At 69.2% G+C, this 57,671-nt stretch carries 42 protein-coding genes and 1 CRISPR repeat array (1 of these 43 running past the window's edge); of the genes, 27 read left to right on the top strand and 15 right to left on the bottom strand.

The window, feature by feature from the left end; translation table 11 throughout:
* Window positions 1-401, bottom strand: partial view of a hypothetical protein gene (locus tag V5F61_RS18870; protein ID WP_393989260.1) — the 5' portion only. 25 nt of this gene lie to the left of the window's left edge; the window shows 401 of its 426 coding nt (coding positions 1-401); the start codon lies at window positions 399-401; its stop codon lies off the left edge, out of view.
* 216 nt (window positions 402-617) lie between these two features.
* Window positions 618-1,814, bottom strand: coding sequence for a CobW family GTP-binding protein (locus V5F61_RS18865; protein ID WP_393989261.1), 1,197 nt, complete (start codon window positions 1,812-1,814; stop codon window positions 618-620).
* A 455-nt stretch (window positions 1,815-2,269) separates the two neighbouring features.
* Between V5F61_RS18865 and V5F61_RS18860 the strand changes: the two genes are divergently transcribed.
* The 8 genes from V5F61_RS18860 (at window position 2,270) to V5F61_RS18825 (ending at window position 16,170) form a co-directional block, all read left to right on the top strand.
* A complete protein-coding gene (locus V5F61_RS18860; protein ID WP_393989262.1) occupies window positions 2,270-4,288 on the top strand; it encodes a sigma-54-dependent Fis family transcriptional regulator in 2,019 nt (672 codons plus the stop codon).
* Between the two features lie 431 nt (window positions 4,289-4,719).
* The gene (locus V5F61_RS18855) at window positions 4,720-6,651 is read left to right on the top strand and encodes a hydantoinase/oxoprolinase family protein (protein WP_394104066.1); all 1,932 of its coding nucleotides are present in this window, start codon (window positions 4,720-4,722) and stop codon (window positions 6,649-6,651) included.
* A gap of 16 nt (window positions 6,652-6,667) precedes the next feature.
* Entirely contained in the window at window positions 6,668-7,054 is a 387-nt protein-coding gene (locus tag V5F61_RS18850; protein ID WP_394104065.1) for an acetone carboxylase subunit gamma, read from the top strand.
* A gap of 100 nt (window positions 7,055-7,154) precedes the next feature.
* A complete protein-coding gene (locus tag V5F61_RS18845; protein ID WP_393989265.1) occupies window positions 7,155-9,311 on the top strand; it encodes a hydantoinase/oxoprolinase family protein in 2,157 nt (718 codons plus the stop codon).
* A 180-nt stretch (window positions 9,312-9,491) separates the two neighbouring features.
* Window positions 9,492-11,768, top strand: a complete 2,277-nt coding sequence (locus V5F61_RS18840) for a hydantoinase B/oxoprolinase family protein (protein ID WP_393989266.1) — start codon at window positions 9,492-9,494, stop codon at window positions 11,766-11,768.
* Window positions 11,765-12,607 carry a hypothetical protein gene (locus V5F61_RS18835; RefSeq protein WP_393989267.1) on the top strand — a complete coding sequence of 281 codons (843 nt, stop codon included), beginning with the start codon at window positions 11,765-11,767 and terminating at the stop codon, window positions 12,605-12,607. Before V5F61_RS18840 ends, V5F61_RS18835 begins: the two co-directional genes overlap by 4 nt.
* Before the next feature lie 71 nt (window positions 12,608-12,678).
* The gene (locus tag V5F61_RS18830; RefSeq protein ID WP_393989268.1) at window positions 12,679-13,566 is read left to right on the top strand and encodes a transporter; all 888 of its coding nucleotides are present in this window, start codon (window positions 12,679-12,681) and stop codon (window positions 13,564-13,566) included.
* A 1,017-nt stretch (window positions 13,567-14,583) separates the two neighbouring features.
* Complete coding sequence (locus tag V5F61_RS18825; RefSeq protein WP_393989269.1) at window positions 14,584-16,170, top strand: multicopper oxidase family protein; 1,587 nt, start codon at window positions 14,584-14,586, stop codon at window positions 16,168-16,170.
* A 299-nt stretch (window positions 16,171-16,469) separates the two neighbouring features.
* On the opposite strand, the gene V5F61_RS18820 is transcribed toward V5F61_RS18825, so the two are convergent.
* The 3 genes from V5F61_RS18820 to V5F61_RS18810 form a co-directional block, all read right to left on the bottom strand.
* Window positions 16,470-17,924: an FAD-binding oxidoreductase gene (locus V5F61_RS18820; RefSeq protein WP_393989270.1), complete on the bottom strand. Its 1,455-nt coding sequence runs from the start codon at window positions 17,922-17,924 to the stop codon at window positions 16,470-16,472.
* Complete coding sequence (locus V5F61_RS18815; protein ID WP_393989271.1) at window positions 17,921-19,222, bottom strand: alpha-hydroxy acid oxidase; 1,302 nt, start codon at window positions 19,220-19,222, stop codon at window positions 17,921-17,923. Before V5F61_RS18815 ends, V5F61_RS18820 begins: the two co-directional genes overlap by 4 nt.
* Before the next feature lie 95 nt (window positions 19,223-19,317).
* The gene (locus V5F61_RS18810; protein ID WP_393989272.1) at window positions 19,318-20,304 is read right to left on the bottom strand and encodes a LysR family transcriptional regulator; all 987 of its coding nucleotides are present in this window, start codon (window positions 20,302-20,304) and stop codon (window positions 19,318-19,320) included.
* Window positions 20,305-20,600: 296 nt separating this feature from the next.
* Between V5F61_RS18810 and V5F61_RS18805 the strand changes: the two genes are divergently transcribed.
* The 15 genes from V5F61_RS18805 (at window position 20,601) to V5F61_RS18735 (ending at window position 40,048) form a co-directional block, all read left to right on the top strand.
* Window positions 20,601-21,215 (top strand): UbiX family flavin prenyltransferase, encoded by a 615-nt coding sequence (locus V5F61_RS18805; RefSeq protein ID WP_393989273.1) that lies wholly within the window; start codon window positions 20,601-20,603, stop codon window positions 21,213-21,215.
* An 86-nt stretch (window positions 21,216-21,301) separates the two neighbouring features.
* Window positions 21,302-22,723, top strand: coding sequence for a UbiD family decarboxylase (locus V5F61_RS18800; protein WP_393989274.1), 1,422 nt, complete (start codon window positions 21,302-21,304; stop codon window positions 22,721-22,723).
* Window positions 22,724-22,824: 101 nt separating this feature from the next.
* A complete protein-coding gene (locus V5F61_RS18795; RefSeq protein ID WP_393989275.1) occupies window positions 22,825-23,859 on the top strand; it encodes an ABC transporter substrate-binding protein in 1,035 nt (344 codons plus the stop codon).
* 115 nt (window positions 23,860-23,974) lie between these two features.
* The gene (locus V5F61_RS18790) at window positions 23,975-24,811 is read left to right on the top strand and encodes an ABC transporter ATP-binding protein (protein ID WP_393989276.1); all 837 of its coding nucleotides are present in this window, start codon (window positions 23,975-23,977) and stop codon (window positions 24,809-24,811) included.
* On the top strand, window positions 24,811-25,584 hold the full coding sequence (locus tag V5F61_RS18785; RefSeq protein ID WP_393989277.1) for an ABC transporter permease: 774 nt from the start codon (window positions 24,811-24,813) through the stop codon (window positions 25,582-25,584). The genes V5F61_RS18790 and V5F61_RS18785 overlap by 1 nt, the downstream gene beginning before the upstream one ends.
* 16 nt (window positions 25,585-25,600) lie before the next feature.
* Window positions 25,601-26,443: a helix-turn-helix domain-containing protein gene (locus V5F61_RS18780; protein ID WP_393989278.1), complete on the top strand. Its 843-nt coding sequence runs from the start codon at window positions 25,601-25,603 to the stop codon at window positions 26,441-26,443.
* Window positions 26,444-26,763: 320 nt separating this feature from the next.
* Complete coding sequence (locus V5F61_RS18775) at window positions 26,764-29,757, top strand: xanthine dehydrogenase family protein molybdopterin-binding subunit (protein ID WP_393989279.1); 2,994 nt, start codon at window positions 26,764-26,766, stop codon at window positions 29,755-29,757.
* Window positions 29,754-30,578: an FAD binding domain-containing protein gene (locus tag V5F61_RS18770; protein WP_393989280.1), complete on the top strand. Its 825-nt coding sequence runs from the start codon at window positions 29,754-29,756 to the stop codon at window positions 30,576-30,578. Before V5F61_RS18775 ends, V5F61_RS18770 begins: the two co-directional genes overlap by 4 nt.
* The gene (locus V5F61_RS18765; protein ID WP_393989281.1) at window positions 30,566-31,084 is read left to right on the top strand and encodes a (2Fe-2S)-binding protein; all 519 of its coding nucleotides are present in this window, start codon (window positions 30,566-30,568) and stop codon (window positions 31,082-31,084) included. The genes V5F61_RS18770 and V5F61_RS18765 overlap by 13 nt, the downstream gene beginning before the upstream one ends.
* Window positions 31,077-32,621: an AMP-binding protein gene (locus V5F61_RS18760; protein WP_393989282.1), complete on the top strand. Its 1,545-nt coding sequence runs from the start codon at window positions 31,077-31,079 to the stop codon at window positions 32,619-32,621. Before V5F61_RS18765 ends, V5F61_RS18760 begins: the two co-directional genes overlap by 8 nt.
* Before the next feature lie 42 nt (window positions 32,622-32,663).
* On the top strand, window positions 32,664-33,470 hold the full coding sequence (locus V5F61_RS18755) for an enoyl-CoA hydratase/isomerase family protein (RefSeq protein WP_393989283.1): 807 nt from the start codon (window positions 32,664-32,666) through the stop codon (window positions 33,468-33,470).
* Window positions 33,471-33,504: 34 nt separating this feature from the next.
* Window positions 33,505-34,842 (top strand): MFS transporter, encoded by a 1,338-nt coding sequence (locus V5F61_RS18750; RefSeq protein ID WP_393989284.1) that lies wholly within the window; start codon window positions 33,505-33,507, stop codon window positions 34,840-34,842.
* A gap of 78 nt (window positions 34,843-34,920) precedes the next feature.
* Window positions 34,921-36,645, top strand: a complete 1,725-nt coding sequence (locus V5F61_RS18745) for a thiamine pyrophosphate-binding protein (RefSeq protein WP_393989285.1) — start codon at window positions 34,921-34,923, stop codon at window positions 36,643-36,645.
* A gap of 110 nt (window positions 36,646-36,755) precedes the next feature.
* Window positions 36,756-38,219 (top strand): aldehyde dehydrogenase family protein, encoded by a 1,464-nt coding sequence (locus tag V5F61_RS18740; RefSeq protein ID WP_393989286.1) that lies wholly within the window; start codon window positions 36,756-36,758, stop codon window positions 38,217-38,219.
* Window positions 38,220-38,350: 131 nt separating this feature from the next.
* Entirely contained in the window at window positions 38,351-40,048 is a 1,698-nt protein-coding gene (locus V5F61_RS18735; protein ID WP_393989287.1) for a GMC family oxidoreductase, read from the top strand.
* Window positions 40,049-40,076: 28 nt separating this feature from the next.
* Here V5F61_RS18735 and V5F61_RS18730 read toward each other — a convergent pair whose 3' ends face one another.
* The 10 genes from V5F61_RS18730 to V5F61_RS18685 all read right to left on the bottom strand — a co-directional run bounded on the left by V5F61_RS18730 (window position 40,077) and on the right by V5F61_RS18685 (window position 50,090).
* Window positions 40,077-41,702, bottom strand: a complete 1,626-nt coding sequence (locus V5F61_RS18730) for a gamma-glutamyltransferase family protein (protein WP_393989288.1) — start codon at window positions 41,700-41,702, stop codon at window positions 40,077-40,079.
* 33 nt (window positions 41,703-41,735) lie between these two features.
* Window positions 41,736-42,818, bottom strand: coding sequence for a PLP-dependent cysteine synthase family protein (locus V5F61_RS18725; protein WP_393989289.1), 1,083 nt, complete (start codon window positions 42,816-42,818; stop codon window positions 41,736-41,738).
* On the bottom strand, window positions 42,815-44,341 hold the full coding sequence (locus V5F61_RS18720; RefSeq protein ID WP_393989290.1) for a class I adenylate-forming enzyme family protein: 1,527 nt from the start codon (window positions 44,339-44,341) through the stop codon (window positions 42,815-42,817). The genes V5F61_RS18725 and V5F61_RS18720 overlap by 4 nt, the downstream gene beginning before the upstream one ends.
* Window positions 44,338-45,120, bottom strand: coding sequence for a VOC family protein (locus V5F61_RS18715; protein ID WP_393989291.1), 783 nt, complete (start codon window positions 45,118-45,120; stop codon window positions 44,338-44,340). The genes V5F61_RS18720 and V5F61_RS18715 overlap by 4 nt, the downstream gene beginning before the upstream one ends.
* Window positions 45,121-45,131: 11 nt before the next feature.
* Complete coding sequence (locus V5F61_RS18710) at window positions 45,132-45,551, bottom strand: PaaI family thioesterase (protein WP_393989292.1); 420 nt, start codon at window positions 45,549-45,551, stop codon at window positions 45,132-45,134.
* Between the two features lie 9 nt (window positions 45,552-45,560).
* The gene (locus V5F61_RS18705) at window positions 45,561-46,565 is read right to left on the bottom strand and encodes a zinc-binding dehydrogenase (protein WP_393989304.1); all 1,005 of its coding nucleotides are present in this window, start codon (window positions 46,563-46,565) and stop codon (window positions 45,561-45,563) included.
* A gap of 169 nt (window positions 46,566-46,734) precedes the next feature.
* Window positions 46,735-47,712, bottom strand: coding sequence for an ABC transporter substrate-binding protein (locus V5F61_RS18700; protein ID WP_393989293.1), 978 nt, complete (start codon window positions 47,710-47,712; stop codon window positions 46,735-46,737).
* 49 nt (window positions 47,713-47,761) lie between these two features.
* Window positions 47,762-48,553, bottom strand: a complete 792-nt coding sequence (locus tag V5F61_RS18695) for an ABC transporter permease (RefSeq protein ID WP_393989294.1) — start codon at window positions 48,551-48,553, stop codon at window positions 47,762-47,764.
* Window positions 48,554-48,588: 35 nt separating this feature from the next.
* Window positions 48,589-49,335 carry an ABC transporter ATP-binding protein gene (locus tag V5F61_RS18690; protein ID WP_393989295.1) on the bottom strand — a complete coding sequence of 249 codons (747 nt, stop codon included), beginning with the start codon at window positions 49,333-49,335 and terminating at the stop codon, window positions 48,589-48,591.
* A complete protein-coding gene (locus tag V5F61_RS18685) occupies window positions 49,332-50,090 on the bottom strand; it encodes a GntR family transcriptional regulator (RefSeq protein ID WP_393989296.1) in 759 nt (252 codons plus the stop codon). Before V5F61_RS18685 ends, V5F61_RS18690 begins: the two co-directional genes overlap by 4 nt.
* A 367-nt stretch (window positions 50,091-50,457) precedes the next feature.
* Window positions 50,458-51,225: a CRISPR direct-repeat array (repeat unit 31 nt; unit sequence GTTTCAATCCACGCCCCCGCATGGGGGCGAC).
* Window positions 51,226-51,639: 414 nt separating this feature from the next.
* Here V5F61_RS18685 and V5F61_RS18680 point away from each other — a divergent pair.
* From V5F61_RS18680 to V5F61_RS18665, 4 genes are all read left to right on the top strand, one after another.
* Window positions 51,640-53,757, top strand: a complete 2,118-nt coding sequence (locus V5F61_RS18680; protein WP_393989297.1) for a TonB-dependent siderophore receptor — start codon at window positions 51,640-51,642, stop codon at window positions 53,755-53,757.
* Window positions 53,758-53,762: 5 nt separating this feature from the next.
* Window positions 53,763-55,022: a PepSY-associated TM helix domain-containing protein gene (locus V5F61_RS18675; protein ID WP_393989298.1), complete on the top strand. Its 1,260-nt coding sequence runs from the start codon at window positions 53,763-53,765 to the stop codon at window positions 55,020-55,022.
* A 272-nt stretch (window positions 55,023-55,294) separates the two neighbouring features.
* A complete protein-coding gene (locus V5F61_RS18670; RefSeq protein WP_393989299.1) occupies window positions 55,295-55,879 on the top strand; it encodes a hypothetical protein in 585 nt (194 codons plus the stop codon).
* Window positions 55,777-57,381: a PepSY-associated TM helix domain-containing protein gene (locus V5F61_RS18665; RefSeq protein ID WP_393989300.1), complete on the top strand. Its 1,605-nt coding sequence runs from the start codon at window positions 55,777-55,779 to the stop codon at window positions 57,379-57,381. Before V5F61_RS18670 ends, V5F61_RS18665 begins: the two co-directional genes overlap by 103 nt.
* Window positions 57,382-57,671 lie beyond the last annotated feature (290 nt).

Genomic DNA, 57,671 nt, shown 5'->3' with positions numbered 1-57,671 from the left:
GTGGGGACGGTGCGGCCGGCGACGGCGGCCGGCTCAATCGCGACACGGGTGGACGTCAGGTCGCCCGGACGCGCGGTGACCACCAAGGGCAGCACGAAGGCGGCACAGCCGTGGCAGCCGTGATCCACGGTGGACGTGTCGGCGAGCGGAGAAGATCTGTCGCCGCTTTGAGACTGCTCTGCGGCGTGTTCCGCCGCGAGGACGTCCGGCAAAAGCCCGGCGGGATCGGAAAAGCCCAGCGACAAACCGGCAACGGCCGCCTCCGCCTCTTCAGCGTGGCGGGTGGTCAGCACGTTGAGCATCGGGCCCGCGAAGAGACCCACGACGAGCGCAATCACCACGCTCCGGCGAAACGCCAGGGCGCGGCAAAGATTCATCATGCGGTTCGCGATGCGGAGCATGACGTTCAATGGCTCGAAAATCGCCAGCCTGTCAAGCAGCGCGAGACGGCGCCTGCACAAAAGAATTTCCCCGTGACACTGTATCCGGAGGCCCGATCTTCTCGTTCGCGAAGAAGAGGGATGAAGACTCTCGATGATGTTACTTTCCTGCCGGAACATCCGGCCGCCGGCAAAGCCAGCGCTCCCGGCGGGGCAAGGCGCCGTTCCGGGTTCAGCTCAGGCCGGAACGGGGCGACGGTCGGCCGCGCGCAGGGGCTGGACCCGCCAGCCCTCGATCTCGAAACCGCCACGGCCGGCCTGGGGCATGCGCGCGCCGAGCCAGCAGCGGGTCGGCAGCAGCGGCGTGGTGGCGGCGGCGCGCAGGGCGGCGTCATCATCCGGCAGAGCCTCGAGCCGCCGGCGGATGTCCGCCTGCCCCTCCTCCGGCAGATGCCGGGTGATGAACACCAGCCGCCCGCGCATGTCGAAACGCCCGCGGTCGAAACGGCCCGTATGCCCCGGCCAGCGCGGCAGGCGTACCACGGGATAGGCGACACGCCCCACCGCCTGCACCACCGCCGGCCCGGCCAGCCCCGCCACGTTCATCAGCCCCTTCAGGCGCAGGATGCGGTCGCCGTGATCCGCCAGCACGCCGCCCAGGGCCACGCAGAATCCCTTCCAGGGCACCGGCCGGCCGAAATGGAGGGTGAAGCTGGCGACGCCCCCCTCGTGCTGCGCCGCCGGCGCCTCCTCCGCGCCCAGCCACGCCCCGAGCCGCGCCGCCCGATCCGAGGGTGCATAGACACCGGCGCCCGCCACCCAGTCGGTGGCGATGACCCCATGCGAGGCCGTCATGCGCGGCGCCGTGGGATTGAGCGCGGCAAGGCGCGCCTCCAGCGCCTCGCGCGCGGACCGGCCGGCGAGATCCGGCTTGGAGATCACGATGCGGTCGGCCAGGGCCACCTGCCGTCGTGCCTCCTCGTGGGCATCGAGCTGCGCCGCGCCCAGGCCGGCGTCCACCACCGTCACCACGCCATCGCAGCGGAAGCGGGCGGCGACGAAGCGCTCCTCCATCAGCGTCCACACCACCGGCACGGGGTCGGCGAGGCCGGTGGTCTCGATCACCACCCGGCGCACGTGCGGGAGCTGGCGACGGGAGAGCTTTTCGTGCAGCTCCTTCAGGGCGGCCACCAGATCGCCGCGCACGGCGCAGCAGATGCAGCCGGATTCGAGCACCACCGTGGTCTCGCCCACATGCTGCACCAGGTGCTGGTCGATGCCGATGGCGCCCAGCTCGTTGATGAGCACCGCGGTGCCCGCGAAGGCATCCTGCGCCAGAAGATGGTTGAGCAGCGTCGTCTTGCCGGCGCCGAGAAAGCCGGTGAGCAGGGTCACGGGAATGCGGGCATCGAGGGCGGCTGCGGGGTCGGTCATGGCGTTCCTCCGTTCGGGCCTTCGCCCGGTGCTTTGCCGGCGGGCGCAGCAACCGGCGTGCCACGGGGCCGGATGGCACGCGCGCCGGCAGCGGGCACCGGAAGCGTTCGATTTTCGGCCGCACGGGTTTGAAAATCGAACTGCCCGGCAGTCGCCGGACGCAAGGGCATGGGGCGCCCTGGAAACCTCAAAGTTCCCGCCCACGCCCCGATGCGCGCTGGCATGATCGATGCTAGGCTTTCACATTCGCCACCGTGCGGACGCCCCAACGGCGCCGACGGAACGTCCACCACAGCGGCCCGCAGCCCGGGCCCGCGGCTTGGGAACGCACGACTGGACCCGTGCAGCCGCGCAGGACACACGCCAAAGCCCGCCCCAGGAAGCCAGACTCAAGATCTGTCCCGGGCGGCACGCCCGTCCCGCCATGCGGGAACGGCGCAGGGGGAGGAAAGAGAATGCCTTTCTCAAGGCCCGGACAGCGTTTCTCGGTGCCCGAGAACGACCAGAAGATCATGACGTCGTGGGAGCGCTTCCTCGGCGGCGACCCGGAGGGCTCCGACGCCCTGCGCCGCCTCGTGGACGATTCCTGGCGCCGCTGCCTCTCCGGCAGCGTGGACCCGCGACGCGACCAGGCCCCCCCGCCGATGCGGGAGGACAGCCTCTATTCCCTGCGCGACCGGTGCGGCGACCTCCTGGAGGCGAGCGCGCCGGTGATGGCCTCCGCGCGCGAGTTCCTCTCGGAAACCGGAACGGTGATGGTCCTCACCAACGACGCCGGGGTCATCCTGAACCTGGAGGGCGACCAGCGCCTGCGCGGCGCGGCAGAGAACATCCACCTGCTCTCCGGTGCCACCTGGAGCGAGATGGCCTGCGGCACCAACGCCATCGGCACCGCCATCGCGGTCGGCCAGCCGGTGCAGATCCACTCGGCCGAGCATTTCTGCTCGGGCATCAAGCGCTGGTCCTGCTCCGCCGACGTCATCCGCGATCCCTATGACGGCTCCATCCTCGGCGTGGTGGACGTGTCCGGCCTCTCGGACACCTTCAACCGGCACAGCCTGGCCCTGGTGGTGGCCACCGCCGGGCGCATCGAGAACCGCCTCGCGCAGATCGAGATGGACGCGCGCCTGCGGCTGCTGGAGCGCTGCATGGAGCGCCTTTCCGGCGGCACCACCGACGGGGTCATCGTGTTCGACCGGCGCGGACGCGCGGTGAAGGCCAACGGCGCCGCCGGCGATGCGCTACTCGACCTGAAGCGGCGCCATGCCGACCTGCCCTCCACCGACATCTCCGCTTTGCGCCTCGACTGGCGCCGCGACGACGAGCTGCCCCGCGGCTTGCCTGCCTGGGTGCGACGCGAATGGCTGGAGCCGGTGGTGGTGGATGGCGAGCGGCTCGGCGTGGTGCTCGCCATTCCCGGCCGCGCCGGGCCCGCGCCCGCGCCGCGCGCGGCGGAGGCCCCTGCCCCCTCCGGCCCCTTCGGCCGGCTGGTGGGCCGCTCGCCGGCGCTGCGGCAGGCCGTCGCCCGCGCCGAGCAGCTCGCCAAGAGCCGCGCACCGGTGCTGCTGCTGGGAGAAACCGGCGTGGGCAAGGACGTGTTCGCCCACGCCCTGCACGCCGCCAGCCCCGGCCGCGACGGCCCGTTCGTGGCCCTGAACTGCGGCGGCCTCTCGCGCGAGCTGCTCTCCAGCGAGCTGTTCGGCTATGCCGAAGGCGCCTTCACCGGCGCCCGGCGCGGGGGCATGACGGGCAAGATCGAGGCCGCCGACGGCGGCAGCCTGTTCCTCGACGAGATCGGCGAGATGCCGAAGGACCTGCAGCCGCACTTCCTGCGGGTGCTCGAGGCCGGCGAGGTCTACCGCATCGGCGAGACGCGCCCGCGCAAGGTGAACTTCCGCCTGATCGCCGCCACCAACCGGGACCTGCGGCAGGAAATCCAGGCCGGCCAGTTCCGCATGGACCTGTTCTACCGGGTGGCGGTGACCTCCATCACCATCCCGGCCCTGCGCGAGCGCGCCGGCGACATTCCCCTTATCGCGGAACGGCTGGTGGACGAGCTCGCCCGGCGCCAGGGCGTGCCGGCGCGCCCGCTCTCGCCCCGCGTGCTGGAGCTGTTCGCCGCCTACGGCTGGCCCGGCAACGTGCGGGAGCTGCGCAACGTCATCGAGAGCATGCTCCTGATCGGCGAAGGCCCGGAGCTCGGGGAGGCCGACGTGCCGGACGAAATCCGCACGCCGTCCGAGCCGGGCGTCGCGCCGGCGGACGCCGCCTTCGGCCCGCGCCCGCCGGCGGCCGGCCTCAGCGGCATGGAGCATGCGGAACGCGCGGCGCTGATCGGCGCCATGCAGGCTCACCGCGGCAACGTGACCGCGGTGGCGCGCAGCCTCGGCATCGCCAAGAGCACCGTGTACGCCAAGCTGCGCCGCTATGACCTGGAAGGAACGGTGGACGAGGTCCGCCGCACGCAGATGTAACACGCCTGCGGCGGGCCGCCGTTCGCCGCGGACCAGCCCGGCCGAGCGATCTCCACGGTGGCACGCCGCTTGCCAAGTAAGAACCGCTTTCGATTCCCCCGAAAGACCTCCTCCACGCCGCCGGCCCCAACCGGCGGCGTTCTTTTTTGCGCCGCGCGCCTTTTCGCATCGCGGCGGGAGGCTCCCGCGTCGCACAAGAGCGTTTGGTTTTCGGACACGTATTCGCAAAGCAGTCGCGCACGGGGATGCAGTTTTATTCCGGCTATCTCGAAATGTAGCGGACTCAATGAAAATATTAATCCGGCACGACCGCAGACCTCCTGGCACGCGCCTTGCGATCAGAACGGCGACGCGATCGACCGCCCCGCCGCGAGGGCGGGACACGCGGCCGCGCCTCGGCACCCCAAAAGAAAAGGGAGGAGACAGCTCGCATGGCTCTGCAGATCAATATCGACAACGGCGGCACATTGACCGACATCTGCATCATGGCGGATGACGTGGTGAAGAAGACCAAGGTCCTCACCACCCCCTACGATCTCAGCAAATGCTTCTTCGAGGGGCTCACCAAGGCCTCCGGCGTGCTCTACGGGGCGCCGGACGTGAAACGCCTGCTGGAAGAGGTGGATCTCATCCGCTATTCCACCACGCAGGGCACCAACGCCATCTGCGAGCGCAAGGGCCCGCGCCTCGGCCTCATCCTCGACGCCGCCGCGCGCGACCTGCCGAGCCGCCTCGCCGCCCATGACGCCGAGGTGTTCGAGGCCCTGGTGGGCGACCGCATCGTGTTCCTCGACGCCGCCACGATCAACGGCGAGGCGGCCGACGTGGAGGTGGTCAAGGCCATCAACGCCCTCACCGCCGCCGGCGCCAACCGGCTGGTCGTGAGCTTCGACGGGCCGGACTTCCTCGCCCTCGAGGACCGCTTCCGCCTCATCGCCCTGCGCAAGTATCCACGCCACCTGCTGGGGGCGGTGCCGATCCTCTACGGCTCGGACCTCACCACCGACGTGGGCGGGGAGCGGCGCACCTGGACCGCGCTCATCAACTCCTTCCTGCACCCCTCCATGGAGGCGTTCCTCTACAATGCGGAGAACCGGCTGCGGGCCTACCGCACCAAGAACCCGCTGCTGATCTTCCGCAACGACGGCGACGCCTCCCGCGTGGCGAAGACCATCGCCATCAAGACCTATTCCTCCGGCCCGCGCGGCGGCATGGAGGGCATGAAGGCCTTCTCGCGGCGCTACGGCTTCACCGACACCGTCTCCATCGACGTGGGCGGCACCACCACCGACATCGGCCAGTACAAGGACGGCACCGTGGCCGAGGTGCGGCGCGGCCACGTGGAGGGCATCTCGGTGTCCTTCCCCCTGTGCGAGATCCTGAGCGCGGGCGCGGGCGGCTCCTCCATCTTCAAGGTGGTGGAAGGGCGCATCGTCATCGGCCCCGAGAGCGTGGGCGCGGTGCCCGGCCCGGCCTGCTTCGGCCGTGGCGGACGCGAGGCCACCATCACCGACGCCAGCCTGCTCAGCGCCCTGCTCGATCCCACCTCCTATTTCGGCGGCGGCATGGGGCTGGACCAGGACCGCGCGGCGGCGGCGATCACCGCCAGCATCGCGGAGCCGCTCGGCGCGAGCCTCGACGAAGCGCTGCTGCGCATGGAATTCGCCTATGAGGAGAAGATCGCGGCGGAGCTCCATCGCTTCACCACCATCTCGCCGGAAACGGTGATGCTCGCCTTCGGCGGCGCCGGGCCGCTCAACGCCTGCGGCGTGGCCGACAAGGCCGGCATCCGCCGCGTCGCCATCCCGCAGATGGCGGCGGTGTTCTCCGCCTACGGCATCGGCGCCTGCGACATCTCCCAGCGCTACCAGGCGACGATCTCGGATCCCGCGACGCTGGCCGGGACGCTGGCCGCGCTGAAGGTGAAAGCCGCCCGCGACATGTTCGCGGAAGGCTGCGCCGAGGGCAGCTACACCATCGAGGCCCGTCTGGTGGCGGATTTCGGCGACGGGCGCACCGAGACATTCGTGCTCGGCGACCAGCCGGTGGTACCGGCCGCCTTCGCCACGGCGCGCGCGGTGGAACTGGAGCTGAAGGCGGTCAAGAGCCTGCGCTCGGCCGCCGAGAAGGCCGCCGCCTTCGCCCCCAAGGCGCCCGCCCCCGCCCACGGCAAGCGCAACGTGCTGATCCGCGGCCAGGGCCGCATCGATGTGCCCGTCCATCGCCTCGCCGATCTCGCGGCGGGCGATTTCGCAGCCGGCCCCGCCGTCCTGGAGGAAGACTATTTCACCTGCCGCGTCCCCGAGGGCTGGCAGTTCGTCATCAGCGATGCGGGAGACATCCTGCTGAGCCGGAAGGATTGAAGAGATGAAAGTCGCGATGACCGAGTATCTCCGCATCGACCTCGGGTCGGAGAAGTGGGAATGCCGCGTGTGCGATCACGAGATCGCGCCCGCGCGCGGAAACTACAAGGAAGGACTGCTCGTCCACGATCGTGATCCCACCGAGATCCATCCGCCGATCATCGATCCGGAGAAGTACCGCTTCACCTTCAGCCCGGACCCGGAATGGGTGCGCATTCTCGAATACTGCTGCCCGCACTGCGGCACGCAGGTGGAGACCGAATACGCCGTTCCCGGCCACCCCCCGCTCTACGACATGGAAGTGGACCTCGACGCCCTGAAGGCCCAGTGGGCCGCGCGGGGCGAGGCGGCCGTGCCCTATGCCGGCCCGGCGGTCGCCCGCGAGGACGGCCACGGCCACTGAAGAACCCTCCCCCTCCTGACGGCGGGGGAGCCGCCCTTCGCGGCGAAGACAACAACATCAGCGGCGCCCCGCGCCCACTCCAATGCCTCAGGGAGGAGACATGAAACGCGTTTCCGTCGACATCGGTGGCACCTTCACCGACTGCTTCGTGGTCTGGGACCAGCAGTATATCGAGGCCAAGGCCCTCACCACCCACCACAACCTCGCCATGGGCTTCAACGAAGCGCTGGGCAAGGCCTGCAACGTGCTGGGCCTCCAGCTCGAGGAAATTCTCGGCGCGGTGGATTCGGTGCGCTACGCCACCACCCTCGGCACCAACGCCCTCATCGAGCACAAGGGCCCGCGCATCGGCATGCTGGTGACCGCCGGCTATGAGGCGACCGTGCCGCTGAGCCGCGCCCGCGGCTACGGCGAGGGGCTCGACAACCTGGGCCAGCAGGACATGCCCAACGCCCAGCGGCCCGATCCGCTGGTGGAGGCCCACATGATCCGCGGCATCCGCGAGCGGGTGGACTTCCAGGGCAAGCTGGTGATGCCCCTCGACGAGGAGGACGTGCGCGTCCAGATCCGCGAGCTGGTCAACCGCGGCGCCCAGATCATCGTGGTGGCGCTGGTGAACGCGGTGGTGAGCCCGGCCCACGAGCAGCGCATCGAGGAAATCCTGCTGGAGGAATACCCCTCCCACCTGCTCGGCGCCATCCCGGTCATCCTCTCCCACCAGGTGGCGGGGCGAAAGGGCGAGTATGTGCGCGCCACCTCGGCCATCGTGGACGGCTACCTGCACGCCACCATGTACCACGCGCTCTCGGCGCTGGAGCAGAACCTGCGTGCGCACCGGTACGAGAAGCCCATGCTGGTGATCCACAATTCCGGCGGCATGGCGCAGCTCAACTCCACCGACGCGCTGCAGACCATCCATTCCGGCCCGGTTTCCGGCATCGGCGCCTCCGAGCATCTCGCCATGCTCACCGGCCTCGGCAACGTGGTGGCCACCGACATGGGCGGCACCAGCTACGACATCGGCATCGTGGTGGAAGGTGGCGTGAAGCACTACGACTTCAACCCCGTCATCGACCGCTGGCTGGTCTCGGTGCCCATGGTGCACCTCGTCACGCTCGGTGCCGGCGGCGGCTCCATCGCCTCCTACGACCGCATGTACAAGACCGTGAAGTGCGGCCCGGAAAGCGCGGGCTCCGACCCCGGCCCCGCCTGCTACGACCGTGGCGGCATGCGGCCCACCGTCACCGACGCCGACCTGCTGCTGGGCTATCTCGACCCGGAGAACTACGCCGGCGGCTCCATTCCGCTCACCCCGCGCCGGGCCAAGGCGGCCATCGAGGACACCTTGTGCGACGAGCTGGACTGCTCGGTGATCGAGGCGGCGCTGCTGATCCGCGAGAAGGTGGACGACAACATGGCCAACGGGCTCTTCACCGAGCTGCGCGCCAGGGGCTACGACCCCAAGGACTTCACCATGCTCGCCTATGGCGGCAACGGCCCGCTGCACTGCTGCGGCATCGCCCAGAACCTCAACATCGACCGCATCCTGGCCCCGCCGCTCTCCTCCGTCTTCTCGGCGGTGGGCGCGGGCAACATGCACCAGCTCCATATCCACGAGCAGTCGCTCTACATGGTGCTGTACGACTCCAACACCCGCGCCCTGTTCGACGACTATGACCGCTTCAACGCCATCGTCGCCGACCTGAAGGAGCGCGGCACCCAGGACCTCCTGCGCCAGGGCGTGCCGCTGGCCGATATCCGCCACAACCTCGAGCTGGACATGCGCTACGGCAACCAGCTCGTGCAGACCACGGCGGTGATCGAGAAGCACGAGGTCAACGGGGCGGCGGACGTGCTCTCCGTCATCTCCCAGTTCTCGGCGGACTACGGCAAGCGGTTCGGCGAGGGCTCGCAGGCGCCGGAGGCGGGCATCCGCATCAACACCATCCGCGTGGCGGCCTACGTCCACCACGAGACGGTGCGCTTCGAGGACATCAAGCCGGTGCCCGAGGCCGAGCGCAAGGCGCCTCCGCCGCCCGCCTCCACCCGCGTGTGCCACTTCGTGGGCCAGGACGGGCCGGTGGAAACCCCGGTGTGGAGCCGCGCCGCGATCCTGCCCGGCGTCGCCATCGAGGGACCGGCCATCGTCGCCTCGGAGGTCACGACCTTCCTGGTCAACCCCGGCTGGACCTTCGTCGCCGCCAAGCAGGGCGCCTCCTGGTTCCTGCGCGCCAAGACGCCCGCGATCACGCACTAGAGCGTTTTCGAGCGAAGTGGAACCCGGTTCGCGCAAAGAAAACGCGTCAACTCAATGATCTAGAGCATGACCCGCGAGCCTGTGTGGGCGGAAAATGCTCTGACACCGGGCCCCCCGCCACGGCGGGGGGCAAGCGCCCATCGCGAGACAATCCGCGAAGACAGTCCGGGAGGACACCCCATGAACGACATGAGCAACACCGGCCGCGGCAAGCTGCCCAGCGCCGAGGACGTCGCCCTCGTCCAGAAGTTCCTGAACGACACCACCCTGTTCCTCGGTCCCGATCCCGAGATCATGCAGAACCACGACCTCATGCCGCGCAGCGCGCAGGAGGAGGAGGCCATCGCCAAGGTGGCCGACAGCCACATCATCGCCAAGATCCGCGACCGCATCCAGTCCGGCTGCGACGAAGGCTACGAGATGGTGGAGCAGATGGGCGCCGCCCCCGGCGCCAAGTGGGGCGACGTCATCACCGGCGTGTATTCGGCCTCCGGCGATCTCGCCATCGCCTCGGCCGGCGGCGTGCTGATCTTCTCGGCGCTGGTGCACCACCCCATCAAGTTCATCATCAAGAACTGGATGAACGACCCCACCGTGGGCGTGCGCGAAGGCGACGGCTTCATCCACAACGACAGCCGCTACGGCAACGTGCACAACACCGACCAGTCCATGATCCTGCCCATCTTCCACGAGGGCAAGCTGGTGTGCTGGGTGGCCTCCACCGTGCACGAGGGCGAGAACGGCGCCATCGAGCCCGGCGGCATGCCCTCCATGGCGGAGAGCCCCTCCGACGAGGGGCTGAAGATGTCGCCCTTCAAGGTGGTCGAGAACTACCAGATCAAGCGCGACATCCTCACCTTCCTGCAGAATTCGGTGCGCGAGCCGAAGCTGCAGTATGAAGACATGAAGGTGAAGCTGTTCGCCTGCCTGCGCATCAAGCAGCGCCTCGAGGAGACGCTGAACACCGATGGCCCGGAGGCCCTCGTCTCCACCCTGCGCCTGACCATGGAGAACGTGCGCGCCGAGGTGAAGCGTCGCGTTTCCGAATGGCCGGACATGACGGTGCGCACTTACATCATCCAGGACTCGACCCTGCGCGAGAACTGCGTGGTCAAGATCAACTGCAAGCTCACCAAGACCGGCGACCGGCTGATCTTCGATTTCCGCGGCTCCGCGCCCGAGTTCACCAACCGCGCCACCAACACCATCGTGGCGGGGCTCAAGGGCATGCTGGCGCAGGTGTTCCTGTGCTATGTGTGGCCGGACCTGCCGCGCGGCCAGGCGGCGTTCGCGCCCATCGAGGTCATCACCGACCCCCACTCCATCGTCAACTGCTCCTACGACGCGCCCAACTCGCAGTCGCTGATGTCCATCTTCACGGGCTTCACGGCGGGCCAGCACGCGGTGGCGAAGTTCCTCTATTCCTGCCCGGAGAAGTTCACGAAGGTGCACGCGCCCACCTTCAACATGATCAACACCTTCATCTGGGGCGGCGTCTCCCAGCACGGCGAGACGCTGGGCAACCTCTGCGCGGACCTCAACGGCATGGGCGCCGGCGCCACCATCGACCGCGACGGCGAGCATGCGCTGGCCCCCATCTTCGCCACCATGGCGGACATCGGCGAGCAGGAGCTGAACGAGGAGGAAGTGCCCTTCCTCCAGCTCGTGTCCAAGAAGATGACACGCGACGCCATCGCCCCCGGCAAGTATCGCGGCGGCCAGGGCTACACCATGATGGTGGCCACCAAGGACAGCGAGCAGTGGGGCTTCATGACCACCGCCCAGGGCGCCAAGATCCCGCCGCTCCAGGGCCTATTCGGCGGCTATGCCTGCGGCACCTACCCGCTCTCCAAGGTGCAGGGCGTGGACGTCTACGAGGTGCTCATGAACACCCCGGAGAAGTTCAGGCACTCCATCGAGGAGATCATGAACGAGCAGCCCTTCGAGGGCGCGAGCTACACCACCCACCACATGGGCATGGGCTTCGAGATCTCGAAGCGCGGCGAGCTGTTCATGATCTCCCAGGGCGCCGGCGCGGGCTATGGCGATCTCCTGGAGCGCGATCCGCGCGGCATCATCAAGGACATCGAGGAGGGCCTCATCTCCCCGGCGGTGGCCGCGCGCCTCTACAAGGTGGTGTTCGACCCCGAGACCCTCGCCATCGACGACACCGCGACCGAGGCGGCCCGCGCCGCCGAGCGCAAGGCGCGCATCGCCCGCTCCAGGCCCTATTCCGAGTTCGTGAAGGACTGGAGCAAGCCCAAGCCCCCGTCCCATCTCCAGTACTTCGGCGCGTGGGGCGATGATGTCTCGGTGCTCTACATGGGCGCGCCGGAGAAGACCCGCGCCGCCGAAACCCCGCGCCCCAACTACATGGCGCACCCGAAGGACGTGCGCATCGCCGAGCTGGAGGCGCGCCTCGCCGCCGTGGGCGCGATGGGAGGCGAGAAGCAATGAGCGCCCGCCTCGCCGATGCCCTGCCCCGGCCTTCCGGGACGAGCGGGCTGCGCGTATGGCTGAAGTCGTCGGGCTATGCCCGGCGGCTCCTCCTGGGGGAGGATGGCGACCCCTGGGAGAGCGCGGCCGGCTACCTTGCCTTCTTCAACCAGGCCCAGGGCCTGCTGCGCCCGGACGTGGCGGTGGTGGACGTGGGCGACCTCTACCGCTCCTGGCTCGCGCGCCATCCCGCCCTCAAGGCCGAGATGGGCGCGAAGAAGCGCCCCGCCTTCCCCCTGAAGCGCATGCTGGAGGAGGAAGGACCGCGCCGGCTGCTCAGCGAGGTGGTAGAAGCGGTGGCGGCGAGCCTGCGCGGACAGGCGCCGCTGGTGCTCGCCCTGCCCGCGCCGCGATGCTGGCTCGCGGAGGCGGCGGCCGCCGCCGGCCGCGCCGGCATCGAGATCGACGCCGACCTGATCGAGGATGCGACCATGTACATGGCCGACCTCGTACGGGCGGTGTCGGTCCATCCCGTCGGCGGGCTGCTGGTGGAGGAGGATGCCGGCGGCATGGCGGGCGATGCCGGCGCGTACCGGACGCTGGTGAACACCGCCCGGCACTACCGCTGGGGCGTCGCCCTGCGCGGCGCGGCGGATGGCGCGGCGGCGGACTTCGACACCGTCATCTCGCCGGTGCCGGCCGCGGGCGGGGACCTCGCCCGCGGGCTCGACGTCAGCGCGGCGCTCTGGGAGGCGGGTCCGCTCGCGCCCCTCGGCGCCGGCCAGTTCTACTTCGCGGAGATCCCCGAGACCGCCCAGCCGGAGGCGGTGCTGCACCAGCTCGCGCGCCTGCGCGCCTGAAACGGCCCGTGGCGCCGGTCGCCGGCCGGCGCCACGGGCGCACCAATCAAAAACAAATGACGGGAGGACACATGAGCCGCATCCGGAAGCTTGCGCGCCTCGGGGGCGTTTTTGGCCTTCTGGCCGGGCCCCAGGCCGCGCATGCCATAGACATCAATTCCGCCGACTACCTGCCCGCGCCCGCCGGCACCAACCTGCTGCTGTTCTACAGCCAATACGCCACCCGCAGTGAATATGTGAGCGCCTCGGGGACGACGATCTCGCGGGAGACCAATCTCGATTCCTACGTGAACATCCTGCGCTACGTGCATTATTTCGATTTCGCGGGGATGCGGATGGCCGCGCAGGCGCTGCTGCCGGCCGGCACGCTCTACAACGGGCGCCTCGACGGGGCGGAGCTGAGTTCCGCCGCCGGCGCGGGCGACCCCATCCTCTCCGGCGTCGTCTGGCTCGTGAACAACAAGGCGAGCGAGAGCTACGTCGCCCTCGCCCCCTACCTGTTCGTGCCGCTCGGGCAGTACGATTCCGGCCAGGCGCTGAACATGGGCGAGAACCGTTGGAAGCTAGATCTGCAAGGCGCCTGGTACCAGGGCCTCGGCAACGGCTTCGCCCTGCAGCTCTCCGGCGACGTCATCTGGTATGGCTCCAACACCGATGCCGGGGGCGGCAGCCAGACCCTGACGCAGGACAACACCTATCAGCTCCAGGCGTGGCTCTCCTATGCCTTTGCGCCCACGTGGTCGGCGGCGGCCGGCTATTCGAGGTTCTGGGGCGGCACGGAGTATCTGGCCGGCGTCGCCACCGGCAACGCCACCGAGCGCGACCAGGTGCGGCTGGAGCTGTCCAAGTTCATCACGCCCACCTTCCAGGCCATGGCTTCGGTGCAGCGTGATTTCAACACCTCGGGCGGGTTCCCCGAGGATTTCCGCGGCACGCTGCGCCTGATGCAGGTGTTCTGAGCACCCCCTCCGCCGCCGCGACCGCGCGCACCGGGCAAGACCTCGTCCGGGGCCGGTAGCGGGCGGCGGCGGCGCGGGGGAAGGAGGCGGGAGAAGCCGCATGGCCTCCCGCCTCCGGCCAGATCGCACGAGCCGCGCGAAGCGCCGTGCGGAAGGGGACAAGACGGGCTCCCGCGGCGCCCGTGGGCCATGGCCGGAGCAAAGCGGGAATGCCCAGCCCGTGCCCCCCACGGCCGCGCTCGCATCGTGGACGCCGCCGAGATCCTCCGCCTCGCCGGCAAGTTCCCGCGCGCACGAGCTGAAGGCCAGCTCCACACAGGATGGGCGCGGGATACGGGACACCTTGACCACGGCTCCCCGCGAACCTCGCTCTCCTCGACATCATGCGGCTCGGCACGAACGAGCCTGCCCTATGACGGGACATCCGCCGCCCCTGCCACATGCCCACCATCATGCTGGCCGCGCGCGGCAGTGAATGGGCCGTGGGACTGGACCAGGGGTGGACAACTATCTGGCCAAGCCCATCACCCCCGCGCATTGCTCGCCCGCATCCACGCCGTGCTGTAGTGGATGCGGAGCCGCCTCCGCCGGAGGCTTCACGGCAGCGATCCGCCCCCAGCCTGAAACAAACTGATACAGAAGCGATACGCGCGGTGACAACCGCGGCGCTATCAGGCTCCCGTACCGGAGTTGCCAACGGGCGGGTCGAGGCATGGGTTTCCCTCAGCGGCGGAAAGCGGGCGCCGGCGCGGCCCCGGCGACAGGCGCACGGGCGCACGACCTCGCCGCAACCGCCACGGCCTGCGGCACGGTGGATGCAACAGCCGCGACCCTGACCGTCCCCGCCGCCACGCCGCCCCAGGGCGGCCGCAAGCCCCTCGGCACCAAGGTGGAGGCGGACGAGACACCCGCCTGTGCGCACCCGCGCTGCCCAGGCCAAGGCCCGACACAGCTCCTGGAAATCCCATCCCGCCCCGCTTCGCCCCCCTTGCGGGAGGCGGGCCAAGGAGGCCGACCATGACCCGACCGATATTCCAGCCCAGCCCCTCCCGCCGCGCCTTTCTCGCCGGCAGCGCCGCCGCCGGCGCACTCGCCTTCTCCGGCGGTTGGAGCCGCGCCTTCGCGGCCCCGCTTATCACCGTGGAGAGCGTCATTCTCGACGTGAACGGCAAAGCGGCCAAGGTGTTCACCGTAAAGGGGCCGGCCGGCGAAGGCATCTTCGCGAAGGAAGGGGACCGCCTTTCCGGCGCGGTCCTCAATGCCGCGCAGACCCCCGCCGTGATGCACTGGCACGGCCAGATCTTCGCCCCGGCGGACCAGGACCGCGCCCGCCCGAACGGCGGGGAGCTGGCCCCCGGCGCAAGCGACCACGTGGACTTCCTCCTCACCCCCGGCACCCACTGGATGCACTCCCACACCCTGAGCGAGCAGCAATTGCTCGCCGCGCCCCTCGTCACCCGCGAGACGGATGCGGGCGATACGCAGGACGTGGTGGTGATGCTGCACGATTTCTCCTTCCGCAGCCCGGAGGAGATCCTGGCCGGGCTCGGCGGTGCCAACGCGCACGGCGCCCATGGGGGCCACGGCATGGGCCAGCAGATGCAGGGCCAGCCGATGCAGGGCATGGCGGGAATGGCGATGCCGGGCATGGACCATTCGGGACACGGCATGGGCGGCATGGGGGCCATGGGCGGCGGTGCGGGCGGCGGCATGATGGGGGCCGCGCCGGCCGGTCAGGACGGCGGCCACATGGCGCACGGCATGGGAGCCGGCGCGAGCGGAGGCATGGGCGGCATGTCGGCGCATGCCAACGACATCGACTATGACGCCTTCCTCGCCAACCGCCGCACCCTCGCCGACCCGGAGGTGGTCACGGTGGAGAAGGGCGGGCGCGTGCGGCTGCGCATCATCAACGGCGGCACCGCCACCGCCTTCTTCATCACCATGCCCGGCCTGAAGCCCCGCTGCGTCGCCGTGGACGGCACACCCTGCCTGCCGGTGGAAGCGGAGGCATTTCCCCTGGCCCAGGGCCAGCGCATCGATCTCGTCGCGGACATTCCGGCGGGCGGCGGCGCCTTCCCGGTGCTGGCGCAGGTGGAGGCCTCGCCCCGCCGCACCGGCATCGTCCTGGCGACCGCGGGCGCTTCCATTGCCCGCATCGCCGAAGCGACGGAGCAGCCGCAGGGCCTCCTCGACCTCACGTTCGAAGGGCGCCTCGCCGCCGCCAAGCCCCTCGCGCCGCGCACGGCCGACAAGACCTTCCCCATCATGCTCGGCGAGGAGCCCGGCTATCGCTGGACCATCAACGGCCGCACCTATGGGGAGGCGGAGCCCTTTGCCGTCAGCCAGGGCCAGCGGGTGGAAATGACCTTCATGAACCCCACCTCCATGAGCCACCCCATGCATCTGCACGGGCATCATTTCCAGGTGGTGGGCATCGGCGCGCGGCGGTTCTCCGGCGCGCTGCGCGACACGGTGATGGTGCCCCCGCACATGCCGGTGACCGTCGCCTTCGATGCCGGGCCCAAGGGCGAATGGTTCCTCCACTGCCACCACCTCTACCACATGGCCACCGGCATGATGGCGGTGGTGAAGGTGGCCTGAGCCGGAACGGCGAGGGCACTCGGCCGGGCGACGGCGCGAGCGGCACGCAGCGGGCGGCGCCTGCCGCGCAGGCGCCTGCGCGCGGGTTCGCCGTGGCGTGGCATCCGCCGGCCACGGGACCGGCGCGGCACCTGGCATATGACGCCGCCGGATTCTCAATGCGGAAACACCGCAACGTCATGGCGCGCCCGCACCCGACCAAGCCCGCTCCCCCATGCGACGGAGGGAGCGGGGCACAGGGCTGCCCGCAGGCATCAATGGCGCGTCGGGTCCGCTCCGGGCGAGCGGGGAGCGCCGCCCTACCCGACGTCCGGGGGCGCCCGCAGGACCTTGCCGGGGTTCATGAGGCCGAGGGGGTCGAACGCGGCCTTCAGCGCCCGCATCATCGCCAGCTCCACCGGCGCCTTGTAGTGCTCGGCCTCGGCCACGCGCAGCTGGCCGAGGCCGTGCTCGGCGCTGATGGAGCCGCCGAGGTCCGCCACCACGTCGTGGACGATGCGGGTAATGGCCGCCGCCCCGGTGGCGCGCTCGTCCGCGGACCAGCCGGCGGGCATGACGGGATTGTAGTGCAGGTTGCCGTCCCCCACGTGGCCGAAAGTGAAGGGCAGGATGCCTGGAAACGCCTGCGCCAGCGCCGCGTCGGCGCGGGCAAGGAAGGCGGGAATGGCGGAGACCGGCACGGAGATGTCGTGCTTCACCCCCTGCCCCGCATGCTTCTGCGCCTCGGCCTGGGCTTCGCGCAGGGCCCACAGCCGCTGGCGCTGGGCGAGGGATGCCGCGACCACCGCGTCCTCCGCCAGCCCGTCCTCGCAGGCCCGCTCCAGAAAGGCTTCCAGCGCCGCCTTCAGGCCGTCGCCCGTGTCCTGCCCGCTCGCCTCCACGAGCAGGTACCAGGGATGGGCGACGGCGAACGGCGAGGCGAGGCCGGGCACCGCCGCGATGGCGTGAATGAGGCTCGGCGCCCGCATCAGCTCGAAGGCGGTCAGGCTCTCGCCCAGCAGGCCGCGGGCGAGGCCGAGCAGCCGCACCGCCGCGCCCGCGTCGGCGATCGCCAGCATGGCCGTCTCGGTCGTGCGGGGGCGGGGGAACAGCCGCAGGGTCGCGGCGGTGATGAGGCCCAGCGTGCCCTCCGAGCCGACGAACACCTGCTTCATGTCATAGCCGGCATTGTCCTTGCGCAGGCCACGCAGGCCGTTCCAGATGCGCCCGTCCGGCAGCACCACCTCCAGCCCCAGGGTGAGCGCGCGCATGTTGCCGTAGCGCAGGACCTGGGTGCCGCCGGCATTGGTGGCGAGGTTGCCGCCGATGCGGCACGATCCCTCGGAGGCCAGCGACAGCGGGAACAGGCGGTCCACGCCCTCGGCCGCCGCCTGCACCTCGGCAAGGGTGGCGCCGGCCTCGACGGTGAGGGTGTCGTTGGCCGCATCCAGCGCCCGCACCCGCCGCATGCGATCGAGGCAGATGACCACCGCCTGCCCCGACCCATCGGGCGAGGCGCCCCCGGCAAGGCCCGTGTTGCCGCCCTGGGGCACCATGGGAATGCGCGCCGCACAGCACAGGGAGACGACAGCCGCCACCTCCGCGGTGGAAGCCGGCCGCAGCACCAGCCGCGCAGCGCCGCGAAAAGCGCCGCCGAAGCCGGTGCGGTAGGGCTCCGTATCCGCCGGCGCCTCCAGGACCCCGGCGGGGCCGACCACCGCCTTCAGGCGATCCTCGACGCCGTCGCCCAACGGGGGAACCACGGTGCCGCTCATGGCCGCGCCTCCTGTGCGCCGAAGGAAACGGCGCCGGCATGGCGCCGCATCACGCGCGCGAGGGCGGTAAGGTCCGCCGCGCCGAGCTGGCCCATGGCCACCTGCAGTTCCTCCGCGAGGAGGTCCGCCACATGATCCGCCCCGCCGTCGCCGAGGCCGGCGAGGCCGATGAGGAAGGCGCGCCCGCAGAAGGTGCCGTGCGCGCCCAGGGCGAGCGCCCGCGCCACGTCGAGCCCGGAGCGGATGCCGCTGTCGAACAGCACGGTGGCGCGCCCCGCCACCGCCACGGCGATGGCCGGCAGCACGTCGATGGCCGCCGGCGCGGCATCGAGCTGCCGGCCGCCGTGGTTGGAGACGAGAATGCCGTCCACCCCGATCGAGACCGCCATCTCCGCATCGGCGGGGTGCAGAATGCCCTTCATCACCAGGGCGCGGGGCCAGGCATCGCGCAAGCGCTTCACCGCCTCCCAGGAGAATGTGCCCTTGATCTCGCCCTGCACGAAGCCCGCCGTTTTCGCCAGGGTGGCGGGGGCCTCCACATAGGGGGTCATGTTGGCGAAGGCGGGCGTGCCGGCCTTCAGCAGGGCCAGCGCCCACGGCCACGCGAGGGCGACGTCGCGCACCGTGCGGGCGGTGGCGCGGAAGGGCACCACGAGGCCGTTGGCGAGGTCGCGCGGGCGCTTGGAGCGCACCGGCGCGTCCAGCGTCGCCACCAGGGCGCGGGCGCCGGCCGCCTCCGCGCGGCGCACCAGATCGAAGGTAATGCGATGGTCATGCCGGGGCAGGCCGTAGAGCTGGAACCAGGTGCAGTCCCCGGCCAGCGCCGCCACCTCCTCGATGGACGCGCCGGCAAGCGTGCCGGTGATGTAGGGAATGCGCGCCCTGGCCGCCGCGCGGGCCAGGAGCAGCGTCGCGCCGGGCCACACCAGCCCGTCCACCCCCACCGGCGAGATGCCGATGGGCGCGGCATAGCGGGTGCCGAACAGCTCCACCTCGGTCTGCGCGGGCGCGGGCGCGCCGTAGCGTGGCACCAGTTCCACCGCGTCGAGGGCGGCGCGATTGCGCCGCACGCCCACGTCGGCGCCGGTGCCGCCTTCCAGGAAATCGAAGGCGAAGCGGGGAATGCGGCGGCGGGCGGCCCGCTCCAGATGGTCCAGCGTCGGCATGCGCTGCCGGAGGCGGGCGGCGGCGCTGGTGCCGGAGCCCGCGCCCCAGGCCTGCGCGGCGGGCCCCTGCGGCGGAGAGCTGGCGGGCGCCGACGCCGGAGGCGGCAGCGTGCCCGATGATAGGCGCGTCATGGCGCGTTTCCTCGTGTCTGTTCTTGTTGCCTTTCTTGGTAGAGCCGCGCGCCTCATCACCGCAAATAATTAGGAATTATCGCCGCGATCACTGTTCATGATCGCGCCGGCGCGCGCCTGCGCGTCCCCTTGGGCCGTGCCGCCGGCGCGCCGGTTTCTCCCGCCGGGTGAACGAGGCGGGCGGCGGACGACGCGGCGGCCACCAGATCGTCGCGGATCACCTCCACCACCGCATCGGCGGCGGCCGAGACCGAGCGGCGCGGGTGGTGCACCACGGCGATGGAGCGGGTGAGGCGCGGCGTGGCGAAATGGTGCGCACGCACCCGCCCCGCCGCCAGGAACTGGTGCAGCGCGATGGTGGGCAGCACGGTGACGAGATCGGTGGTGGCCACCACCTCGCAGATGGCGGAGAGCGTGTCGATCTCGATGCGCGGATTGAGCTCGATGCCCGCCGCGTCCGCCTGCTCCTCCAGGATCATCCGCAGGCCGTGGCGCTTCGAGGGCATCACCAGGTCGCACTGCGCGAGGTGGGCGAAGGTGAGGTGCGCCGGCACCGGGGCGGGGGCGGAATGCCGGCAGGCGAACACCATCTCCTCGTCCAGGATGTGGTGGGCGTTGAGGCCGCGCCGGTGCTTGGGCACGTTGATGATGGCGAGGTCGAGCTGGCCGGTGGTCACCCAGTCCATCAGCGTCTCCGTGTAGCCCTCGCAGGCGGAGAGGGCGACGTCCGGAAACTGCGCGGCGACGCGGGCCGAGGAGCTGGCGAGCGTGCTCTGCGCCACCGAGGTGATGAGCCCGGCCACCACGCGGCCGGAGATGCGGCCGTCGAAGCGCGCCATCTCCTGCCGCGCATGCTCCACGTCGCGCACGATGGGGGTGAGGAGCCGCACCAACGCCTCGCCGGCCACGGTGGTGGCGACGCCATGGGCCGTGCGGTCGAACAGCCTCTGCCCGAACTCCGCCTCGAGCTTAGCGACCTGCATGCTGAGCGCCGGTTGCACGATGTTGAGCTGGCGCGCCGCGCGGGTGACGTTGCCGACCTCGGCAAGGCAGAGGAAATACTGCATCTGCTTGAGATCCATGGGCTTCTCGCTTCCTCCCCGGCCGCGGCGCCGCGCTCCGTCATGCAATCATCATAAATGATCGCCGCGATAAACATTCATTATTTGAAGTGATTATCGCCCTTGTCTATGAATCGATCAACGGCACGAAACACGTGCCGATGCGCCGAGAACGCAGCCGCCCCCGAAGAACGGGACGCAGAAGCTGCACGGCACGGGAGGAGACGGCGGGAGAGGCCGGGCGCCATGCGCTCCGAACCCCTTCGCGCGCTCCGGATGTGGAACATGCTCTGCCCGCGGGCGGAAAGGATGTCGCCATGTTGGATCAGAAGCGCCTCATCATCGGTATTTCCGGCGCCTCCGGCGTCATGTACGGCGTGCGCATGCTCCAGCTCCTGCGCAACGCGGGGGTGGAGACCCACCTTGTCATGTCCCGGACGGCGGAGATCACCCTCGCCTACGAGAGCGACATGAAGGTGGCCGACGTGAAGGCGCTGGCCGCCGTCTGCCACGCCCAGGACGACATGGCCGCCGCCATCTCGTCCGGCTCGTTCCGCACCATGGGCATGGTGGTGGCGCCGTGCTCCATGCGCTCCATGTCCGAGATCGCCTCGGGCGTCACCACGGGCCTGCTCACCCGCGCCGCCGACGTGGTGCTGAAGGAGCGCCGCCGCCTGGTGCTGATGGCGCGCGAGACGCCGCTGCACACCGGCCACCTGCGCACCATGACCGCGGTTTCCGAGATGGGCGCCATCATCGCCCCGCCGGTGCCCGCCTTCTACGCCAAGCCCGAGAGCATCGACGACCTCATCGACCACACCGTGGGGCGGGTGCTCGACCTGTTCGACATCGACCTCGGCGTGGTGCGCCGCTGGGGCGAGGATGCCGACCTGAAGCGCCGCACGCCCCCGCTGCGCCAGGTGAAAGCCTGAGTGAGCAAATCCCGAGTGGTGAAAGCCTGAGCGCCACCCCTCCGCGCCCCGAGCCGTCAACATTTCCGCCGACCGAGAGGCCAGCCATGTCCAGCGAACCCCGACTTCGTCCCGCCGATGCCCAGAAGCCCGCCGATCTCCGGTCCTGGCTCGCCGCCCTCACGGCGCGGGGGGAGCTGGCGGTGGCGCGGGAGAACGTCGCTCTCGCCGACGAGCTCGCCGCCGTGGCCAAGCGCACGGAACGCGACAAGGCGGTGCTGTTCCCCCGCCCCGACGGCCACGACATTCCCGTGGTGGTGAACCTGTTCACCCAGCGCGCCTGGGTGGCCGATGCCCTGGAGGTGAGCGAGGAGGCGCTGCTGCCCCGCTTCCTGGCGGCGGCGCGCGATCCGCTGCCGTGGGTGGAGGTGACCTCGGCCGCCGCGCAGGAGGTGGTGCACACGGACGTGGACCTGCTGAAGCAGCTCCCCATTCCCAAGCACAACGAGCTGGACAGCGGGCCCTACATCACCGCTGGCCTGCTCATCGCCCGCAATCCGGTGACGGGCGTGCAGAACGTCTCCATCCACCGCTGCCAGATCAGCGGGCCCGATCGCATCGGCGTGCTGCTGCTGCCGCGCCACACCCTCGCCTATTACCGCATGGCGGAAGAGGCGGGCGAGGCGCTGGAGATCGCCATAGTCATCGGCGCGCACCCGGCGCTGCTGCTCGCCTCCCAGGCCATCTGCGCCCTCGACGAGGACGAGATGGAGATCGCCGGCGCGCTGCTCGGCCGCCCGGTGGAAATGGTGAAGTGCCGCACCAATTCGGTGCGCGTGCCCGCCCACGCGGAAATCGTGGTGGAAGGGCGCATCCTGCCCAAGGTGCGCGAGCCGGAAGGCCCGTTCGGCGAATTCCCGCAATATTACGGCCCGCGCGCGGCACGGGAGGTGATCAAGGTGGATGCGGTCACCCACCGCCGCCATCCCATCTTCCACACCATCGTCGGCGGCTCGTTCGAGCATCTCGTGCTCGGCGCCGTGCCGCGCGAGGCGACGCTGCTCCAGCACCTGAAGCGCTCCTTCCCCAACGTGCTCGACGTGCGGCTCACCCGCGGCGGCACCTGCCGCTACCACCTGGTGGTGAAGATCGACAAGACGCGGGAGGGCGAGGCCAAGAACATCATCCTCGGCGCGTTCGGCGGCCACTACGACGTGAAGCAGGTGGTGGTGGTGGACAAGGACGTGGACATCTCCAGCGCCGACGAGATCGAATGGGCCATCGCCACCCGCTTCCAGGCGGACCGCGACATGGTGGTGGTCTCGGGTGCCCAGGGCTCCAAGCTCGACCCCTCCACCGATGACGGCATCGGCGCCAAGCTCGGCCTCGACGCCACCGCGCCCCTCTCCGACGATCCGCTGGCCTTCCGCCGCATCCACGTGAAGGGCGAGGAGGAGGTGAACCTCTCCGAGGTGCTGGTGAAGGACCCCAACGCCGCCTTCGCGCGCATCGTCGCGCAGGTGTCGTAACGGCGGCGAAAACCCGACGGGGTCGCCAAGCCCCAAATTGAAGTCACAGAAGCCGGGCGCAACGACGCACCGGACATGCGAAACCGGGAGGACCACAGCTCATGACGACCAGAAGGCGTTTCCTCGCCGCCGGCGCGCTCGCGGCGGCCTTCATCGCCGCCGGCCCCGCCAGCGCCGCGGACAAGGTGCGGGTGGGTATCAACAACGTGATCTCCGACGTGGTGTTCCACCTCGCCCAGGAGCGCGGCTTCTTCAAGGAGCAGGGGCTGGAGGTGGAGCTGGTCACCTTCGATTCCGGGCCGAAGATGATCGCCCCCCTCGGCGCCGGCCAGATCGACGTGGGCGCCGGCGCCTCCTCGGCCGGCCTCTACAACGCCGCCGCGCGCGGCATCGACATCAAGGTCGTGGCCGACAAGGGCTCCACCCCCAAGGGCTATGACTACATGCCCCTGATGGTCCGCAAGGACCTAGTGGACGCCGGCAAGGTGAAGACGGTGGCCGACCTGAAGGGCCTGAAGGTGGGCGCGGTGGGCCCCGGCGCGGCCACCAACGCCAAGCTCGCCCACATCCTCGGCCAGGCAGGGCTCGGCTACAAGGATGTGAACAACAACTACATCGGCTACCCCCAGCAGATCGCCGCCTTCACCACCGGCGCCATCGACGCCGCCATCACCACCGAGCCCTCCGCCACCCAGGCGGTGGACAACAATGTGGCCGTGCGCTTCGTCGTGGATGGGTATCCCAACCAGCAGGTGGCGGTGCTGCTCTATGGCGGCGACTTCATCGCCAAGCGCCGCGACGTCGCCCAGCGCTTCATGAACGCCTATGTGAAATCGGCCCGCGTGTTCAACGACGCCACCGCCGGCGGCCGGTTCGACGGCAAGGGGGCGGACGAGGTCGTCAAGACCATCATGCGCACCACCGGCCTGAAGGACGCCGACCTGTTCAAGAAGATGATCCCCAACGGCATCGATCCGGACGGCAAGGTGGATACCGCCTCCATGGCGGCGGACCTCAAGTTCTTCACCGAGAACGGCTATCTCGAGAAGCCCGCCAAGGTGGAGGACGTGGTGGACCCCTCGTTCGCCACCGCCGCCGTGAAGGTGCTCGGCCCCTACAAGGCCGCCCAGAACTGACGCGACCGCGGGCGCCGACAGCCCGGCGCCCCCGTTTTTCCGAACCCCAAAAGAGAAGACCCCGGCCCGCGCCCGCGGCCACGGGGCTCCATGACGGACCGGGAGGATCCAGACTATGGCCGTGGTGAGCATGTTGAGCCCGAAACCGAGCGCCGCCCCCGCTCAGGTGCCCGTGCAGATCTCGCTTCGGGGCGTGCGCAAGTATTTCGGCTCGTCGGGCTTCGTCGCCGTGGACGGCATCGACATCGACATCCCGCAGGGACAGTTCTTCGTCATCGTCGGCCCTTCCGGCTGCGGCAAGACCACCCTCCTGCGCATGCTCGCCGGCCTGGAAAGCGTCAGCGAAGGCACCATGGCGATGAACCGGATCGACCCGAGCCGGCCGGAAAACTCCATGGTGTTTCAGGGCGACAGCCTGTTCCCCTGGATGACCGTCTACGAAAACGCCGCCTACGGCCTGCGCATGCGCGGCGTGCACGAGAAGGAGGTGGAGGAGAGCGTGAAGCTCTGGCTGGAGCGCATCGGCCTCTACCGCTTCCGAGACCGCTACCCGAACCAGCTCTCCGGCGGCATGCGCCAGCGCGTCTCCATCGTGCGCGCCTTCGCCAACGATCCCGAGATCCTGCTCATGGACGAGCCCTTCTCGGCGCTCGACGAGCAGAACAAGATGCTGTTGCATGAAGAATTGCTGCGCATCTGGGAGGCCACCAAGAAGACCGTGGTCTTCATCACCCACTCGGTGGACGAGGCGGTGACGCTGGGCGACCGCATCATGATCATGACCGCCAATCCGGGGCGGGAGAAGGCCATCATCGACGTGCCCTTCGCCCGCCCGCGCAACGTGCTCGAGCTGCGCCACGACCCGGCCTATGGCGAGCTCGTCTTCCACATCTGGGAGCAGCTGCGCGAGGAAGTGCAGCGGGCCCGCCTGAATGCCGAGGGAGGCAAGTGATGGCACAGAAGAAGGCTTTCCCCTTCGGCGAGCGGTTCATCGGCTTCCTCACGCCCCTGGTGCTGCTGGGCCTGTGGGAGGCGGCGGCGCGGCTCGGCCTCATCGACGCCCGCTTCTTCCCGCCGCCGTCGAGCATCGTCCACACCTTCGGCGCGCTCATCGCCTCCGGCGAATTGTGGACCAACCTCCTCGCCAGCCTGCGGCGGCTTGTGCTGGGCATGCTGCTGGGCGGAATACCGGCGCTGTTCCTCGGCCTCGCCATGGGCATTTCGAAGCCCCTGCGGGCGGCCATCGATCCGCTCATCTCGGCCACCTATCCCATCCCGAAAAGCGCCATCCTGCCGCTGGTGCTGCTCATCTTCGGCCTGGGCGAGATGTCGAAGGTGGTGATGGTGGCGCTGGGCGCCTTCTACCCCATCCTCATCAATACCGTGATGGGCGTCGCCAACATCGACAAGATCTACCTGGACGTGGGCCACAACTTCCGCGCCAGCCGCTGGCAGGTATTCCGCACCATCGCGCTGCCGGGCGCCCTGCCCTCCATCATGGCGGGCGTGAAGCTGGCCATGGGCATGGGGCTGATCCTGATCGCCATCTCCGAGATGGTCGCCTCCTCCGACGGCATCGGCTACATGATCTGGAACGCATGGCAGGTGCTGACCGTTGACACCATGTATGTCGGCCTGCTGGTCATCGCGTTGCTCGGCTTCGTGTTCTCGGCCATCCTGGACGAGGTGGAGCGGCTGCTGATCCCCTGGAAGGCGCGGGCGTGACCGCGAAGAGGCGTCAATGTCCAATGCCCTGAGGATCGCGCACGGCGCGTTCGGGCGGGTGGCCCTGCTCGACATGGACCGCCCCCTGGTGCGCCATGCCCACCCCCACTGCCATGTGCTGCTGAAGGTGGAAGGCGCGGACACCAGCTTCGCGGTCGGTGAGGGGATCGCTCCCCTCACCGACCGGACCTGCGTTCTGGTGAACGGGTGGGAGCCCCATGCCTATGTCCACGAGCCGGAGCAGCCGAAGACGGTGATCCTGGCGCTCTACATCGAGCCGGAATGGCTGAGGAACTTCCGGCCCGGGTGGGGCGCCTCCGGCGTTCCCGGCTTCTTCGAGCAGCCCTGCGGCGAGGTCTCACCCCGCATCTTCCGCCTCACCCGCGACCTCGCCGAGGAGATGATGGCGCGGCCGGACGCGGCGAAGACGCACGAGGCGCTCCTGGCCGATCTCATGATCGCGGTGGTGGAGCGCTTCACGCCCTGGCGCTCCTTCTCCTCCATCCGCACCCTGGATGCCCAGCGACGCATGGACTGGCGCATCCGCCGGGTGGTGGAGGGCATGCGCGCCAACCTCGCCGAGGACGTGGACACCACCGCCCTGGCCCGCGAGGCGGGCCTTTCCCGCGCCCATTTCTTTCGCCTGTTCGAAGCCTCCACCAACGTGCCGCCGCGCATCTATCTCAATGTGATGCGGGTGGAGGCGGCGGTGGCGGCGGTGACGGCGGAAGAGGGCAGCCTTTCCGACATCGGCGAGCGGCTGGGCTTCGCCGCGCCCTCCCACTTCACGCGCTTCTTCCGCGACCACACCGGCGTCACGCCCAGCGCGTTCCGCAGCATCTCGCGCATGGCGCTGTAATCAAGCAACTACGCGCGCCCGTAGCGCGCGGCCCGGCCCTCTCCACCTGCGCGCCGCCCTCCCGAAATGGAGGGTCCGGCGCGCCTTTTCTTTATTCCCATGCATATACAGCTCACAACTCTTCATATTGCATCAGATCGCGCCCATATCGACCTGACACATCATCTCTCGCACCCGCGAATACTGCGGCGCAAAACGCCGAATGAGACCCGAGGGTAAATGATGAGACGGCTCGGCATGGTCCGGGCCGCCCATCGCCTTCACCTTCCCCCCAACGGCGCCCCGATGCGCCGGACGCGAGCGAGGGAAGGAAAGCCCGCATGCTGGATGTCACCCGCGAGACGGGATGGGTCGGCCGGGCCATCGAGCGCGTGGAGGATGCCGCGCTCCTCACCGGCGGCGGGCGCTACCTGGACGACCTGGGCGTCAAGCCGGGCACGCTGCACATGGCGATCCTGCGCTCGCCCCACGCCCATGCCGACATCCGCGCCATCGACACCGCCGCCGCCCGGCACCTGCCCGGTGTCGCCGCCGTCCTGACCGGCGCGGACATCCAGCGCCACACCTCCTCCCTGGTGGTGGGCGTGAAGGCACCCGTGGAATGCTGGCCGCTGGCGGTGGACCGCGTGCGCTACGTGGGCGAGCCGGTGGCGCTGGTGGTGGCGCAGGACCGTTACGTGGCCGAGGACGCCCTCGATCTCATCGAGGTGGCCTACGACACCCGCCCGGCCGTGGTGGACCCCCTGGAGGCCATCGCCGAGGGCGCCCCGCTGCTGCACAACGGCTTCCCGGCCAATGTCGCCTCGGACCGCACCTTCCGCTACGGCGACCCCGAGCGCGCCTTCGCGCAGGCGGCGCACAGGGTGTCCATCTCGGTCGCCTACCCGCGCAATTCCTGCACGCCCATCGAGACCTACGGCCTCGTTGCCGAATATGACCCGCACGAGGACAGCTACGACGTCCTCGCCAATTTCCAGGGCCCGTTCTCCATCCATGCGGTAATCTCACGGGCGCTCAAGGTGCCGGGTAACCGGCTGCGCCTGCGCACCCCACGTGACAGCGGCGGCTCCTTCGGCGTCAAGCAGGGCATCTTCCCCTACATCGTGCTCGGCGCGGTGGCGGCGCGGGTCAGCGGGCGCCCGGTGAAATGGATCGAGGACCGGCTGGAGCACCTGATGGCCTCGGTCTCGGCCACCAACCGCGCCACCACCATCTCGGCGGCGGTGACGGAGGACGGCCGCGTGACCGCCCTCGACTACGACCAGGTGGAGGATTGCGGCGCCCATCTGCGCGCGCCGGAGCCCGCCACCCTCTACCGCATGCACGGCAACCTCACGGGGGCCTACGCCATTCCCAGCCTCGCGGTGCGCAATCGCGTGGTGGTGACCAACAAGTGCCCCACGGGACTCAACCGGGGCTTCGGCGGTCCGCAGGTCTATTTTGCCCTGGAACGGCTGATGCAGCAGATCGCGGTGGAACTCCGCCTCGATCCGCTGGAGGTGATCCGCCGCAACCTCATCCCGGCGGATGCCTTCCCCTATCGCACCGCGCCGGGCGCCCTGCTCGATTCCGGCGACTATCAGAAGACCATGGCCAGGGGCATCGCGGCCGGCGGGCTTCACGAGCTGGTCGCGCGGCGCGACGCGGCGCGGGCCGAAGGGCGGCTCTACGGCATCGGCTTCGCCGCCGCGGTGGAGCCCTCCGTGTCGAACATGGGCTATATCGCCACCGTCCTCACCCCCCAGGAGCGCAGGAAGGCGGGGCCAAAGAACGGCGCCCAGGCCACCGCCACTATCGCCATCGATCCGGTGGGCTCGGTGAGCGTGCACGTGGCCTCCGTGCCCCAGGGCCAGGGCCACCGCACGGTGCTCTCGCAGGTGGTGGCCGACGTGCTCGGCCTCACGCCCGCCGACATCAAGGTGAACGCGGAGATGGACACGGCGAAGGACGCCTGGTCCATCGCCTCCGGCAATTATTCCAGCCGCTTCGCCGCCGCCGTGGCGGGTGCCGCGAGGCTCGCGGCGGACCGTATCGCCGCCCGCCTCGCGCGCATCGCCGCGGCCCAGCTCAACGTGCCGGTGGAGGAAGTGGTGTTCCAGGGCGGCAAGCTCTGTGCTCGCTCGAACCCCGCCAACGCGCTCGCTTTCTCCCGCGTCGCCGCGCTCTCCCACTGGTCGCCGGGCCAGTTGCCGGAGGACACGGCGCCCACCATCCGCGAGACCGTGTTCTGGACCCCGCCGGAGCTGACGGCGGCCGATGACGCCGACCACATCAACTCCTCCCTCTGCCACGGCTTCATCTTCGACTACTGCGGCATCGAGATCGACCGCGACACGGCCGAGATCCGCATCGACCGCTACGTGACGGCCCACGACTGCGGCACCATCCTCCATCCCGGCATGGTGGACGGGCAGATCCGCGGCGGCTTCGCCCACGCGCTGGGCGCGGCTCTGCTGGAGGAATACGCCTACGGCCCGGACGGCAGCTTCCTGACCGGCACGCTGGCCGACTATCTCGTGCCCACCGCCATGGAGGTGCCCGAGCCGGTCATCGTCCACACCGAGACCCCCTCCCCCTTTACCCCCCTGGGCGCCAAGGGCGTGGGTGAGGGCAATTGCATGTCCACCCCGGTCTGCCTCGCCAATGCTGTGGCCGACGCCCTCGGCGTGCAGGAGGTGCGGCTTCCCCTGGTTCCCTCCGCCCTGGCTGCCCTGACTCACGGGGCGGAGGCGCCCGCCCCCGCCGGCCTGCGGCCCGTCACGGCAGCGCCGGCCGGCGGGGGAAAGGGCGAGCGGCTCCTGCGCGGCGAAGGCAAGGCGCATGTGGCCGCGGCGCCCGAGGCCATCTGGGCCATGCTGCTGGATCCCGAGACGCTCGCGGCCATCATTCCCGGCGCCCACGGGGTCCAGAAGGTGTCGGACACCGCCTTCCGCGCCGACGTCACCCTCGGCATCGGTCCGGTGAAGGGGCGCTACAAGGCGGAAGTCGCCCTCGCCGACCTCGATCCGCCCAAGGCGGTGACCCTCAGCGGCCGGGTGGACGGGAACCTCGGCTTCGGCGGCGGCAAAGGCGCCATCACCCTGACCCCGGACGACGCGGGCGGAACCCACCTCGCCTACACCTACGAGGCGTTCGTGGGCGGCAAGGTGGCGAGCGTCGGCGGCCGCCTGCTGGACGGCGCCGCCAAAGTGATCATCGGCCAATTCTTCGCTGCCCTCGCCCGCAAAGCGGGGGGCGGTGGGGCAGCGGCGCCGGGACTTCTGTCCCGGCTGCTCGCCCGGCTCTCCGCCCTTTTCGGGAGGCGCGCGCCATGAAGCCGGCCCCCTTCGACTACGTGCGCGCCGAAAGCCGGCAGGAAGCCCTGGCGGTCCTGAAGGCGGAAGGCGCCGATGCCCGCATCCTGGCCGGCGGCATGTCCTTCATGGCCATGCTCAACATGCGCCTCGCCCGCCCCAGGGTGCTGGTGGATATCATGCGCCTCGACGACCTCGCCGCCATCGAGGCGCGCAAGGGCGAGGTGGTGGTGGGCGCCGGCGTGCGGCAGGCGCGGCTGCTGGGGTGGGAGGGGCTTTCCCGCGCCCTGCCGCTCATCGCCAAGGCCCTGCCCTTCACCGGGCACGCCCAGACCCGCAGCCGCGGCACCGTGTGCGGCTCCATCGCCCATGCGGACCCGAGCGCCGAGCTGCCGCTCTGCCTGGTGGCGCTGGAGGGCCATGTGCACCTCGCCAGCGCCACCGGGCGTCGGAAGGTACCGGCGGAAGCGTTCATCACCGGCATGATGGCCACCGCCAAGGCCGACGACGAGATGATCGAGGCGGTCTCCTTCCCGGTTGCGGAGGGGGAAGGAACCGCCTTCCGCGAGATCGCGCGGCGCCATGGGGATTTCGCCATCGTCGCCTGCGGCGCGCGGGTGAGCGCGCAGGGCATCCGCCTGGCGGTGGGCGGCGTCGCCGACATGCCGGTGGCGCGCGACCTGCCGCTCCTCGAAGGCTCCGCCCTCGACGACGCGCTCAACGCCCTCGCCTACGAGCTCGATGCCCGCGACGACGTGCACGCGAGCGCCCGCTATCGCCGCGAGCTGGTGCGCCGCATCGGCCGCTCGACCATCGAGGAGGCGAGACGATGCCGCGCCTGAGCGCCGACAACCGCCACAAGGTGTCCTTCACCCTCAACGGCCGGCCGGTCTGCGGCCTCGCCAGCCCGCGCACGCTGCTCTCGGATTTCCTGCGCCACGAGATCGGCGCCACCGGCACCCACGTGGGCTGCGAGCACGGCGTGTGCGGCGCCTGCACGGTGGAGGTGGACGGCATGCTCGCCCGCTCCTGCCTCACCCTGGCGGTGCAGGTGGAGGGCGCCGCCATCCGCACGGTGGAGGGCCTCGCGCCCGCGCCGGACCGGCTCTCCGTGCTGCAGGCCGCCTTCCGGCGCAACCACGCGCTGCAATGCGGCTTCTGCTCCGCCGGCATCCTCATGTCCCTCGACGCCTTCCTCGCGGCGAACCCCGAGCCCGACGAGGCCGCCGTGCGGGACCTGATCTCCGGCCACCTGTGCCGGTGCACCGGCTACACGCCCATCGTCCGCGCCGCCCTGGAGGCCGCCGCGGAACTTCGTAAAAACAAAGAGGAAACCGCCCATGCTTGACCTCGGCACCAGCTTCCTCGCCAGCGTGGAACGAGATCCGGAGGCCATCGCCGTCGTGGACGGCGAGCTGCGCCTCACCTATCGCCAGTGGCTGGCCAGGATCTCGGCCCTGGTGGGCGCCTTCGACCGCCTCGGCCTGCGGCCGGGAGACCATATCGTCAGCGTGCTCCAGAACCGCTGGGAGGCGGCGACGCTGCACTGGGCCTGCCAGTTCGCCGGGCTCGTCATCACCCCCATCAACTGGCGCGCGAAGGGGGACGAGATCGACTTCTGCCTGGAGAATGCCGAGGCCAAGGCCCTGGTGTTCGAGCCCGTCTCCGCCGAGGCCGCAGCCGAGGCCAAGCGCGCCGCCGGCCTCGTGCGCATCTCCGTCGGCGCCGAGGCGGAGGGCGCCCTGCCCTTCGCCGATCTGGTGGCCGGCGAGGGCGGCGCGCCGGTGGCGCGGGTGGGGGCGGATGCCTGGTCCATCATGCTCTACACCTCCGGCACAACCTCCCGCCCCAAGGGAGTGCCGCGCCGCCACCGGGCGGAGCGTGCGGCCGGCGTCGCCCATGTGGCGCAGAACCTCTACCGGCGGGGCGAGGTGACGCTGGGCGTGATGCCGCTCTACCACACCATGGGGGTGCGCTCGCTCATCGCCATGTCGGTCATCGGCGGCACCTTCGTGTGCCTGCCGCGCTACGACACGCGGACCGCGCTGGAGCTGATCGCCCGCGAGGGCATCACCAACCTCTATCTGGTGCCGACCCTCTACCACGACCTCGTGCACGACCCCGCCTTCGCCGCCACCGACGTGTCGAGCGTGCGCAAGCTCGGCTTCGCCGGCGCCTCCATGACCGACGGGCTGCTGAAGAAGCTTGATGCCGCGTTCCACCCCGAGCTGTTCGTGAACCACTACGGCTCGTCGGAGATCTACACCTTCTCCATCGACCAGAAGGCGGTGCTGAAGCCCGGCTCCGCCGGCCGCGCGGGCATCAACCAGATGGTGCGCGTGGTGCGCCTCAACGCCCGGACGCCGGACGATGTCGCCCCCGCGGGCGAGGAAGGCGAGATCATCGCGCTGCTCGCCGGCGACGAGGCCTTCGAGGGCTACTGGCGGCGCCCGGAGGCCGATGCCAAGTCGCTGCGCGACGGCTGGTACTTCACCGGCGACACCGGCTTCATGGACGCCGACGGCGACCTGTTCGTCACCGGCCGCGTGGACGACATGATCATCACCGGCGGCGAGAACGTCTCGCCGGTGGAGATCGAGAGCTGCCTGTCCCTGCACCCCGCCGTTTCCGAGGTGGCGGTGGTCGGCCTGCCCGACGAGAAGTGGGGCCGGATCGTGGTCGCCTTCCTGAAGCGGAAGGCGCCGGTGGAGGCGGAGGAGCTGGACCGCTGGTGCCGCGACGGCGGCCTCGCCAATTTCAAGCGCCCGCGCCGCTTCGTGTTCGTGCAGGACATCCCGAAATCGCCCGTGGGCAAGCTGCTGCGCCGCCAGCTCGTGGCCGGTGAATACGCGCCCGAGACGCCCTCCGCGCGCGGCGCGGCCTGACCCGCAAATTCCCTTTCAGCACGTTACCCCAAGGAGAAGCACATGCCCGCCGCCTACACCTTCGCCGATCCGCGCCTTTCAGCCCTGGACGGCTTCCGCGTCGAGATCGACGAAGCCCAAGCCCGCGCCGACATCGTCCTGGAGCGCCCGCCCTACAACGTCGTCTCCATGGCCCAGCGCGACCAGCTCCGCATCGCCTTCGAGACCCTCGACGAGGACGAGCGCGTGCGCGTCATCGTCGTGCGCGCCATCGGCGAGCATTTCTCCTCCGGCGGCAACATCAAGGGCTTCATGGAGGCCACCCCGGAGCACGTCTCCAAGCTCGCCTGGAACATCGCCGCCCCCGCCCGCGCCGCCAAGCCCGTCATCGCCGCCAACCGCGGCTATTGCTTCGGCGTCGGCTTCGAGCTGTCGCTGGCCTGCGATTTCCGCATCATCACCGACACCACCCAATACGCCCTGCCCGAGCAGAAGCTGGGCCAGATCCCCGGCTCCGGCGGCTCGGCCCGGCTGCAGAAGATGGTGGGCATCACCCGCACCAAGGACATCGTCATGCGCTCCAAGCGCATCGGCGCCGACGAGGCCCTGGCCTGGGGCATTGCCACCCAGAAGGTGGCCGACGCCGACCTGGAAAAGGCCACCGACGCCCTGGTGGCGGAGCTCGTCGCCTTCTCGCCCATCGCCCAGCGCACCGCCAAGAAGCTGCTGAACGATACCGAGGACAGCCCCCTCTCTATCGCCATCGAACTGGAAGGCCATTGCTACAGCCGGCTGCGCCAGTCCCAGGATTTCAAGGAAGGTGTCGAGGCCTTCCACGAGAAGCGCCAGCCCGGGTTCAAGGGCGTCTGACGGGCACGAGAAGCCCACGGGAGGAAACGAAAAAATGTCCGCGCAAGATACATCCCTCTCCCCCACCGCCATGGCGGTGGGGAACCGCCAGCGCAACAGCGCCATCGTGGCCTCCGTGCTGGGCTGGTCCCTCGACCTGTTCGACCTGTTCATCCTGCTCTACGTGGCGCCGGTGGTCGGGCAGCTGTTCTTCCCCTCCACCCACCCCACGTGGTCGCTGGCGGCGGTCTACGCCTCGTTCGCGGTGACGCTGCTGATGCGGCCCATCGGCTCGGCGGTGTTCGGCCACTATGCCGATGCCCACGGCCGCAAGGGGGCGATGCTGGTGGCCATCATCGGCGTGGGCTTCTCCACGGCGGCGTTTGGCCTGCTGCCCACCATCCACCAGGTCGGCGCCATCGCGCCCGTCCTGTTCCTCCTGCTGCGCCTGGTGCAGGGCGTGTTCGTGGGCGGCGTGGTGGCCTCCACCCACACCATCGGCACGGAATCGGTACCCGCCAACTGGCGCGGCTTCATGTCCGGCCTGGTGGGCGGCGGCGGCGCGGGCATCGGCGCGCTGCTGGCGTCGGCGGTGTTCCTCATCACCTCCACCCTGTTTCCGGGCGAGGCGTTCGCGGAAATGGGCTGGCGGGTGATGTTCTTCTCCGGCCTGCTCTCCTCCTTCCTCGGCTGGTTCATCTTCCGCAACCTGGAAGAATCCCCCTACTGGCAGGAAATGCAGAAGCAGAAGGCCGCCAAGAAGGCGCAGGGCCAGGACAGCCACACCCCGCTGAAGGCCCTGTTCGCGGGCGGCTACCGCAACGTGCTGCTGGTGAACCTCTTCATCACCATCGGCGGCGGCGCGGGCTATTACCTCACCTCCGGCTACATGCCCACCTTCCTGAAGCTCATCAACCAGCTTCCCAACCAGACGTCGTCCTACATCCTCATGGCCTGCTCGCTCTCCGCGCTGGTGGCGGCGGTGCTGGTGGGGGCGCTCAGCGACATCATCGGCCGCAAGAAGACCTTTCTTATGGTCGGCGTCGCCGCCATCATCCTGCTACCGACCTTCTACATGGGCATGGCCGGGGCGAGCGACCTGAAGACCATCGTCCTCTATGCGCTGGGCATCGCCTTCATCGGCAATGCCGGCTATGCGCCGGTGCTGATCTTCCTGAACGAGCGGTTCCCGACGGCCATGCGCGCCACCGGCACCGGCCTGTCATGGAACATCGGCTTCGCGGTCGGCGGCATGATGCCCACCTTCGTCTCGCTGGCGAGCCCCACCCCGGCGGCGCTGCCGCTGTCGCTCTCCATCTTCGCGGGCGCGGTGTTCGTCCTCTACCTCGTGGGCGCGCTGATCGTGCCGGAGACGAAGGGCAACTTCCGCTAACATCGACCGCGCCGGCCTTCGGGGCCGGCGCGGACCGCCGCGCGCGGGGTCCGCGCAAAAGCAAGAACGGGCAACACCATGCAGCAATCCGCGAACATCCGCACCGGCGGCGAAATCCTGGTGGACGCGCTCAAGGTCCACGGCGTCGACACCGTCTACTGCCTGCCGGGCGAGAGCTTCCTCGCCGCCCTGGACGCGCTCGCGGGGGCGGCGGGCGCCATCCGCACCATCGTCACCCGCCACGAGGCGGCGGCGGCCAACATGGCGGAGGCCTACGGCAAGCTCACGGGCCGGCCCGGCGTGTGCTTCGTCACCCGCGGACCGGGCGCGAGCCACGCGGCCATCGGCGTCCACACGGCCTCGCAGGATTCCACCCCCATGGTGCTGTTCATCGGCCAGGTGGGCTCGGACATGCGCCAGCGCGAGGCGTGGCAGGAGGTAGACTATCCAGCCATGTTCGGCGGCATGGCCAAGTGGGTGGTGGAGATCGACCGGCCCGAGCGCATCCCCGAGCTGGTCTCCCGCGCGTTCCACGTGGCGGTCTCGGGCCGCCCGGGCCCGGTGGTGGTGGCGCTGCCGGAGGACGTGCTGGCGGCCGGCGCCGAGGCGCGCGACGCGGGCGCCTACAAGCGCGTCGCGGCCCATCCGGGCGCGGCCGACATGGCCCGCCTCCGCGCAATGCTGGAGGAGAGCGCCCATCCCCTCGTCATCGTCGGCGGCGGTGGCTGGGATGCGCAGGCGTGCCGCGACCTCCGGCATTTCGTCGAGGCATTCGACCTGCCGGTGGCGGCCGCCTTCCGCCGCCAGGACATCCTCGACAACCACAACCCCAACTATATCGGCCACGCGGGCCTCGGCCCGAGCGCCAAGCTGGTCGCGCGCATTCGCGCGGCGGATCTCATCCTGGCGGTGGGGCCGCGCCTGGGCGAAACCACCACCGGCGGCTACACCCTGTTCGACGTGCCGCGCCCGGCGCAGCGCTTCGTCCATGTCCATGCCGATCCGCAGGAGCTGGGCCGCGTCTACCAGGGCGACCTGCTCATCAACGCCGGCATGCGCGAGTTCGCGGCGGCCGCCGCCGCGCTCAAGGGCAAGGGCCCCGCCGGCTGGCGCTCCCCCATGCCCTGGAGCGCTTCCGTGAAGGCCGCCCGCGCCGAATACCTGGCCGACCAGACGCCGGGCACCATGCCCGGCCGGCTCGACCTCGGCGCGGTGATGGAGCACCTGCGCGCGACCCTGCCGAAGGATGCCATCATCACCAACGGCGCCGGCAATTACGCCATCTGGGTGCACAAGTTCCACCGCTACGGCGGCTTCCGCACCCAGCTCGCGCCCACCTCGGGAGCCATGGGCTACGGCCTGCCGGCCGCCATCGCCGCCAAGCTCCACGATCCCCGGCGCGAGGTGGTGTGCTTCGCCGGCGACGGCTGCTTCCTCATGAGCGGGCAGGAGCTCATCACCGCCCGCCAATACGGGGCGGGCGTGGTGGTGATCGTGGTGAACAACGGCATGTACGGCTCCATCCGCATGCACCAGGAGCGGGAATATCCCGGCCGCGTCTATGCCACGAGCCTGGAGAACCCGGATTTTCCGGCCCTGGCGCGGGCCTATGGCGCGTTCGGCGAGCGGGTGGAGGAGACGGCGGCCTTCGCCGACGCCTTCGCCCGCGCCCGCGCCTTCGCGGCGGAGGAGAAGCGCCCGGCCCTGCTGGAGCTGGTCATCGATCCGGAAGCCATCACCCCCTCCGCCACCCTCTCCGGCCTGCGCGCGGCGGCGCTGAAGGCCGGGCACGGCAAGGGCTGAGGCACCACCGCGGTGCCCGCCGGAAAGAGCGGGCGCCGCGCGACACGGACGATCCGGAAACGAACGCGGCCGGCACCGAGGCGCGCGCCCGGAAAGCAGGAGGAACAACATTGAACGCCATCGCCTCACTCAAGGCCCGCAACCACGTGGACGGCGCCTGGATCGATGCCGTCTCCGGCGCCACTGCGCCGAGCATCGACCCCGCCACCGGGGCGGTGCTGGGCCATTTCCCCGCCAGCGGCCGGGCCGATGCGGAGGCCGCCATCGCCGCCGCCCGCCGCGCCTTCGAGCGGCCGGACTGGGCCCAGGCGCCGCGCCTGAGGCAGATGGTGATGCTGCGCTGGGCCGATGCCATGGAGCGCCGCGCCGAGGACCTCGCCCGCCTCCTCACCGCCGAGAACGGCAAGACGCTGGCCCAGTCGCGGGGCGAGATCGCGGGCTCCATCTCGGAGATCCGCTATTATGCCGGCATCACCCGCTACATCCCCGGCCACGTGTTCGAGGTGGAGCCGGGCGCCTTCGCCACCCTTCTCAAGGAGCCGGCGGGCGTCGCGGGCCTCATCATCCCCTGGAACGCGCCGGCGGTGCTGCTCGTCCGGGCGCTGACCCCGGCGCTGGCGGCCGGCTGCACGGCGGTGGTGAAGCCGGCGCCGCAGACCGCCCTCGTCACCGCCGAGATCCTGCGCACCCTCACCGAGGCGGAGGGCCTGCCGAAGGGCGTCGTCAACCTGGTGGCGGAGACCGGCCACGAGGTGGCGCAGGCGCTGGTGACCTCCGACGACGTGGACGTGATCTCCTTCACCGGCTCCAACGCCACCGGCGCCCGCATCATGGCCGATGCCGCGCCCACCATGAAGAAGCTCTCGCTGGAGCTGGGCGGCAAGTCCTGCTGCCTCGTGTTCGAGGATGCGGACATCGCCGCCGTGGCCCCGAAGCTGGCGGCGGCGGCCACCATCATCTCCGGCCAGCAGTGCACGGCGGCGCGCCGGGTCCTGGTGCACGAGAGCCGCTACGACGAGATGAAGGGCGCGCTCAGGGAAGCCCTGGCGGCCCTGAAGGTGGCGCCCGGCGACGCGGCCGGCGCGCAGATAGGACCGCTCATCGACACGACCGCCCGCGCCGCGGTGGAGCAGCGCACCGCGGAAGCCATGGCCATCGCCGACGAGGTGGTGCTGGCGGGAACCCGCCCCGCCGGGGGGCCGGAAGGAGGCGCCTTCCTCACCCCGACGCTGGTCGCCCACGCGGATACCGGAGCCTTCTTCGTGCAGGAGGAGATCTTCGGCCCGCTGGTGGTGATCGAGCGCTTCAGCGACGAGAAGGACGCGGTGCGCCGCGCCAACCACTCCCAATACGGCCTGTCCGCCAGCGTGTGGACCCGCGAGGGCGCGCGGGCGCTCAGGGTGGCGCGGGCGCTGCGCAACGGCACGGTCTGGATCAACGACCACAACAAGCTGTTCGCGGAGGCCGAGACCGGTGGCTACCGGCGCAGCGGCCTCGGCCGCCTGCACGGTTATGACGCGCTGATCGACTTCATGGAGATCAAGCACATCTTCCAGGAGGCCGGCGTCGTCTGACGCCAGAGGTCCTTGAGCGACACCCACCCGGCACCGGTCGAAGACCAGGGCCGATGGTCTGACGCCTCCCCTTCCCACGTTCCCCATTTCCAGCCGCGGCACCTCCTCGAAGGGCCGCAGGAGCAGGCGCCATGGCGTCTTCCGAGGTTCCCGTCTTCGACACCGTCATCATCGGCGGCGGCTCCGCCGGCTGCGTGCTGGCGAACCGTCTCTCGGCCGATCCCGCCCATCGCGTGCTGCTGCTGGAGGCGGGCGAGGACACGCCCCCCGGCGCCGTGCCCGAACCCATCGCCGACAGCTACCCCATGGGCCTGTTCCATGGCGACCGCTTCATCTGGCCCGGCCTTTCCGCCTTCACCACCCGGCGCGCGGACGGCACGCGCGGCAGCCGGGCCTATGAGCAGGGCCGCGTGATGGGCGGCGGCTCCAGCATCAACGTGCAGTCCGCCAATCGCGGCCTGCCCCGCGATTATGACGAATGGGTCGCTCTCGGCGCCAGGGGCTGGGGCTGGGACGACGTGCTGCCCTTCTTCCGCCGGCTGGAGCGGGACCTCGACTTTGAGGGTCCGCTGCACGGCGGGGACGGCCCCATTCCCATCCGCCGCATCCTGCCGCCCGGCTGGCCGCCCTTCGCCGAGGCGGCCACCGAGGCCTTCGCCGCCTCGGGCCTGCCGCGCCGGCTGGACCAGAACGGCGATTTCGAGGACGGGGTATTCCCGCCCGCGTTCAATAACGAGCACGACCGGCGGGTCTCCACCGCCGTCGCCTATCTCGACGCCGCGACGCGCGCGCGGGCGAACCTCGCCATCTGGCCCCGCGCCCGCGTGACCCGGCTGGTGATGGAGGGCGCGCGCGCCACCGGGGTCGCCCTGGTGCGGGAAGGCGCGCGCCGGGAGGTTTCCGCCGGGCGGGTGGTGGTGACGGCCGGCGCGCTGCAGACGCCAGCCATCCTCATGCGCGCCGGCATCGGGCCGGGGCCGGCGCTCTCCGCCCTCGGCATTCCCGTGTTGGTGGAGCGGCGCGGCGTGGGGCAGAACCTGCGCGACCACCCCACCCTCACCTTCTGCCAGTACCTGCCGGCGCGCCTGCGGCTGCCCATGTCCTGCCGCCGCGCCGCCTTCAGCGCCCTGCGCTTCTCGTCCCGCCTGCCCGGCGGCGAAGCCTCGGACATGTACGCGACCGCCTCGGCGCGGGCCGGCTGGCATGGGCTGGGGCGGCGCCTCGGCCTCTATTTCCTGTGGTGCAACCGGCCGAAGTCCAGCGGCCGGGTGCGGCTCGTCTCGCCAGATCCCGAGGCCTACCCCGAGGCGGACCTCGGCCTGCTGAGCCACCCCGACGATCTCGCGCGGATGGCGGCGGGCGTGCGCGCGCTGGTGGGGCTGCTGGTATCGCCGGCGCTCAACCCCGATCCGGGCGACCTGTTCCCGGCGGCCTTCTCCCCGTTCGTGAAGCGGCTCAGCCGCGTGTCGCCGGCCAATGCCATGGCGACGGAGCTGCTGGGCGCCATGCTGGACGTGCCGCCCCCCCTGCGGCAGGCCGCGCTGCGGCGGTTCATATCCTCCGGCGTCGCGCTTTCGGAGCTGGTCGCGGACGACGCACGGCTGGAGGCCTTCGTGCGCGGCAACGTCTTCGGCGTATGGCATGCGAGCGGGACCTGCCGCCTCGGCGACCCGGACGACCCGGACGCGGTGCTGGACCCCGCCGGCCGGGTGATCGGCACCGAGAACGTCTTCGTGGCCGATACCTCCGCCATGCCGCGCCTACCGACGGCGAACACCAACATCCCCGTCATCATGATGGCGGAGAAGATCGCCGCCGGGCTCATCTGACCGCCTTCGGCCGAGCCCGGCGGGCTCCTCAGCTCACCGCGGCCTGCCCGTCCCGGCGCGGATCGCTGGCGGCGGCGTAGCCCTCGACGGCGGGATCACCCATGCGCCAGATGAACTGGCCGGCGCCGAAGTCCTGGTAGGTGTCGTTCAGCACCGCCACCTCGTGGCCGAGAGCCGCGAGCCCCTCCAGCAAGGCCGGCGGGCTGCCCGGTTCCAGATTGATGGACAAGCCCTGGTCGAACCGCCAGCGCGGCGCATCGCAGGCCGCCTGCGGATTCTGGGCGAAGTCGAGCATGCGCACCAGGGTCTGCACATGCCCCTGGGGCTGCATGTTGCCCCCCATCACGCCGAAGCTCATCACGGGGGCGCCATCCTGGGTGAGGAAGGCGGGAATGATGGTCTGGAACGGGCGCTTGCGGGGCGCCACCACATTCGGGTGGGCGGGGTCCAGGCTGAAGCCGAACCCGCGGTTCTGCAGCGACACGCCCCATTCCGGCAGCACCACGCCGGAGCCGAAGCCCATGTAGTTGCTCTGGATGAAGCTCACCATCATGCCCGAGGCATCGGCGGCGGTGAGATAGATGGTGCCGCCCTTCACCGGGTTGCCCGGCGCGAACCGCTGGGCGCGGCGCGGATCGATGAGGCGGGCTCGTTCCGCCAGATAGGCGGGGTCCAGCAGCCGCTCCGGCGTGAAGGGCATGGCGACCGGGTCGGCCACGTAGCGATAGACGTCGGCGAAGGCGAGCTTGACGGCCTCGATCTGCAGGTGCTGCGCGGCCACGCTGTCGGCGCCCAGCCCCCCGAGATCGAAGTGGGAGAGCATGCCGAGCGCCATCAGCGCGGTGATGCCCTGCCCGTTGGGCGGGATCTCATGCACCGTGTAGCCGCGATAATCCTGCGCCACCGGCTCCACCCATTCCGGGGTGAAGGCGGCCATGTCAGCGGCGGTGAGCGCGCCGCCATGGGCCCGGGCATGGGCCTCCAGGGCCTCGGCGATCTCGCCGCCATAGAGCGCCGCGCCCTTCGTCTCGGCAATGCGGGCGAGTGCGCGCGCCGCCCCGGGCATGCGCACGTGCTCGCCCACGAACGGTGCCCGGCCCTTCGGCAGGAACACCTCCTTGAAGCCGGGCTGCCCGGTGAGTTGCGGCAGGGTCGCGGCCGCCGCCCATTTGTGCTGCACGTTGGTGGAAACCAGAAAGCCGCGCTCGGCAATCCCGATCGCGGGCGCCAGCAGATCCGCGAACGGCAGCTTGCCGAACCGATCGGACAGCGCCACCCAGCTCGCGACGGCGCCGGGCACGGTCACCGAGTCCCAGCCGCGCATGGGCAGGCTCTTGGCATCGGCACCGTACTTGCGGCGGAAATACTCCGGCGTCCAGGCGGCGGGCGCGAAGCCGGATGAATTGAGGCCGTGCAGGCGCTGGCCATCCCACAAAATACAGAAGGCATCGGAACCCAGGCCGTTGCTGCACGGCTCCACCAGGGTCATGACGGCAGCGGCGGCGATGGCGGCATCCACCGCGTTGCCGCCATTGGCGATCATCTGCAGGCCCGCCTGCGCCGCGCGCGGATGGGAGGTGGAGACCACGTTGTTCCCGAACACCGGCAGGCGCCGCGAGGGATAGCCGGCGGCCCAGTCGAAGGAAGCGTTCATCACGGATCGTCCCGGAAGCGAGGAACAGGAGGCTCAGGTGCGCGGGCCGAACACGGCGTCGAGCCGCGCCTGGTGCGGGGAAAGGTCGATGCCCTGGCCGGCGAGCCAGGCATCGTCATAGAGCGTGGAATTGTAGCGTGCGCCGGAATCGCACAGCAGCGTCACGATCGATCCCGCCTCCCCGCGCGCGCTCATCTCGGAGATGATGTCGAGGCAGGCCGAGATGTTGGTGCCGGTGGAACCGCCGCAGGAACGGCCCGTGACCGCGCTGACCCGGCGGGCGGCGGCGATGGACGCGGCATCGGGCACCGCCACCATGCGATCGATGATCGAGGGCATGAAGGAGGGCTCCACCACGGTGCGGCCGATGCCCTCGATGGCGCTCTTGCAGGTTTCCACCCGCTGCACCGTGCTGTCCGCATAGTGGCGATGGAAAACCGAGGCTTCCGGGTCGGCGACGCACAGGCGCGTGGGAAACTTGCGATAGCGGATGAAGCGGCCGATGGTGGCGGCGGTGCCGCCGGTGCCCGCCCCGCAGACCACCCATGCCGGCACCGGGTGCGGCTCCCGCGACATCTGCGCGAAGATGCTCTCGGCGATGTTGTTGTTGCCCCGCCAGTCGGTGGCCCGCTCGGCGAAGGTGAACTGGTCCATATAATGGCCGTCGATTTCAGCAGCGAGCCGGCGCGCCTCCTCCGAGGTGTTCCAGCCGTCGATGAGGTGCGGTTCGCCGCCCTCGAAGGCGATGGCGGCCACCTTTTCCGGCGAGGTCTTGCGCGGCATCACGGCGATGAAGCGCAGCCCCAGCAGGCGGGCGAAATAGGCCTCGGAGATGGCGGTGGAGCCGGATGAGGACTCGATGATGGTGGTGTCCGGACCGATCCACCCGTTGCACAGCGCGTACAGGAACAGGGAGCGCGCCAGCCGGTGCTTGAGGCTGCCGGTGGGGTGGCTGGATTCGTCCTTCAGATACAGCGTGATGCCCGGCATGCGCGGCAGCGGAATGCGGATGAGGTGCGTATCGGCCGAGCGGTTGATGTCCGCCTCGATACGGCCGATGGCTTCCGCCACCCAGGCACGGTCGCGGACGGGGCGCGGGGAAAGAATGGTGTTCATGCCCGGCTCCGGGTGTCGTTGAGGTCCGCATCGGCCTGGCGCTTCAGCGCCGTGCGGTCGATCTTGTTGGTCGAGGCGAGCGGCATCTGGTCGAGGAACCAGATCCGCCGCGGGTGCTGGTAGGCGGGAGCATTGGCGAGCATATATTGCTTGAGCGCCTCCTCGCCGATATCGGCCCCCGGCCGGCGCACCACGAAGGCCACGGGCTTGGCGCCCTTGATCTCGTCATCCACCGGCACGACGCAGGATTGCAGCACCTGCGGGTGGCGATCCAGCACCGCCTCCACCTCGCCGGGAAAGATGTTTTCGCCCCCGCAGACGAACATGTCGTCGGTGCGCCCGAGGAAATAGTAGAAGCCCTGGTCGTCGCGGCGGAACACGTCCCCGGTGCGATAGTATCCATCGGCCGTGATGGGAGAAGCGACATCTGGCCGATTGTGATAGCCGAGCATAATGGCCGGGCTCTTCATCTCCAGCGCGCCGGCCCGCGGCGCGTCGTGACCCTCCAGCCGCACCTCGACCTGAGGATGGGGATAGCCCACCGAGCCCACGGGCGTCGCCAGCCCCTCCGGGTGCCCGGCGAATACGATGGGCCCGCCCTCCGTGGTGCCGTAGGCGTTGATGATGCGGGCATTGGGCAGGAGCCTGCGGATCTGCTCGGAGAGCGCATCCGTCACCGGCGCCGAGCCCATGCGTACGGTCCGCACCCCGGAGAGATCCGCATGGGCCAGCGCCTCCTTTTCCCGCAGCATCATGGCGATCATCGGCGGCACGGCGGTGAGGAAGGTGCAGCCGTGGCGGCTGATCGCCTCGATATAGGGCACGGCCTTGAACTGCGGCAGCATGACGGCGGTGGTGCCGGAGGCGCAGGCGAGCAGCGCCAAGGCCAGCGCGTTCATGTGGTAGAGCGGCGCCGCGATCAGCATGCGCTCGCCGGAGAGATCGGCATCGCGCATGCGCGTGCCCGCCACCCAGATGTGCGCGGCGTGGGAGAGCAGCACTCCCTTCGGGCGGCCGGTGGAGCCGGAAGTGTAAAGGCTGAGCGCCGGCTCGTCCGGCGCCGGCACCACCGGCTCGAACGCGCCGGGGTCCAGCCAGGCGGAAAGTCCCGCCGCGCCGGTCCCGTCAAAATCGACGAAAGTGACGCCGGCAGGTGCTTCGGCGTCCAGCATGGCGCGGCGTTCAGCGTCGTGAATGACGACGCGCGCCCCGCAATCGGCAATCACCTCCGCGATCCGCGCCGGCGGGAACTTGAAGTTCACCGGCACCGGCACGATGCCGGCGCGCATGGCGCCCATCACCACCGCCACGTATTCCGGCCGGTTGGCCGCCAGGATGGCGATGCGGTCACCGCGCCGGAGTCCGGCACGCAGCAGGCCGCGGGCGATCGCGTCGGCAAGCGCGTCGAACGCGGCACGGGTCATGACGGCGGCCCCCCCCTCCAGGTCCAGGCCGATGAACAGCGGATGATCCGGCGCATTGGTGCGGCAGACGAAATCGCCGAGGTTCACGGGTGCGCTCATCGGCGGCTCCGGCAGGTCAGGTTCAGGAAAAGGGTCGGCAGGATCAGCGTGCCGACGGTGCGGGAATGCCGCTGCCAGATCGCATCCCGGCGCGGCACCGCCCGCGCCTCGATCTCGGCGAGGCTGGAGAAGCGCAGGTGGGTGGTGAGGAAATTCGCCTTGGGACCCGGCACCACCTGCACCTCGGCATCGTCGAGTTCGAGATGCCAGCCGGCCGCCAGCGGCCGGGCCGGCACGCCGCAGGCGGCGGCCAGCCGCCCGGCCTCTGCCTCGGCGTCCGGGCTCTCGATGACGAAGCGGTCGATGCCGCAGAAGCCGTTGGGGTGGGTTTCCCCCTCCTGCCGCCACACCAGTTCGGGGGTAAGATGCTGGCAGAAATAGACGCGCCCGCCGGGAAAGGCCTCGGGCGGCAGGCGCACGGTGCGGAAGCGGGCGTCATGGGCGGCGCCGTCCACCTCCACCGGCCGCGAGAAGGCGACCGGCCCCACCGGGGCGAGCCCGGCGGCATCGAGGGTGGCGAAGGTGGCATCCGCGTCATCGGTGCGGAACACCAGGCCGTTGAGGCCGAGCGGGCTGGAAAGCACCTCCTGCCGCTGCAGCCCGGTTTCGGGCACGCCTACCAGCTCCAGATAGGCGCCGGGCGTCATCATCAGATGGTTGATGGACCCGAGCGAATGGTACCCGCGCGGCGTGAGCGTGAAGCCCAGCGCCGCGAACAGGTCCGCGGCCGCGTCCATGGACTTGAGGGTGTTGATCACCACATGGTCGAGCGCGGCCACGGGTCTTCTCCTCAGGCCTTGGGCGGGATCATGTAGACCCCGCGCCCGCTGGCCAGAAGCTTGCCGGCTTCGTCCAGGATCTGCGCTTCGGAAACGCAGAGCTGGCCGCCGAACTTGATGACCTTGCCCACGCAGATGAGGTCATGCTGCATGGCCGCGCGGTGGTAATCCACCCGCAGGTCGACGGTGGGCACGCCGCGCCCGGTCTTGGACACCAGCGCCCAATCGGCGGTGAGGTCCACGAGGGTGGCGAGGATGCCGCCATGGGCATAGCCCTTCTCGGCATTCACCACCCATTCCGGCCGCCACTTGGCGCGCAGGCGAATGGTGCCCTCGCCCACCTCTTCCACGGTGAGGCCGAGCCATTGGTGGAAGGGGCCCTTCAGCAGCAGGGCTTCCACCTGTTCCTTGGTCAGGGGTGCGTCAGACATGGCAGCCTCTCAGGGGGTAACGACGATCTTGCCCATGACCTCGCGGTCACGGATCATGCGCAGGCCCTCGGCGGCCTCTTCGAGCGGCAGAACCTTGTCCACCACCGGCTTCAGCGAGCCTTCCTGGATCATGTCCATGAGCGAGGCGAGGTTGTCGTGGTAGAAGGAGTTGGAGCCGATGATCTGCAGCTCGAAGCTCCAGATGTAGCGCAGGTCCTCCTTGGGATCGTGGCCGGCAGTGGCGCCGCAGGTCAGGATCTTGCCGCCGCGCTTCACGCACTTCAGGGATGGCAGCCAGGTGTCGCCGCCGGTGAAGTTGATGACCACGTCCACGCCACCGTCATAGGTGCGGCGCTGGGGCTTGCCATACTGGCCGATGGCCCACTTGGAGAAGTCGGTGGTGCGATAGTTCACCACGTGGTCCGCGCCCAGTTCCTTCAGGCGGGCCATCTTGTCGTCGGAGCCGGCGCAGGCGATCACCTCGCAGCCCATCTGCTTGGCGAGCATGACGCAGCCCGTGCCCACGCCGCCGGAGGCGCCGAGGATGAGGACCTTGTCGCCCTTCTTCACCGTGTTGTGGGTGACCAGCATGCGGTGCGCGGTGCCGTAGGCCACGGGGAGCGAGGCCGCATCCACGAAGCTCACGTCCTTCGGCATCTTGATGAGCTGGCCGGCGGTGACCGCGCAATATTGCGCCATGCCGCCGTCCGCCATCTCGCCCATCAGGCCCACCTTGGGGTTGAGCGGGTTCACCAGAACGCGGTCGCCCACGGCCCAATCGGTGACGCCTTCGCCCAGCTCCACGATCTCGCCGGCCATATCGAGGCCGATGATGACGGGCAGCGGCACCTTGATGCCCGGCATGCCCTTCACCGTGAACACGTCGTGATAGTTGAAGGAGGAGGCGCCGACCCGGATGACGACTTCGCCGGCCTTGGCGGACGGCACCGGATAATCGTTCAACACCTCAAGGTCGGTCACGTCGCCATGCTGCTTCAGCACCAGGGCCTTCATTGTCTTGGGCAGGGTCTCGGGCATTCCACTTTCTCTCTTCTTGGGGCGTGAAAATCTTCGGTGCGCGCGATTTCAGGGCACACCGGGTTGGGCCCGGGGCCCGTGGGCCCCGTTCCTATCTTGGTTCCGCGCCCCTCGCGGGGCGCATCTCAACGTGTGGGGGACGCGATCACTTGATGGATTTGGAGGCCTCGTAAGGCGCCGCGTTCAGGGCTGCATCGGGCAGGGAGCCCTGGACCACGCCCACGCTCTTGAACACCTCGAACTCCGCCTTCAGGGAGGCGACGGCGGCGGGGTCCATGGTGACGGTGTAGATGCCGTCCCACAAAGCGGCATAGGCCTTCGCATCGGCTTCCGGAATATTGCCGGCGGCCATCAGTGCCTTGGCGACAGCCTCCTTGTCGGCCTTGCCGGCCTCATAGGCATTGCGCATGGCGGCGATGACCTGGGCGGCGGCCTTCGGGTTCTCCGTCAGCCACGCGTTGCGCATCAGGCCCACGCCGAGCACGGGCGGGGCTTCCTTGCCGGTGATCTTCTTCCACTCCTCGCGAAAGGTGGAGATCTTGCGCAGCTTCATGTCGGGCAGGAGCGCGATGGTGACTGTGCGCAGGGCCGCGGCGTCGATATTCTTCTGGGCCAGGAACTGGGCGAGGCGGGAATCATTGCCCGGAACCGCCTCGAAATCGCTCTGCGCCATGCCGTAATTCTTGACCAGGATGGCGGAGGTGATGGCGGCGGTGGCGCTGCCGGCGGGCGACATGCCGATCTTCTTGCCCTTCAACTCCTCCATCTTCTTGATGGGGGAATCCTCCGGCACCACGAAATCGAGGTCCGCCACCTGGGTGGCGAGCACGATGCTCATGGGCAGCCCTTCGGAGGCAACGGCAAAGGCACTGCCGGCGCTGGCGCCGATGGCGAAATCAATGGCGCCGGCGGCCATGGCCTTGGTGGGCGCATTCACATCGGGAAACTTGACGTACTCGACCTCAAGTCCCTGCTTCTCCATGAATTTCCCGCTCTCAAGGAACGAGCCGAAGCCGAGGCTGACGCCCGAGCTCCAGTATCCGATCCGCACCTTCGCCGCCTCGGCGGGCAGAGCGGAGAGGCCAACGGCGATGGCCGCGGCGAGAAGAGTAAGACGCTTCATAACAAGTCCCCTGAGGTGAAAGGTTGTTTTCGTCGTACTTTTCTTAAACTTAAGCCGACCGGCGCTCCCTCCAGGAGAACAGATGCCTTTCGAGAGGCTTTAGAACGACCGCCTCGAGGACGATCATCAGGACCACCAGCGTCAGCGTCCACGCGAACACCTGGTCGGTCTGCACGAGGTCCGCCGCCTGGCGCAGCCGATAGCCGATGCCGCTGGACGCCCCGAGCGTCTCGGCCACGATGCTCACGCGGGCACCAAAGCCGAAGGCAAGGCGTGCGCCGGCAAAGAACTGGGGCAGGATGGTCGGCAGGTAGATCTTGGTGAGCACCTGCGCCTTGGACATGCGGAAGGTCTGGGCAAGCTCGATGTATTCGCGGTTCACCGTCCGCGTGCCCTGCCAGACGTTGGTCAGGATCAGCGGCATCGCCGTCATGAACACCACGAAGATGGTGGACCAGTTGGACAAGCCGAACCAGATGAGCGCGAAGATGGCCCAGATGGAGGACGAAACGGTGTTGATGATGACCAGCACCGGCTCGAAGAACTCACCGAAGGTGCGGCTGGCCCCAAGCACCAGGCCCAGCACGACACCGACCACGGTGGCGATCGCGAAGCCCATGGCGATGCGGTAGAAGGTGATGCCGAAATCAGCCCAGAAGCCCGAGGTGACCACAAGCCGGGTCCACACGCCCCACACCTTTTCCGGGCTGGGGAGGATGAAGGCGGGCGCATTCAGCGAGGCGAGCTGCCACGCGGCAAGAAGGCCGAACAGCAGCAGCATGCGCAGGCCGATCAGGCGCAGCCGGCGATCCTGGATCATCTGGAGTTGGGAGCGCGTCATGGCACCGGTTCTGCTGACGGGAGGGACGGGCGGGCTCACAGGGCAAGGCGCAGCTGGCGCACTTCTTCCGCGACCTCGGGCGACAGGGGATTGCGCGGATGGGGAAGCTCGATCCGCCGCGTTTCCTTGATGCGGCCGGGCCGTGGCATCAGCACCACGATCTTGTCGGCAAGCACCACGGCCTCCTCCACATCGTGGGTGACGAACACCACCGACATGCCCTTCAGCGCGGCGATGCGGAGCACTTCCTCATGCATCTGGGAGCGGATGGAGGGGTCGAGCTTGGAAAAGGGCTCATCCATCAAGAGAATGGAGGGCTCGGTGACGAGGCTGCGGCCGAGCGCGGCGCGCGAGCGCATGCCGCCGGAGAGTTCGTGGGGAAAAGAATCCGCGAACTTCTCCAGCCCCACCAGTTCCAGAACCTGCATCACCCGCTCGCGCCGCTGGGCGCGCGGCACGCCGAAGGCCTCCAGGCCCAGCGCCACGTTCTGGGCCGTGGTGCGCCAGGGAAACAGGCGGTCCTCCTGGAACATGTAGGTCATGGAGCGCCAGTCCTTGAACGCGCTCGCCTTGGTGTCCTTGAGGTAGACCGTGCCCTGGTCCGGCGAGACGAGGCCGGCCACGATGTTGAGGAGGGTGCTCTTGCCGCAGCCCGATGCCCCCACCAGCGCCACGATCGCGCGATCCGGCACCTCGATGTCGATGTTCCGGAGAACCTCGAGCTGCTCGCCATCGCGCCGGGTGAAGGACTTTCCGACGCTTTCCAGTCGTACCACGCTCACCGGTCGCTCCCGATCATGCTGGAGGACGGCCCCACCGGGACCACGGAGGAGGAGTCGCGCAGGCTGGCGATGACCTTTTCCATGGTCATCTCGCGGAAGGTCTCCACATGGCGGCGCGCCACTTCGGCGGCGGCGGCGGCATCGCCGGCGGTGAGGTATTCAATGAGCAGCACGTGGTCGTTGGCGATGTTCGGCCGCACGCGCTGCACGCCGAAGCCGAGCGCGACGAGGCGGGTCATCTCATCCAGCAAGCTGGAGAGGGTGCGGCACAGGCGCTGGTTGCCGGCGGCCTCCGCGATGGCCATGTGGAAGCTGCGGTTGGCTTCCAGGAAGAAGTCGATCTGGTTGCCCACATCGATCGGCACCTTGACGCGGCACGCCTCCTCCAGGCGTTCCAGGTGCGCGCGGTTCACGCGGCCGGCCGCGCCGCGCGCCGCCAGAGGCTCCAGCACCATGCGCAGCGCGAACACCTCCTCCACGTCCTTCACGGTGATCGGCGCCACGCGATAGCCGTGGCGGGGCATGGAGACGACGAAGCCATCCTGGATCAGCCGCTGGAGCGCGATGCGGCAGCTGGCCTTGCCGATCTCAAGGCGCTCCATCAGCTCCGCTTCAGTGAAGCGGGTGCCGGGCAGGAAGCGGCACGACACGATCTCGCGCCGGAGCATGTCGTACGCCTGGTTCCCCTTCAGGGTGGCGCTGGGCACCTCGAGCACCGTCCCCGAACCTGCCCCGTGGTCGTGATTCTCGCCCATGCTGATCACTCCTCCGCCGATCTGTGAGCAGCTTACGGAGACGGGAAGCACGCGGAAAGGTCAAAGTACGAGCAGCGTGATTTTTAAAAAATACTTTTATATCAGTATGATGATATTCCTCCGCCGCCAAAGCGGGCATTTTCTGTAGGCCGCTCACAGTGAGATGCTCAATGATCGACCATTCCCGCGAGGGGCGGCAGGGCGTACGCATCGGAGAGGTGCGATCAACGGGACAGCCGCCTCGCCGACGCGATCGCGTTCCGCCGAGCGCCGGCAGCCCAGCCCCCCTTCGGCGCCCCCCGCCTGCGACGCGCCCCCGCATTCGGGGCGACCGGCTGTCGATGAAGCGTCTCCTGAGCAGGACGCCGTTTCATTCCACGCCCCCGCATGGGGGCGACGCGTCACCTTGCGCCACATGATGCAGCTCTTGTACTGGTTTCAATCCACGCCCCCGCATGGGGGCGACGTGCCCGCGTCTATGCCGCCCGCTCGGGCAAGAGCGTGTTTCAATCCACGCCCCCGCATGGGGGCGACGACGCACCACGTTGTACGGCTCATACGACACGAACCGTTTCAATCCACGCCCCCGCATGGGGGCGACCCGGCAAGCTACGCCCTGGGGTGGATCACCACCGAGTTTCAATCCACGCCCCCGCATGGGGGCGACGGCCGGCGGTCGCCCGCACGTCGCGCTTGATATGTTTCAATCCACGCCCCCGCATGGGGGCGACGAGATGCTGCCGCCAGTCGAGGCAATCATCGTCGCGTTTCAATCCACGCCCCCGCATGGGGGCGACGGGCCGCCGGGGTGTCGCAAGCCTCTGGCATCGGCGTGTTTCAATCCACGCCCCCGCATGGGGGCGACCGAGACGACACCGGAAGCCGCCCCCGAAGTGGGCGTTTCAATCCACGCCCCCGCATGGGGGCGACCATCGCCGGTGTGCAGTCTGTCAAGATCGATAATTCGTTTCAATCCACGCCCCCGCATGGGGGCGACCCCTACATCGCCGCCAACAAGGCGCGGGTGGTGGTGTTTCAATCCACGCCCCCGCATGGGGGCGACGAGCGGGGTGATAACCTTGGCGACCCTGGGTTCTGGGTGGTGTTTCAATCCACGCCCCCGCATGGGGGCGACGCTTATGTCTGTAACAGGCTGGGCCAAGTGGGAAAACAAAGTGCGCAGCGCGAACCGCGCCGGCTCTGGCCCGGGTGGCGCGGCTCGGACCCATCCGCCGGATAAAATTGCAGTCTCATGAATGGCTTGTAGGCCGTGCGAACGTTTCCGGAGGAACGCGTCCGCTTCGGGTTCGCACGATCGATGGGAATGGCGGCATGCCGTCGAGATCCTGGAGCCGCGCCGCGCCCTCCAGCCGGCGCCGACCATCCGCGCCCAGCCATCGAAATCCGCGAGCCCGCAACTGCGCTACCGGATCATTCTTCGAAATAGAAAAACTATAGAGTGAGCTTAAATCCGCCACAATCCATTGTACCGAAGCGCCTACGGTCTATATTGCTGCCAACTTAAATACATTTGTGCAGCGGAAAATAGATGCGCGATCTACGAAACCACCTTCTTTCTTCGCCGCGCCTGCCCGTTGCTCTCGGCACGCTGCTGGTTACAGCCTCCATTGCCCACGCGCAGCAGGCCGACAGCGTCTCCCTGCCCGCGGTTGAAGTGCAATCCAATACAGCGACGGCCTGGGGCCCGGTGGGCGGCTATGTGGCAACGAACAGCGCCGCCGGCACCAAGACCGACACCCCGCTTATCGAGACGCCGCGCTCCATCTCCGTGGTCTCCAGCGAGGAAATGAGCGACCGCGGCGCGCAGAGCGTGGTCGATGCCGTCGGCTACACGGCCGGTGTCGTGACCGGCATCTACGGCTATGAACCCCGGTTCGATGTCATCTACGTGCGCGGCTTCCCGACCACGCAGCTCGGCGACTACAAGGACGGCCTGCGGCAGGCAAACGGCTCGTTCGCCTATTTCCGCACCGAGCCCTATGGCCTGGAACGCATCGACATCATCAAGGGCCCGGCCAGCGTGCTCTATGGCCAGACGGTTCCCGGCGGCCTCGTGAACCGCATCTCGAAGCTGCCGACCGACAAGGCATTCGGCGAGGCGGAGGTGCAGATCGGCGATCCCGCGTGGTACCAGGTCGCGTTTGATTTCGGCGGCCCTGCCACCGAAAACGGGTCCGTCCTCTACCGGCTCACCGGCGTCGCCCGCAAGGCGGACGGGTCGGTTACGGATTCGCCGAATAACGAGCTTTACCTGGCGCCCTCAGTCACGTTCCGGAACGATTCCACGAACTTCACCATCATCGGCAGCATCCTGGATGCGAACGTCCCGGCGTCGAATTACTACCTTCAGCTGGGCCCCACCGTCCCGCCCTCTCGTATTCCGGCATCGACCAATTTCAACGACATCAAGCAGACCCAGGAACAGATCGGCTACAAGCTCGAGCATAAGTTCAACGATGTCTGGTCTGCCCGCCAGAACCTCAGGTACGGCCACATCGACGAGCATGCCTATTATGGCGAACTTTACGGCTTCATCTCGCCGCTGGTGATCGGGCGCTACCCTGTGAACCTGAAGGAGACGCTCGACACTTTCGCCGTGGACAACCAGGCTGAGGCGAAATTCGCGACCGGCGCAGTGAACCACAGGGTGCTGTTCGGGCTCGACTATCTCTGGATGAGCAACAACCAGGGCCTCGGCTTTGGCGGCGTCAACGACATCACGCCCCTTTACCTGCTGATGCCCAACCTGCCGATGAACGCCATCATGCCGGCGATCAGCAGCACCTCTGACATCACCACCAACCAGCTCGGACTCTATGCCAGCGACCAGATGAAATTCGGCGACGGCTGGCACTTCAACATCGGCGTGCGGCAGGATTTCGCATCGCAGGATAATACAAACTCCTACTCCATCGTCGGCAAGAACCGCGATGACGATGCCTTCACCTGGCAGACCGGCCTGCTCTACGAATTCTCCAACGGCGTCGCCCCTTACGCGAGCTATGCGACGTCATTCCTGCCGTCCAGCAATGTCGATCTTTCCGGCAACCTTCTCGCGCCGTCCTACGGTGAGCAGTATGAGGCCGGCGTCAAGTATCAGCCGAACTTCATGAAGGCGCTTTTCACGCTCGCGGCCTACCAGATCACCCAGACGAACTACGCCGTGGCGGTGCCCCCCACCAACCTTTATTATTCATCTGTGGGCGACATCCGGGTCCGGGGCATCGAGCTCGAGGCCTCCGCGGCGCCTCTGCCCGGCCTCGAGATGACGGCGGCCTACACCTATTCCAAGGGCGAGATTATTTCCTCCCTCGACATCGCCACCATCGGCAATGTTCCGGTGAACATGCCGGAAAATACCGGCTCGGTCTGGGTGAAGTACATGTTCCAGGATCAGGCGCTGAAGGGCTTCGGCGTGGGCGCCGGCGTACGCTACATCGGCGAGTTCTGGGCCGACAATGCCAACACCTACAAGAACAAGGCGCAGACGCTCGTCGACGCCGCCCTCTATTATGAGAAAGACGCCTGGAAGTTCCAGTTGAACGCCAAGAACCTCTTCGATGATGAAGTAGCGCTGCTGAACGAAGGCTATTGGTACTGGACGGAGGGCCGCACCGTGCTGGCGTCCGCCAAGTACCGCTGGTGATATCCATGGGCGATACAGGCGTGAACAAGACGGCGGCGCGCACTTTCACGCTGCGCCCGCTTCTCGTGTGGAGCCATCGCATTCTCGGCCTCTCCACGGCGCTGTTTCTGGTCATCGCCGGCCTCACCGGCAGCGTGCTGGCGTTCAACCAGGAGCTGGACGAGTGGCTGAACCCCAAGGTCTACCGCGCCACTGCTCAAGGCACGCCCCTGCCGGCGGAGGAACTGGCGAGGCGCGTGGAAGCCGGCCATCCGGATCGTTCCGTCTGGTACATGGATCTTCCGCGCGAGCCCGGCCGGGCGGCGCGCGTGGGAGCCACGGGGCGGCCGGACCCTGCCACCGGCATTCCGGTGGAGCTGGACAAGAACTGGTTCAGCGTCGACCCGGTGAGCGGCGAAATTCTCTCCGAACGCCTGTGGGGCGAATGCTGCTTCTCGCGCGAACGGCTAATCCCGTTTCTTTATGAATTCCACCACAACCTCAGCCTGCCCGGTGAATATGGCGTGGTGTTCATGGGGCTGGTCGCCGTGCTTTGGGTGATCGACAGCATTGTGGGACTGGTGCTGACCTTCCCGCGCGGGCGTCCCTTCCTCTCCAAATGGCGCGCGGCCTTCGGTGTGAAGGGCGGCTCCAGCTTCCGGCTCAACCTCGACCTGCACCGTGCGACAGGCCTGTGGCTGTTCGCCGTGCTGCTGCTGGTGGCGGTCTCATCCGTGGCCATGAACCTGCGGTATGAGGTGTTGGAGCCCGTCGTCAGCCTATTCTCGCGGCTCACGCCGGGGCCATTCTCGGGGCCGCCGGGCGAGAAGGCCAGCCCGCGTGTCCTGAGCTTCGACACCATGCTGGAAGCCGCGCGCGCAGATGCACGGACCCGCGGCTGGAACGAGCCGCCGCACGAGGTCTTCTATTCCCCCCATTACAACACCTTCGGCGCATCCTTCGGTGACCATGACGCGGCGCTTGGCCTGCGCTGGCTGTATTTCGACGGCGTGACGGCAAAGCCCACGGGGTCCATGATCCCCGGTGTCGGCACCGCCGGCGACATCTTCCTGCAGATGCAGCTGCCCATCCATGGCGGTCGCATCCTCGGCCTGCCCGGCCGCATCCTCATCGCCATCACGGGCGTGGCCATTGCCGGGCTTTCGGTGACGGGGGTGGTGATCTGGTGGAAGAAAAGGGCGGGGCGTGTCAGCCGCGCGCGCAAGGCGATGGCCGGAGCGGCCGCGGGCCAGGCCGGGCGCGGCCTGCTCTCGCGCAGTGGTTGACGGCCAGCATGTGCGCGCCACGACGACATCCCGCATTCGCGGGCGAAAATTCCGGCGACGGGATGCGCTTCGAAGCCACGCTTCACCGAATGCTCCGGCATCGTCGGCCCAGGCGGACTTGCGCCGCGTCATCCCTCGTCAAGCAGCCATCCCCCTCGATCCGCGCGCCGCGCCACCCCGCCGCACCAGCCACGAGCGGCATTTTCTGCATAGCGCCTGCGTGGTCGTGCCCGGCCTCAGGCGCACGTTCCGAAGGGGCATAAGGACATCCGATGCCGGCCTTACCCCTTCTCCATGCGTCGCTCACGCTCGGCGCCATCCTGTCCATGCTCGCGGGCGTGCTGTTCCTGCGGCGCCGATGGCAGCGCCGGTCGGATGCCCGGCCGCAGCACCTTGCGGTCGGCTGGCTGCTGATCGCGGCCGGCGGCATGGCGATGGTGCTCAGCTGGAGACCCGAGCTGGGGCTCGCCCACGGGCTGCTCGCCTTCTCGCTCATGGGTTACCTCGTCGTGTTCGCGGGCGCGGACTACAGATCCGCTCGCCTTCGGGCCGTGCGCGAGACATCCCTCGCGCCGCAGGCCCGGCGCACGAACTGGGCACGCGGCACGGCCAAGGCATTTCTCGCCATCGTGCTTTCGGGCGTGGCCGCCATCGGCCTCGGGATCGCGTTCGCGCTCGCGATGCCCCTCGAAATCCACGACCGCGTCGTGCTCGGCGGCCTGCTGGTGCCGGTGCTGTGGGGCGGAGGGATGGCATGGACGCTGTGCGACGCCAGGCTCCTGCGGGCGACCGGCGTCCTGCTGGCCGTCAGCGCCATCAGCTATGGCGTGGCATTCCTGCCCGGGCTGTTTTCGTGATGGATACGCGAGCGAACACACAGCCCGCTCGCCGGTCCTTCCTGTCGCCCGCCTTCGTGCGCGAGATGCTGGCAGGCCATTCGGCGCTGGGTCTCGCCTTCGCCGCGCTGATCTACATCGTCTGCCTGAGCGGCACGGTGGCCGTCTTCACGAACGAGCTGCAGCGCTGGGAGCAGCCGGATGCGCCAGTGGTCGCGCCGGGCCTGAGCATCGATACCATCACCGCAGTTGTCGCCAATGGCCATGAGAAGGCGAAAGCCGAAGGCGCCGCCCACGACCTGTTCGTGATTGGCCCCAGCGGAAGCAGCTCCCGGCTCGCGGTCTATTTCCACGATGACGCGAGCGGCGTGGAGGGCGCGTGGCTTGCGAATACACGGGGCGAGCTCGTTACTCCCATCGCGGCGCCATGGTCGGAGTTTGTCGCCGAGCTCCATACCGCGCTGCACCTGCCACGCACATGGGGGCTCCTCCTTGTCGGGCTCGTCGGCGTGGCGCTGCTCTCCTCTCTGATCTCGGGCGTGCTGTCGCATCCCCGCATTTTCAAGGATGCCTTCGCGCTGCGCTGGGGCGGATCGCGTCGCCTGCGGGAGGCGGACCTGCACAACCGACTTGCGGTATGGGGCCTGCCGTTTCACATCGCCGTGTCGCTCACCGGGGCCCTGATCGGCCTGTCGACGCTGATCGTCGGCGTGCTGGCGCTGGCGGCCTATGACGGCAATTCCGAGAAGGCCTTTTCCACAATTCTCGGGCCCATGCCGCAGGCGGATGACACCCCCGCGCCCGTGCCCGACATCGCCATGATGATCCGCCACGTGAGGACCGGCTCGCCCGATGCGGAATTCGTGACCGCGAACCTGCAGCACGTGGCCACGGCGGGGCAGGTGGTGCATCTGGGCATGAAGACGCAGGGACACCTCGCCCTGTCCAATGTCTATTATTTCGACGGCGCGGGACAGCCGCTGGGCGATGGCGGGCTGGAGACGGGCAGTGTCGGCCAGCAGATTCTCGGCGCATTGCAGCCCGTCCATTTCGGCTGGTTCGGCGGCCTGCCCGTGAAGCTCGCGTACGGCGTGCTGGGGCTCGCGCTGTCCGTCATCGCCTACAACGGCGTCACCATCTGGCTCGTGCGCCGGCGCGACAAGGGACGCGCGCAGCCGGGCTGGGAGAAGGCCTGGTCAGCGCTCGGATGGAGCCAGCCGCTCGCCTTCGCCGCCACGGCCCTGGCGTCCCTGGTCGCCGCAGCCCCGCCGCTCTCCATCTACGCCGGAACCATGGTCGCCGCCCTCGCCTATGCCCGGCTGGCCGGGGACGCGTCTCGGGTGGGACGCGGCCTGCGCCTTGCCACGGCCCTCGCGATGCTGGCCGCCGTTGCGGCCCACGGGGTCGTCTGGGGTATTCGCCCGGCAGATCCCATGGCGCTCGGCGTCAATGCCGCCCTTGTCGCCATCGCGCTGATACTGGCGCTTCCGCTGTTCCGGAAAGCCCCGGTCGCGCCGGATTGATCGTTGGGTGCCCCGGCTCGACGTCATAGACGCTGCCTTCGTGCTCTATGCCTTCATTCATCACGGCGATGGAGGCGGCCAAAACTCAGCGGCCCGCGACGCCAAACGCAGCAGACAACGCTCGCGCCGAAACGATCAATGGACTCCACAGGGGCTGAAGTGAGCCGGAAACAGCGGAACGCTTCATTCTGCCGAATGTCTCCTTCGCGACGCGGAGCGGATCGTCCCCGGCGCGCCAGCACCCGGCAGCGTGACGCAGAGGCCGGGCGCGCTGTGATGCAAGGCGCCCA

It is taken from the genome of Xanthobacter sediminis (genome assembly GCF_043195015.1).
Classification (GTDB): Bacteria; Pseudomonadota; Alphaproteobacteria; order Rhizobiales; family Xanthobacteraceae; genus Xanthobacter.
Note: the sequence above shows the minus strand (reverse complement) of the source record. Positions and strands in the feature narration are given on the sequence as shown.

What these genes read in the sequence shown, in the direction of transcription:
- V5F61_RS18780 (WP_393989278.1), top strand. Translation starts at nt 25,601, where the DNA reads ATGTCCAATGCCCTGAGGATCGCGCACGGCGCGTTCGGGCGGGTGGCC.
- V5F61_RS18700 (WP_393989293.1), bottom strand. Translation starts at nt 47,712, where the DNA reads ATGAAGCGTCTTACTCTTCTCGCCGCGGCCATCGCCGTTGGCCTCTCC.
- V5F61_RS18805 (WP_393989273.1), top strand. Translation starts at nt 20,601, where the DNA reads ATGTTGGATCAGAAGCGCCTCATCATCGGTATTTCCGGCGCCTCCGGC.
- V5F61_RS18720 (WP_393989290.1), bottom strand. Translation starts at nt 44,341, where the DNA reads ATGAGCGCACCCGTGAACCTCGGCGATTTCGTCTGCCGCACCAATGCG.
- V5F61_RS18750 (WP_393989284.1), top strand. Translation starts at nt 33,505, where the DNA reads ATGTCCGCGCAAGATACATCCCTCTCCCCCACCGCCATGGCGGTGGGG.
- V5F61_RS18850 (WP_394104065.1), top strand. Translation starts at nt 6,668, where the DNA reads ATGACCGAGTATCTCCGCATCGACCTCGGGTCGGAGAAGTGGGAATGC.
- V5F61_RS18845 (WP_393989265.1), top strand. Translation starts at nt 7,155, where the DNA reads ATGAAACGCGTTTCCGTCGACATCGGTGGCACCTTCACCGACTGCTTC.
- V5F61_RS18825 (WP_393989269.1), top strand. Translation starts at nt 14,584, where the DNA reads ATGACCCGACCGATATTCCAGCCCAGCCCCTCCCGCCGCGCCTTTCTC.
- V5F61_RS18860 (WP_393989262.1), top strand. Translation starts at nt 2,270, where the DNA reads ATGCCTTTCTCAAGGCCCGGACAGCGTTTCTCGGTGCCCGAGAACGAC.
- V5F61_RS18730 (WP_393989288.1), bottom strand. Translation starts at nt 41,702, where the DNA reads ATGAACGCTTCCTTCGACTGGGCCGCCGGCTATCCCTCGCGGCGCCTG.
- V5F61_RS18840 (WP_393989266.1), top strand. Translation starts at nt 9,492, where the DNA reads ATGAACGACATGAGCAACACCGGCCGCGGCAAGCTGCCCAGCGCCGAG.
- V5F61_RS18810 (WP_393989272.1), bottom strand. Translation starts at nt 20,304, where the DNA reads ATGGATCTCAAGCAGATGCAGTATTTCCTCTGCCTTGCCGAGGTCGGC.
- V5F61_RS18745 (WP_393989285.1), top strand. Translation starts at nt 34,921, where the DNA reads ATGCAGCAATCCGCGAACATCCGCACCGGCGGCGAAATCCTGGTGGAC.
- V5F61_RS18675 (WP_393989298.1), top strand. Translation starts at nt 53,763, where the DNA reads ATGGGCGATACAGGCGTGAACAAGACGGCGGCGCGCACTTTCACGCTG.
- V5F61_RS18665 (WP_393989300.1), top strand. Translation starts at nt 55,777, where the DNA reads ATGGACGCTGTGCGACGCCAGGCTCCTGCGGGCGACCGGCGTCCTGCT.
- V5F61_RS18830 (WP_393989268.1), top strand. Translation starts at nt 12,679, where the DNA reads ATGAGCCGCATCCGGAAGCTTGCGCGCCTCGGGGGCGTTTTTGGCCTT.
- V5F61_RS18775 (WP_393989279.1), top strand. Translation starts at nt 26,764, where the DNA reads ATGCTGGATGTCACCCGCGAGACGGGATGGGTCGGCCGGGCCATCGAG.
- V5F61_RS18765 (WP_393989281.1), top strand. Translation starts at nt 30,566, where the DNA reads ATGCCGCGCCTGAGCGCCGACAACCGCCACAAGGTGTCCTTCACCCTC.
- V5F61_RS18815 (WP_393989271.1), bottom strand. Translation starts at nt 19,222, where the DNA reads ATGACGCGCCTATCATCGGGCACGCTGCCGCCTCCGGCGTCGGCGCCC.
- V5F61_RS18735 (WP_393989287.1), top strand. Translation starts at nt 38,351, where the DNA reads ATGGCGTCTTCCGAGGTTCCCGTCTTCGACACCGTCATCATCGGCGGC.
- V5F61_RS18820 (WP_393989270.1), bottom strand. Translation starts at nt 17,924, where the DNA reads ATGAGCGGCACCGTGGTTCCCCCGTTGGGCGACGGCGTCGAGGATCGC.
- V5F61_RS18800 (WP_393989274.1), top strand. Translation starts at nt 21,302, where the DNA reads ATGTCCAGCGAACCCCGACTTCGTCCCGCCGATGCCCAGAAGCCCGCC.
- V5F61_RS18755 (WP_393989283.1), top strand. Translation starts at nt 32,664, where the DNA reads ATGCCCGCCGCCTACACCTTCGCCGATCCGCGCCTTTCAGCCCTGGAC.
- V5F61_RS18790 (WP_393989276.1), top strand. Translation starts at nt 23,975, where the DNA reads ATGGCCGTGGTGAGCATGTTGAGCCCGAAACCGAGCGCCGCCCCCGCT.
- V5F61_RS18710 (WP_393989292.1), bottom strand. Translation starts at nt 45,551, where the DNA reads ATGTCTGACGCACCCCTGACCAAGGAACAGGTGGAAGCCCTGCTGCTG.
- V5F61_RS18680 (WP_393989297.1), top strand. Translation starts at nt 51,640, where the DNA reads ATGCGCGATCTACGAAACCACCTTCTTTCTTCGCCGCGCCTGCCCGTT.
- V5F61_RS18770 (WP_393989280.1), top strand. Translation starts at nt 29,754, where the DNA reads ATGAAGCCGGCCCCCTTCGACTACGTGCGCGCCGAAAGCCGGCAGGAA.
- V5F61_RS18760 (WP_393989282.1), top strand. Translation starts at nt 31,077, where the DNA reads ATGCTTGACCTCGGCACCAGCTTCCTCGCCAGCGTGGAACGAGATCCG.
- V5F61_RS18785 (WP_393989277.1), top strand. Translation starts at nt 24,811, where the DNA reads ATGGCACAGAAGAAGGCTTTCCCCTTCGGCGAGCGGTTCATCGGCTTC.
- V5F61_RS18705 (WP_393989304.1), bottom strand. Translation starts at nt 46,565, where the DNA reads ATGAAGGCCCTGGTGCTGAAGCAGCATGGCGACGTGACCGACCTTGAG.
- V5F61_RS18695 (WP_393989294.1), bottom strand. Translation starts at nt 48,553, where the DNA reads ATGACGCGCTCCCAACTCCAGATGATCCAGGATCGCCGGCTGCGCCTG.
- V5F61_RS18725 (WP_393989289.1), bottom strand. Translation starts at nt 42,818, where the DNA reads ATGAACACCATTCTTTCCCCGCGCCCCGTCCGCGACCGTGCCTGGGTG.
- V5F61_RS18865 (WP_393989261.1), bottom strand. Translation starts at nt 1,814, where the DNA reads ATGACCGACCCCGCAGCCGCCCTCGATGCCCGCATTCCCGTGACCCTG.
- V5F61_RS18685 (WP_393989296.1), bottom strand. Translation starts at nt 50,090, where the DNA reads ATGGGCGAGAATCACGACCACGGGGCAGGTTCGGGGACGGTGCTCGAG.
- V5F61_RS18835 (WP_393989267.1), top strand. Translation starts at nt 11,765, where the DNA reads ATGAGCGCCCGCCTCGCCGATGCCCTGCCCCGGCCTTCCGGGACGAGC.
- V5F61_RS18855 (WP_394104066.1), top strand. Translation starts at nt 4,720, where the DNA reads ATGGCTCTGCAGATCAATATCGACAACGGCGGCACATTGACCGACATC.
- V5F61_RS18670 (WP_393989299.1), top strand. Translation starts at nt 55,295, where the DNA reads ATGCCGGCCTTACCCCTTCTCCATGCGTCGCTCACGCTCGGCGCCATC.
- V5F61_RS18795 (WP_393989275.1), top strand. Translation starts at nt 22,825, where the DNA reads ATGACGACCAGAAGGCGTTTCCTCGCCGCCGGCGCGCTCGCGGCGGCC.